A 55,163-nucleotide genomic window follows, 5' to 3' on the forward strand; every position below is an offset into this window, starting at 1 on the left:
TTTGCCGCCGCGCTCATCATCGTCGTGGTCTCCATTCCGCTGGGGGTTTATTCGGCGATAAGACCGCGCAGCATCCTCACCAAGGTCATCATGGCGGTGAGCAGCATCGGCATATCGATCCCGGTCTTCCTGACCGCCATCATGCTGATGTACCTCTTCTCCATCCAGCTGGGCTGGCTGCCGGCCTATGGCCGTGGCGAGACCTACAACCTGCTGGGCTGGGAGTCGGGCTTCTTCACCTGGGACGGTATCTTGCACCTGGTGTTGCCAGCTGTCTCCCTCTCCTCCATCATGCTGCCGCTGTTCATCCGGCTGGTGCGCTCGGAGATGCTGGAGCAGCTCTCCTCCGAGTACGTCAAGTTTGCCCGTGCCAAGGGGCTGGACAACAACAAGGTCTACTACCAGCACGCCCTGAAGAACACCATGCTGCCGGTCATCACGGTGGGCGGTGTGCAGATCGGGACCATGGTGGCCTACACCATCCTGACCGAGAGCGTGTTCCAGTGGCCGGGGACCGGCTTCCTGTTCCTTGAGGCGATCCACCGGGTCGATACGCCGCTGATCACCGCCTACGTCATCTTCGTCGGCCTCATTTTCGTGGTGACCAATACCCTGGTCGACCTGCTCTACGGGTTGATCAACCCGACCGTCAACCTGACCGCCAAGGGGTAAGCACATGAGTAACGCAGTGACTGCGAGCCCGAGTCGTTGGGCACGCTTCAAAAATTCCGACATCGTCTACTACTTCCTGCGGGACAAGGTAGCCATGTTCAGCTTTGCGGTGTTTGTGGTCTTCGTGCTGGCGGCTCTGCTGGCACCCTGGATCGCACCGCACAACGTCTATGACCAGACCAGCTTCGATCTGATGGATGCGGAGCTGCCCCCCTCCTGGCTGGAAGGGGGCGAGGCCCGCTTCTGGCTCGGGACCGACAACCAGGGACGCGACATCTGGAGCACCATCCTCTATGGCGCCCGCATCTCCCTGACCATTGGTCTGTTCGCGGTGGGGCTGCAGCTGGTGCTCGGTATCGTCATCGGTCTGATGGCCGGTTACTTTGGTGGTCGCATCGACAACCTGCTGATGCGCTTTGCCGATGTGCAGCTGTCGTTCTCCACCATGATGGTGGCGATCATCATCTCCGCCATCTTCCAGGCGACCTTTGGCTCCGAGTTCTACTCGAAGTTCGCCATCCTGATGCTGGTGGTGATCATCGGTATCGCCGAGTGGCCCCAGTATGCCCGGACGGTACGCGCCTCCGTGCTGGCGGAGAAGAAGAAGGAGTATGTGGAAGCAGCTCAGGTGATGGGGTTCCGCGCCCCGCGCATCATGTTCCGCCACATTCTGCCGAACTGCCTGTCACCCATCCTGGTCATCTCCACCGTGCAGGTGGCGAACGCCATCATGAGCGAGGCGGCCCTCTCCTTCCTGGGTCTGGGGATGCCGGTTGATCAACCGTCCCTGGGGTCGCTCATCAGCGTGGGCTTCAACTACATCTTCTCCGGCTCCTGGTGGATCACCGCCTTCCCGGGCCTCTGCCTGGTGGTGCTGGTGCTGGTGATCAACCTGCTGGGTGACTGGCTGCGGGATGTGTTCAACCCGAAGATCTACAAGGGCTGATAAACCTATCCACGAACTGGCTGCGAGGCCGTGATCAAGGTTCATGTGCTGCTCACTTATGTGGAATCAGGAGTGCTCATGTATGTCTCGGTTCCTGAGCGGCTTGTAACCTTGTTGACGGCCTTCTCGCGACAGTGTGTGAGCAGGTTTGGTTTGGCACAGTGAATAACAAAAAAAGGGCGCCATCAGGCGCCCTTTTTATTGCTTGCAATAACCCTTGTCAGGCCTGCAGCCAGCTCTCGATGCGGGTCTGAATGCCCACGCTGTCCAGCCCCAGCAGGGCGTAGATCTCATCCTGGGTGCCCTGCTCGATGAAGCGGTCCGGCAGGCCGAGGTTGAGCACCGGTTTGCACTGCTTGCAGCCCATCAGCAACTCGTTCACCGCAGAGCCTGCACCGCCCATGATGGCGTTGTCCTCGAGGGTGACGAACTGATCGTGGGAGGCGGCCAGAGAGAGCACCAGCGCCTCGTCCATGGGTTTGACGAAGCGCATGTCCACCAGGGTGGCATCGAGCGCCTCTGCGGCTGCTCTGGCCTGTTGCAGCAGGGTGCCGAACGCAAGGATGGCGGTCCCCTTGCCCTCACGAACGACACGTCCCTTGCCGAGGGGCAGGGCCTGCATCTCGCTCTCGGCCTGGATACCGGTGCCGCTGCCACGAGGGTAGCGCACCGCCGCTGGCCCGTTGCACAGATAGCCGGTGTAGAGCATCTGGCGGCACTCGTTCTCGTCGGACGGGGTCATCACCACCATGTTGGGCACGGTGCGCAGGAAGCTGATGTCGAACGCCCCCTGATGGGTCGGGCCGTCGGCCCCCACCAGACCGGCCCGGTCGATGGCGAACAGCACCGGCAGGTTCTGCAGCGCCACATCGTGGATCAGCTGGTCATAGGCCCGCTGCAGGAAGCTCGAATAGATGGCGACCACGGGTTTCTGGTCGGCGATGGCGAGACCGGCGGCGAAGGTGACCGCATGTTGCTCGGCGATGGCCACATCGAAGTAGCGATCCGGATATTGCTGGCTGAATTTCACCAGACCGGAGCCTTCGCGCATGGCGGGGGTGATACCGACCACGCGCTCGTCCTTGGCGGCGATATCGCACAGCCACTGACCGAAGATGGCGGAGAAGGTGGGTTTGCCACCGGCGCTCTTGGGCAGGGCACAGTCATCCGGGTTGAATTTGGGGACGGCGTGATAGCCGATGGGATCTTTTTCCGCCGGCTCGTACCCCTTGCCCTTCTTGGTCTTGACGTGCAGCAGCTGGGGACCCTTGAGGTTGCGCATGTTGCGCAGGGTTTCGACCAGGGCATGGATGTCGTGACCGTCGATGGGGCCGATGTAGTTGAAGCCGAACTCCTCGAACAGGGTGCCGGGTACCACCATGCCCTTGAGGTGCTCCTCGGCCCGCTTGGCGAGCTCCTTGACCGGCGGCAGCCCCGCCAGCACCTTCTTGCCCCCCTCGCGAATGGTGGTGTAGAGCTTGCCGGACATCAGCCTGGCGAGGTGATTGTTCAGGGCCCCCACGTTCTCGGAGATGGACATCTCGTTGTCATTGAGCACCACCAGCATGTCCTTGTGGACGTCGCCGGCGTGATTGAGGGCTTCGAAGGCCATGCCGGCGGTGATGGCGCCATCACCGATGACCGCGACCACCTTGCGGCCAAGCCCTTCGCTCTCGGCCGCCACCGCCATGCCGAGCGCTGCCCCGATGGAGGTGCTGGAGTGGCCCACGCTGAGCACGTCGTACTCGCTCTCTTCCCGCCAGGGGAAGGGGTGCAGGCCATCTTTCTGGCGAATGGTGTGAATGCGCTCCCGTCGTCCGGTCAGGATCTTGTGGGGATAGGCCTGGTGGCCCACGTCCCACACCAGCCGATCGAAGGGGGTGTTGTAGACATAGTGCAGGGCGACCGTCAGCTCGACGGTGCCAAGGCCGGAGGCGAAGTGGCCGCTGGAGCGGCTCACCGAGCGCAGCAGATACTCGCGCAGCTCGTTGCACACCACGGGCAGCCGCTCGAAGGGGAGGGATCGCAAATCGACCGGCGTGTCTGCGAGGGCCAGGTTGGGGAAATCGCTAATATCAACGCTCATATTGTTACTGTTATCCAGCGTTTAGTGGGTTCGCTCGATGATGTAATCGGCAAACGCTTCCAGAATGTCGGTATTGTAGGGCAAGGATTGCAGGGCTGTTAAGGCCTTGTCATGCAGTTCGCGAGCCAGCTCACGGGCATTGTCGAGTCCGAGCAGGGCCGGATAGGTACTCTTTTCCAGCGCCAGATCCGAGCCTTGCGGCTTGCCCAGGGTGGCAGTATCGCCCGTGATGTCGAGGATGTCGTCCTGCACCTGGAAGGCGAGTCCGATGGCGGCGGCAAAGGTTTGCAGGGCGGTGAGGGTGGCGGGTTCCACGTCAGCCTTGCACAGGGCGCCGAGGGTCACGGCGCACTCGATGAGGGCCCCGGTCTTGTGGCGGTGCACCTGCTCCAGCTCGCCGAGGCTGATCCGGCGTCCTTCGGCGTCCAGATCCAGTGCCTGACCGCCGCACATGCCGAGATAGCCGGACGCGCGGGCCAGGGCACTCAGCATCCGCACCCGGTTGGCCATCAATGTATCGGGCATGGGGTGGTCGGCCAGAATGGAAAACGCCAGGGTCTGCAGGGCATCGCCCGCCAGGATGGCTGTGCCTTCATCGAAGGCCTTGTGTACGGTGGGCTGACCACGACGCAGGTCGTCGTCGTCCATGGCGGGCAAGTCGTCGTGCAGGAGGGAGTATGCGTGAATGCACTCCACTGCGGCGGCGGGGCCATCCAGCAGTTCGCTCTTGACGCCCAGCATCTCGCCAACGGCATAGACCAGGAAGGGGCGCACCCGTTTTCCACCGAGCAGCAGGCCGTATTTCATCGCGTCCCGCAGACGTGGCGCCATGGCGGGCAGGGCGTCAAGCTGTGCCGAGAGGCAATCGTCGATGCGGCGCCGATGCAGGCGGGAGAAATCGTCCAGGGTCACTCACTCCTCTCCTTGTTCTGCTCGAAAGGGGACCGCTTGCTCGCTGCCATCGGCCTGGGTCAGGAGGATCTGGATCTTCTGTTCGGCCTGTTCCAGCTTCTGCTGGCCGGCACGCACCAGATGGATGCCCTGTTCGAATTGTTTGAGTGCCTCCTCGAGGGGGAGCGAGCCCTGTTCGAGTTGATGCACTATGGTTTCCAGCTCTTCCAGGGTGGCATCAAAACTCAGACGGTCGATTTTTTTACTGGCCATGTCCATCCTCGGGGATTGAAAAAAACGGCTCATCTTAACATCGACCGGCCACAGGGGGGAGGCAGAAAAACGCGGCGTCCTCAAACTATCCTGACCCTGGCCGATAAGAACGGGCATGCAACCACGCATTGCCGATCGGCGATTGCGGTGTACCGGGCTTGCTGCCGGGGACGCAATAGCAGAAAATTCAACGCAATATAATTAGACGGCACGTTCGGCGACAGGAGTAGGGATGTGGATTTAGGGAGTCTGATAGGCTTAGTGCTGGGGTTCGGGGTCGTGGTGTACGGCATGTTGCTGGGCGGCCCCATGAGCATGTATGTGGACATGCCATCGGTCTACATCACCATACTGGGGTCCGTGTTCATCTGCATGATGAAATTCAACCTCGGTCAGTTTCTGATGGCCTTCAAGGTCGCGGGCAAGGCCTTCATGTACAAGGGGGACAAGCTCGACGATCTCATCACCAAGGCGGTGGAACTGGCGGATGCTGCCCGCAAGGGGGGCTTTCTGGCTCTGGAGGCGGCGGAGATCCCAAATACCTTCATGAAGAAGGGCATCGACATGCTGGTGGACGGTCATGATGCCGACGTAGTGCGTGCGGTGATGGAGAAGGACATCGAACTGACGTCCGAGCGTCACGCCACGGCCATCAAGGTGTTCCGCTCCCTGGGGGATCTCGGCCCGGCCATGGGCATGATCGGTACCCTGGTGGGGTTGGTGGCCATGCTGGCCAACATGAGCGACCCCAAATCCATCGGTCCGGCCATGGCGGTGGCCTTGCTGACGACCCTGTATGGCGCCATCGAGGCCAACATGATTGCCATCCCCATCGCGGACAAGCTGGAACTGCGCAGCGGCGAGGAACAGTTGAGCCGCACCCTGATCCTCGACGCCATCATGGGGATCCAGGATGGACAGAACCCGAGGGTGATCCAGGCCATGTTGCAGAACTACCTGAATCAGTCCAAACGCAACAACGGGACCGAATAGGAGCGCACAGATGGCAAAGTGCAAGTGCCCGCCTCCCGGATTGCCCGGTTACATGGGAACCTTCGCGGATCTCATGTCCCTGCTGATGTGCTTCTTCGTGCTCTTGCTCTCCTTTGCCGAGATGGATGTGCAGAAGTTCAAGCAGATCGCCGGTTCCATGGAGAAGGCGTTCGGGGTGCAGAACATCCTGGAGGTCAAGGATATTCCCAAGGGAACCTCCGTCATCGCCCAGGAGTTTCGTCCTGGTCGCCCCGAGCCGACGCCTATTGACACCATCATGCAGCAGACCATCGACATGACCCAGACCGAGCTGGATTTCCAGCCTGGGGATGCGGACAAGGCGGGTGGACATGACAAGACCGAAGGCCAGCAGAGCGGTGGCGATACCGCCCAGGAGGCCCAGAAGGCGCAGGAACAGTCCAACACCCTGGCCAAGGCTCTGGCGGAGCAGATGCAGGCCCAGATCCAGGATGGGGCCATCGAGATAGAGGCGCTGGGTCAGCAGATCATCATTCGCATTCGCGAGAAAGCGGCGTTCCCGGCGGGATCCGCCTTCCTGCAACCCCAGTTCTGGCCGGTGATCCGCAAGGTGGCTGCGCTGCTCAAGGATGTGCCGGGGGAGATCACCGTCTCCGGCCACACCGACAATGTGGCCACCGAGGATGAGTTGTTCCAGTCCAACTGGGAGCTTTCGTCCCAGCGGGCGGTGGCGGTTGCCCACCAGATGATCAAGGTGCCCGGTTTTGACGGCAATCGTCTGGTGGTGCAAGGGATGGCGGATTCCCAGCCGCTGGTGCCCAACAACAGCCCGGAGAATCGGCGCATGAATCGACGTGTCGAGATCGCCATCATGCAGGGCAAACCGACGGTGTCGGCTCCGCTTGGCGTCTCGGAATCCAAGTAACGCTGGCCCAAAGCGGGATCCCGCTCGCAGGGGCTGACATGGATTTTGTGGCGGCTTCATATTAAGATGCCCCATCCGAACCGACAGCTGCGGCTCTCTTTTGATTGCCGCAGCTTCTCTTTATAAAGCAACCCAGGTTTCGACTATGAATCATACTCCGATGACTGTTCGCGGCGCTGAAAAGCTGCGTCAAGAGCTCGATTATCTCAAGACCGAGCTGCGTCCCCAGATTATCGAAGCGATTGCTGATGCCCGTGAACATGGCGATCTGAAAGAAAATGCCGAATACCATGCCGCCCGCGAGCAGCAGGGTTTCTGTGAAGGCCGCATTCAGGAAATCGAAGGCAAGCTCTCCAATGCCCAGATTATCGATGTCACCAAGATTGCCAACAATGGCCGCGTCATCTTCGGCGCAACCGTGACCCTGCTCAAAAGTGAAACGGAAGAGGAAGTGGTCTACCGCATCGTGGGAGACGACGAGGCGGACATCAAGCAGAACATGATCTCCGTGAATTCCCCCATTGCCCGCGCCCTGATCGGCAAGGAAGTGGATGACGTTGCCATCGTCAAGACGCCGGGTGGCGATGTGGAGTACGAGATCCTGGAAGTTGCCTATCTCTGATTGAACGTCGGGGAAAGAGACAGGGGAGCCGGGCTCCCCTGTTGTCTTTAGTCACCCTGATAGGCCTGGACGAAGGCGTCCTGGTGGCGCTGGAAGAGCCAGTCCCGCAATTGTTCCTGATCCTCCTTGCCCAGCCGGAACTGGACGGCCCAGTCATGGTAATGTTGATTGGCATCCACGTGCCTGACGAGGGTGCCTGTCATGGCCAGGGGAGGGAGATCCTCGATGCGAAGGTATCCGCCAAGTGGATCTCCCTTGGCAGAGGAGTCCGGCAAGCCGGCCACGATGAGACCGCCAAGGGAGAGGCTGTATACCTCGTACTCCGCGTCTTCGGTGCAGAGCACGGCCTTTTCGTCGAGTCGCCAGGCGCGCAGATGGGGCGAACCCAGCTCGGTAATGGTCGGCGCGGCGATGCGCAGCTCGGCGTGGCCCTCCTCTGCCTGGGTGCAGTGGAGCGGGAAACGCAATTGGTAGCCGGCGATGCGGGCTTCGAGTGTCAGAGGCTTGGCTCGCTGCAACAGGCTTTGGAGAGGAAGGGGCAGGGTGCCGCGCAGGTATTGGCTGGTGGCAATGTCTTCATCGTTTCCCAGGTCCCGCAGCATGGCCAGTTCTTCATCGGTGAGGAGCTGATGCTTGTCCATAGTGGGTGTCCACGGCTATTCATCGCAGGTTAAGGGCCTGGCAACTATTTTGGCAAGCGACTTGGGAAGAAGGGAAATGAAGGAAAGAGCGAATGCTCTTTCCTGTTACTTGCGTGGCAACTGGATCTTGGGCTCTTTGGCCTGACGGTAGATGGTCAGTACATGGCCCATGCTCTGTACCTTGATGGCGCCGGTCTCGCGAACGATGGCATCCATCACCAGCTGTTTCATCTCACGATCTTCAGACGCAACCTTAACCTTGATCAGCTCGTGGTGGTTCAGGGCCAGATCGATCTCGGCCAGCACCCCTTCGGTCAGACCGTGTTGTCCCAGCAGGACGACCGGCTTCAGACTGTGGGCCAGGCCCTTGAGGTACTGTTTCTGTTTATTGTTGAGAATCATGGCAATTTCTTCATAAGTCAGGGTTGAAAGGGGCGTATTCTACCCCCACTTAGCCCTTAATACTAATAACCCTTGTGGTTTTTTAAAGTCGACAATCATGACCCAGAAAAAACGTTCCCCCAGTTCAACCCGCTGGTTAAAAGAACATTTCGACGACCAATACGTCAAGAAAGCCCAGAAGTTGGGACTGCGCTCTCGCGCCGTTTTCAAGATCGACGAGATCCAGGGCAAAGACCGGCTGCTCAAGCCGGGGATGACGGTAGTGGACCTGGGGGCTGCTCCCGGTGGCTGGTCCCAATTTGCCATCGACCAGGTCGGTGACAAGGGGCGCGTCATTGCGTGTGATATTTTGCCGATGGATTCCATTGCCGGTGTCGATTTCCTGCAAGGGGACTTTCGGGAGGAAACTGTACTCGGCGCCTTGCTGGAGCGAGTCGGCCCCGACAAGGTGGATGTCGTCATGTCCGACATGGCGCCCAACATGAGCGGTACCCAGCAGGTGGATCAAGCCCGTGCCATGTACCTGGTGGAACTGGCGCTGGACATGTGCAATCAGGTCCTAAGCAGTAATGGCAGTTTTGTAGTCAAGGTGTTCCAGGGGGAAGGGTTTGATGCCTATCTCAATGAAATACGTAGACTTTTCTCTGTCGTCAAGATTCGAAAACCAGACTCGTCCCGTGCCCGTTCACGAGAAGTCTACATTGTGGCTACCGGTTTTAAACTGTAGTACCCTAACCCTCATCGTTAACTGTCAGTCTGCGAGGTCATTGATTTGAGTGACATGGCGAAAAACCTAATCCTGTGGCTGGTCATCGCCGTCGTGCTGATGTCGGTGTTCAATAGCTTCAGCCCCAGCGATACCACCAGTCGCCAGCTGGACTATTCCAGCTTCGTGAAAGAAGTGACCCAGGAGCAGATCCGTGAAGTGCGGATGGATGGCAAGGTCATCAATGGCGTCAAGCGCACCGGTGAACGTTTCACCACCATCATTCCTGCGCCGGATCCCCAACTGCTCAACGACATGCTCAACCATAACGTCAAAGTGATGGGTGAGAAGCCGGAAGAACCATCTCTGATCACGTCCATCTTCATCTCCTGGTTCCCGATGCTGTTGCTGATCGGTGTCTGGGTCTTCTTCATGCGTCAGATGCAGGGCGGCGGCGGCAAGGGTGCCATGTCGTTTGGCAAGAGCAAGGCTCGCCTGATGAGCGAAGATCAGATCAAGACTACCTTCGCCGACGTAGCTGGTTGTGACGAGGCAAAGGAAGAGGTCAAGGAGCTGGTCGACTATCTGCGTGACCCGACCAAATTCCAGAAGCTGGGTGGCAAGATCCCGACCGGCGTCCTGTTGGTAGGTCCTCCCGGTACCGGTAAGACCCTGCTGGCCAAAGCCATTGCAGGCGAGGCCAAGGTGCCGTTCTTCACCATTTCAGGTTCGGACTTCGTGGAAATGTTCGTGGGTGTCGGTGCCTCCCGGGTACGTGACATGTTCGAACAGGCCAAGAAATCCTCCCCCTGCATCATCTTCATTGATGAGATCGATGCGGTCGGTCGCCAGCGTGGCGCCGGTCTGGGTGGTGGTCACGACGAACGTGAGCAGACCCTGAACCAGATGCTGGTTGAAATGGATGGTTTTGAAGGCAATGAGGGCATCATCGTCATCGCCGCCACCAACCGTCCCGACGTACTGGATCCTGCTCTGCTGCGTCCAGGTCGTTTCGACCGCCAGGTCGTGGTCGGCTTGCCGGATGTTCGCGGTCGTGAGCAGATCCTGAAAGTGCACATGCGCAAGGTACCGCTGGCGGATGACGTCAATCCGGCGCTGATTGCCCGTGGTACCCCTGGTTTCTCCGGTGCCGATCTGGCCAACCTGGTGAACGAGGCTGCCCTCTTCTCTGCTCGCGAGAGCCGCCGAGTGGTCTCCATGCTGGAGTTCGAAAAGGCGAAGGACAAGATCATGATGGGGGCGGAACGTCGCTCCATGGTGATGAAAGAGTCCGAGAAGGAGATGACGGCCTATCATGAAGCGGGTCACGCCATCATTGGTCGCGTGGTGCCGGATCATGACCCTGTCTACAAGGTCTCCATCATTCCGCGCGGCCGTGCGCTGGGTGTGACCATGTACCTGCCGGAACAGGACCGCTGGAGCCACTCCAAGCAGCATCTGGAGTCCATGATCTCCAGCCTGTATGGCGGTCGTCTGGCGGAAGAGCTGATCTACGGTGCCGAGAAGGTATCGACCGGTGCATCCAACGACATCGAACGTGCCACCGACATCGCCCGCAAGATGGTGACCCAGTGGGGCATGTCCGAGCGTCTCGGCCCCATGCTTTACGCAGAAGAGGACGGTGAAGTCTTCCTCGGCCGTAGCATGGCCAAGGCCAAGCACATGTCTGACGATACCGCCCGCATCATCGATGCCGAGGTCAAGCAGGTCATCGATCGCAACTACGATCGTGCCAAGCAGATCCTGCTGGACAACATGGATGTGCTGCACACCATGAAAGATGCATTGATGAAGTACGAGACCATCGATGCCAAGCAGATCGATGATCTGATGGCGCGTCGCGAGGTCCGTGCTCCCAGCAACTGGCATGATGAGCACGGTGACACCCCGCAAGGTGGTGCCAGCGTGAACAACGGGCCGGAGGCCAAGGCGCCGGCTGAAGAGGGCAGTGCACCTCTGAGTGACATCGACAAGGCGAACGATGTCCCGGCCAAATAAGTTGTCATGATACAAACCCCGGGCTTGCCCGGGGTTTTTCTTTGCACGAAGAGTTTGCCGCTCTTGTTGGAGGTAGTTGAAGCAATGCAGTTAATCAGCAAGGGACGTCCCCTTTCTCTCGACCGTCCCCATGTCATGGGCATTCTCAATGTGACGCCGGACTCCTTTTCAGATGGTGGCCGCTTCAAGCAGATCGATCTGGCGTTGGGTCATGCCCGCGACATGGTGGCCGATGGGGCCACCCTTATCGATATAGGTGGCGAGTCGACCCGCCCGGGCGCCCCCGACGTGAGCGAGCAGGAGGAGCTGGACAGGGTCATCCCCGTGGTGGAGCGCATGGTCGCCGAGCTGGATGTGATGATCTCCCTCGATACCTCCAAGGCGATTGTCATGCGGGAGGGTTGTGCTGCAGGTGGTCACCTCATCAATGATGTCCGCGCTCTGCAAGAGCCGGGAGCGCTGGGCGCGGCGGCCGAGGCTGGCGTACCGGTATGCCTCATGCACATGCAGGGGCAGCCCCGTACCATGCAGGTGGAGCCGCACTATGACGATTTGCTGGGGGAGGTGAGAGCCTTCTTTGACGAGCGGATTGCCGCTTGTCTGGGGGCCGGTATCCCGCGTGAGCATCTGGTACTGGATCCAGGCTATGGCTTTGGCAAGACGCTGGCGCACAACTATCAGCTGCTGGCACAGCAGGCGTCACTGCTCGATTACCAACTTCCGCTCTTGGTGGGCATGTCACGAAAGTCTATGATAGGCAACCTGCTTGACCGCCCGGTAGCCGAGCGGTTGGCTGGTAGTCTGGCCTGTGCCCTGATCGGGTTGCAACATGGCGCCAGGATCATCCGGGTGCACGACGTGCGGGCCACCATGGATGTCTTGCGTACAGGCTGGATGACCATGACGGGACAAGATTTCATATCCAAATAGAAAAACGAGAAACAGACAATGACCAGAAAGTACTTCGGCACCGACGGCGTGCGCGGCAAGGTGGGTGAATACCCGATCACCCCAGATTTCGTCATGAAACTGGGCTGGGCCGCCGGCAAGGTGCTCTCCAAGAAAGGGACCAAGAAGGTGCTGATCGGCAAGGATACCCGTATCTCCGGTTACATGCTGGAGTCGGCACTAGAGGCGGGGCTCTCCGCCGCCGGTCTCAAAGCCATATTGATGGGACCCATGCCCACCCCGGCGGTTGCCTACCTGACTCGCACCTTCCGTGCCGAAGCCGGCATCGTCATCAGTGCATCCCACAACCCCTATTACGACAACGGCATCAAGTTCTTCTCCGCCGACGGCACCAAGCTGCCCGATGATGTCGAGCTGGCCATCGAAGCCGAGCTCGACAACGAACTCAAGTGCGTGGAGTCCGCGGAGCTTGGCAAGGCGCAGCGCATCGATGATGCGGCTGGTCGCTACATAGAATTCTGCAAGAGCACCTTCCCCTCCAATCTGAGCCTGGAAGGGCTGAAAATGGTGGTGGATTGCGGTCATGGTGCCACCTACCACATCGCCCCTTCCGTCTTCCGCGAGCTGGGTGCCGAAGTCATCGCCATCGGCTGCAGCCCGGATGGGCTCAACATCAATGACGGTGTCGGTTCCACCGCACCGGAGGCGCTGGCCGCCAAGGTCCAGGAATGCAAGGCAGATCTCGGCGTCGCCTTCGACGGTGACGGCGACCGTCTGGTGATGGTGGACAGCACTGGTTACATCATCGACGGGGATGAGATCCTCTACATCATCGCCCGGGATGCCCTGCGCCATGGCCGCCTCAAGGGCGGTGTGGTGGGCACCCTGATGGCCAACATGGGGCTGGAGCTGGCGCTTCAGACCCTGGGCATCCCCTTTGCCCGTGCCAAGGTGGGTGACCGCTACGTGCTTGAGATGATGAACGAGAAGGGCTGGCGCATCGGGGGCGAAAACTCCGGTCACATCATCTGCCTGGATCAGACCACCACGGGGGATGGTATCGTCGCCGCTCTGCAGGTGCTGACGGCCATGCGCAGTGCCGAGATGCCGCTGGCCAAATTGCGTTCGGGCATGAGCAAGTTCCCGCAAGTGCTGGTCAATGTGCGCTTCGCCGAAGGCAAGGATCCGCTGACCTCCAGTGCCGTTCAGCAGGAAGTGGCGGCAGTGGAGCAGGAACTGGCCGGCCGTGGCCGGGTGCTGCTGCGCAAATCCGGCACCGAGCCCCTGATCCGGGTCATGGTCGAAGGTGAACACGAACAGCAGGTGCGCGATATGGCAGAGCGCATCGCCAAACAGGTCGAATCGGCGTTTTAATGAACAACCAAGGCGGCTTTTTAGTCGCCTTGGTTGTATCTTGTTCAAACGATTCGAAAATTTGAAAATAGCACTTGTCAGCTGAGCATCCTCTGGATATTATCAGCCCCGCTTTCGCAAGGGAGTTGCCGATGGGACATCGCAAGCCGTTTGTAGCAGCCAACTGGAAGTTACACGGTAGTAGGTCGCAGTTAGAGCAGTTTACGAGTCAGTGCACAGAGCGCATTGATGAAGACGTAGATGTGGTCTTGTGTACATCCCATGTGCATCTCGGTTTCACAGCCGAACTGCTCGGTGAGCAGGGAAGAGTGAAGCTAGGGGCTCAGAACGTGAGCCAGCACAGACAGGGCGCTTATACGGGTGAAATCTCGTGTGAGATGCTGGTTGAGGCAGGTTGCCGATATGTACTTGTTGGCCACTCCGAGCGCAGGCGTCTCTTTGGTGAGACCAGTTTTATCGTCGCAGAGAAGTTTGCTGCAGTCAGAGCAGCAGGTCTGATACCCATACTTTGTCTGGGTGAGTCAGGCGCGGCGAGGCAGGCAAGAAGAACCTTTGAGGTGATTGCCGAGGAACTGGACATCGTCATAGAGAAAAATGGCGCGATGGCTTTCGATAATGCTATCATCGCCTACGAGCCAATCTGGGCTGTAGGTACAGGTAAATGCGCCACACCCGAGCAGGCACAAGAGGTTCATTCCTTTATTCGCAGTCGCTTGGCGGAGGATACTCCGGTAATAGGTGAGAAAGTAAGAATCATCTATGGTGGGAGCGTGACACCGGCCAATGCACAAGATTTGTTTGCGCAGCCCGATATTGATGGCGGTCTGATAGGCAGGGCAAGTCTTGATTGCGAGGCGTTTTTAGGAATAGTTGAAGCGGCAAAGGGTGCAAGTTAAATGTACGAGATTCTTTTGGTCGTTTATCTGCTGGTATCGCTGGCTCTGATTGGTCTGGTGATGATTCAGCAAGGTAAAGGGGCTGATATGGGCGCCTCCTTCGGCGCAGGGGCATCGAATACTGTATTCGGCTCCGGTGGTTCAGGCAGTTTCCTGACCCGCACAACAGCAATTTTGGCTACTCTGTTTTTCTTGATTAGTCTGGTTCTGGGTTCCATGTCCAGCAACAAGGTCAAACAGGGTAGTGAATGGGAAAATCTGCAACAGACTCAACAAGTTGAGCAGAGCAAAGCGCCAGTCAAGAAAGATACTGACGTTCCCGAATAAGAGTTTTGCCGTGGTGGTGGAATTGGTAGACACGCTATCTTGAGGGGGTAGTGCTCTAGGGTGTGCGGGTTCGAGTCCCGCCCACGGCACCAATTAAGCAGTGAACCCGGGTAACCGGGATGTTATAGCCGCTGAGTCTTGTCTCACGAGAGTGAAGTGGCTATAATCTCGCACGATTTCGGACGCGGGGTGGAGCAGCATGGTAGCTCGTCGGGCTCATAACCCGAAGGTCGTCGGTTCAAATCCGGCCCCCGCAACCAAATTTCACGCATTTCCTACGCTCAGGAAGGCGGTCGCTGCGAGGCGACAATCAGGGTAAAGCGCCAAGCCCCGATTTGACATCGGGGCTTTTTGTTATGTGCAATTTACTCTGAATCTATTTCTATCTGGGCTATATGCCCTTTTTTCGTTTTTCGGAGGGTGACTTTGGCTACGTTGGAACAACGTTTGACCGATCTGCTCGAGGCTCCGGTCGTTGCCTTGGGTTTTGAACTGTGGGGTATCGAGTTTATCCGTGCGGGTAAGCACTCGACCTTGCGCGTTTTCATCGACTCGGAGCAAGGCGTGACGGTGGAAGACTGTGCCGAGGTGAGCCGCCAGGTCGGCGCCATCATGGATGTCGAAGATCCCATCACCGAGGAGTACTACCTTGAGGTGTCTTCCCCGGGTCTGGATCGTCCACTGTTCAAGGTCGCCCAGTTCGAAAAATACGTTGGCCAGGAGGCGGCGGTAACGCTTCGGATGGCAACAAACAACCGCCGCAAGTTCAAAGGCGTAATCAAAGCCGTGCAGGGGGACATGATCACTCTGACGGTAGATGGTAAGGACGAGGTGTTGGCTTTCACCAATATCCAAAAAGCGAACATAGTGCCGAACTTTGGTTAACGAGGCTATCGGATATGAATAAAGAGATTTTGCTGGTCGTTGACGCTGTGTCCAACGAGAAGGCTGTCCCCCGCGAGAAGATTTTCCAGGCTCTGGAGACTGCGCTGGCGACTGCGACCAAGAAAAAATACGAAGGCGAGATTGAAGTGCGTGTCGAGATCGATCGCAAGACCGGTGACTATGACACCTATCGCCGTTGGGTCGTGGTGGCCGATCAGGCTTCCATGGAGAACCCGTACGGGGAAATCACTCTCGAAGCCGCTCAGATCGAGCAGCCGGATATCCAGATCGGCGACTATGTTGAAGACCAGATTGACTCTGTGACCTTCGACCGTATCACCACCCAGACCGCCAAGCAGGTCATCGTGCAGAAAGTGCGCGAGGCCGAGCGTTCCCAGGTCGTTGACCAGTTCAAGGACAAGGAAGGCACCATCATCAGCGGCGTGGTCAAGAAGAGCAACCGCGACAACGTGATCCTGGATCTGGGCAGCAATGCCGAAGCCGTGATCTTCCGTGACGACATGCTGCCCCGTGAGACCTTCCGTCCCGGCGACCGTATCCGTGGCCTGCTCTACGCCGTGCGTCCGGAAGCCCGTGGTTCCCAGCTGTTCGTCAGCCGCTCCAGCCCGGACTTCCTGAAAGAGCTGTTCCGCATCGAAGTGCCGGAAATCGGCGAAGAGATGATCGAAATCATGGGCGCCGCCCGTGATCCGGGTTCCCGCGCCAAGATCGCGGTCAAGACCAACGATCGTCGTATCGACCCGATCGGTGCCTGTATCGGCATGCGTGGTGCCCGCGTTCAGGCCGTCTCCGCCGAGCTGAGCGGTGAGCGTGCCGACATCGTGCTGTACGATGACAACCCGGCCCAATACGTGATCAACGCCATGGCGCCAGCCGATGTGGCTTCCATCATCGTTGATGAAGACAACCACACCATGGACATCGCCGTGGAAGCCGCCAACCTGGCCCAGGCCATCGGCCGCAACGGTCAGAACGTGCGTCTGGCCTCCCAGCTGACCGGTTGGGAACTGAACGTGATGACCGTCGAGGACATGCGTGCCAAGCACCAGGCCGAGAACGACCGCATCCTGACGCTGTTCACCAGCACCCTCGATATCGACGACGATTTCGCCGGCCTGCTGATGGAAGAGGGCTTCTCCACTCTGGAAGAGATCGCCTTCGTCCCGGTCAACGAGCTGCTGGCCATCGACGGTCTGGATGAAGACATGGTCGAAGAGCTGCGCAAGCGTGCCAAGGATGCCCTGACCACCAAGGCCCTGGCCAAAGAAGAATCCTTTGAAGGCGTCGAGCCTTCCGAAGAACTGCTCAATCTCTCCGGCCTCGGCCGTGAAATGGCCTATGCCCTGGCCGCTCGCGGTGTCGGCACCCTGGAAGATTTGGCAGAGCAAGGTATCGATGACCTTGCCGACATCGAAGAGTTGACCGCCGAGAAGGCTGGTGAGCTCATTATGGCTGCTCGCAATATCTGTTGGTTCGGAGAAGAGCAGTCTGAATAAGGTCAAACGGAGGAAAATGAATGGCAGAAGTATCAGTTAAGCAACTTGCCACTGACATCGACACGCCGGTTGATCGTCTTCTCCAGCAGTTTGTCGATGCCGGCATCGTGAAGAGCAAGGCCGACGACATGGTCAGCGAGTCTGAGAAACAGACTCTGCTGGCACATCTGAAGAAACAGCATGGAGGTGACGAGGTCACCGCACCTGCTCGCATGACCTTGCAGCGCAAGACCAAGAGCACTCTGAGTGTTCAGGGGACTGGTGGCAAGAACAAGGAAGTGCAGGTAGAAGTGCGCAAGTCTCGCACCTATGTAAGACGCTCGGCGCTGGAAGATGAACAGCGCCAGGCGGAAGCCGAGGAAACAGCGCGTTTGGAAGCAGAAGAAAAAGCTCGTCGCGAGGCCGAAGAGAAGGCCCGCCTCGACGCTGAAGAGAAGGCTCGCCGTGAGGCTGAGCAGGCTCGTCGTGAAGCTGAGGAAAAGGCGCGGATCGAGGCACAACAGAAGGCTCGACAGGCTCAACAGCCCGCCAAAGCAGCCGGTAGCACAGCTCAGCAAGAGGCAGAAAAGATGGCCAAGCGCGAAGCAGAAGAACTGAAGCGCCAACAGGAACAGACAGCTTTGCAAAAAGCTGAAGAACTCGCCGCGAAGAAAGCCGAAGAGGCTCGCATCATGGCGGAACAGAATGCGGCCCGCTGGGCTGAAGAAGAAGCGGCTCGCGCCAAAGAGAGCAGCGATTACCATCTGACCACCAACAAGCACGCGCAAGCGGCCGAAGATGAGTTGGATCGTAAGGAAGAGACCAGCCGTCGCACGGCTGCCGCTGCCAAGGCGCCGAAGAAAGTCGGCCGTCGCGAAGACGACCGCAATGACCGCAACTCCCGCGATCCGCGTGCCCGCAAAGGCAAGCGTGGCAAGATGGCCATGCCGAACGCCATGAAACACGGCTTCAACAAGCCGGCTGCCGTGGTCAACCGTGACGTCGTCATCGGCGAGACCATCACAGTGGCGGAGCTCGCCAACAAGATGGCCGTCAAGGGCGTTGAAGTCATCAAGGTGATGATGAAGATGGGTGCCATGGCCACCATCAACCAGGTGATCGACCAGGAGACCGCTCAGCTGGTCGCCGAGGAGATGGGTCACAAGGTAGTGCTGCGCCGTGAGAACGAGCTGGAAGAGGCGGTACTGTCCGATCGTGACGAGACCTCCGAAGCCAAGCCGCGTGCGCCGGTCGTGACCATCATGGGTCACGTCGACCACGGCAAGACCTCGCTGCTGGACTACATCCGTAAAGCCAAGGTCGCGGCGGGCGAAGCCGGTGGCATTACCCAGCACATCGGTGCGTACCACGTCCAGACCGACAGCGGGATGATCACCTTCCTGGATACCCCGGGTCACGCGGCGTTTACCTCCATGCGTGCTCGTGGTGCCAAGGCGACCGACATCGTTGTTCTGGTTGTTGCAGCTGACGACGGCGTGATGCCGCAAACCATCGAAGCTATCCAGCACGCCAAGGCGGCCGGTGTGCCGCTGGTTGTTGCGGTGAACAAGATCGACAAGCCTGAAGCGGATCCGGATCGCGTCAAGACCGAGCTGGCCCGTTACAACGTCATGTCCGAAGACTGGGGTGGCGATTGCCAGTTCGTGCACGTCTCCGCCAAGTCTGGCGAAGGCATCGACGACCTGCTGGAAGCCATCCTGATCCAGGCTGAAGTCCTGGAGCTGAAAGCGGTGGTTGACGGCATGGCCAACGGCGTCGTGATCGAATCCTTCCTGGATAAAGGTCGTGGTCCGGTTGCCACCGTGCTGGTACAGGAAGGTACTCTGCGTCAGGGCGACATCGTTCTGTGTGGTCTTGAGTACGGCCGGGTGCGCGCCATGCGTGACGAACTGGGTCGCGAGATCAAGGAAGCAGGTCCCTCTCTGCCAGTGGAAATTCTGGGTCTGTCCGGCGTTCCCTCTGCCGGTGACGAAGCCACGGTCGTGCGTGACGAGAAGAAAGCCCGTGAAGTGGCGCTCTACCGTCAGGGCAAGTTCCGCGAAGTCAAGCTGGCCCGCCAGCAGAAGGCCAAGCTGGAAAACATGTTTGCCAACATGACCGAGGGCGAAGTGTCCGAAGTGAACGTGGTGATCAAGGCCGATGTACAAGGCTCTGTGGAAGCGATCTGCGATGCCCTGGTCAAACTCTCCACCGACGAAGTGAAGGTGAAGATCGTGGGTTCCGGCGTAGGTGGCATCACCGAAACCGACGCGACCCTGGCCGCGGCTTCCAGCGCCATCCTGGTGGGCTTCAACGTCCGTGCCGACGCTTCTGCGCGCAAGGTCATCGAATCCGAGAGCCTGGATCTGCGTTACTACTCCGTCATCTATGACCTGATCGACGAAGTGAAGCAGGCCATGAGCGGCAAGCTGGCTCCTGAGTATCGTCAGGAGATCATCGGTCTGGCTGAAGTGCGTAGCGTCTTCAAGTCGCCGAAGTTCGGCGCCGTTGCTGGCTGTATGGTCACCGAAGGTGTGGTCAAGCGTTCCAACCGCATTCGCGTTCTGCGTGACAACGTGGTTATCTATGAAGGCGAGCTGGAATCCCTGCGCCGCTTCAAGGATGACGTCAACGAAGTTCGCAACGGCTACGAGTGTGGTATCGCGGTCAAGAACTACAACGACGTGCGCGAAGGCGACCAGATCGAGGTGTACGAGACCGTTGAAATCCAACGGACTCTGTAAGCCGAGAGTTAGACAAAATAGGGGGCCGCGGCCCCCTTTTATCGCAGGATAGAATATGGCCAGAGAATTCAGCCGGACCCGTCGGGTCGGACAGCAGATCCAGCGTGAAATCGCGCTGATCCTGCAGCGCGAGGTGAAAGACCCGCGCATCGGCATGGTGACCGTCTCCGACGTGGAGGTCTCCAAGGACCTCAACTATGCCAAGGTTTATGTCACCTTCTTGCAACTGGAGAATGACGCCGAGCGCATCAAGGAAGGGCTCAAGGGCCTGACCGAGGCTGCCGGTTACATCCGCAGCCTGCTGGGTAGCGCCATGCGTCTGCGGGTGGTGCCCGAGCTGCGTTTCTACTACGACCAGACCCTGGTCGAGGGGATGCGCCTCTCCAACCTGGTGACCAACACTGTGCGTGAAGACAAGCGTCGCATGACTGAAGCCGGTCGTGACGAAGAGCAATCCGCACCGGATGACACGACTGAGGATAACGCCTGAGATGTCTCGTAGACGTCGTTTCAAAGGCCGTGACGTACACGGCATCCTGCTGCTGGACAAACCGACCGGCCTGACTTCCAACGATGTGTTGCAGAAGGTCAAGCGGATCTACAACGCCGCCAAGGCTGGCCATACCGGCGCCCTGGACCCCCTGGCCACCGGCATGTTGCCGATCTGCCTCGGGGAGGCCACCAAGTTCTCCCAGTATCTGCTGGAAGCGGACAAGCGCTATGAGGTGACCGCCAAGCTGGGCGAGCGCACCAATACCAGCGACTCCGACGGCGAGGTGGTCTCCACCCGTCCGGTGAACGTGGCCGTGGGTACCCTGATCGAGGCGCTGGACCAGTTCCGCGGCCCCATCATGCAGGTGCCGTCCATGTACTCCGCCCTCAAGCACAACGGCCGTCCGCTCTACGAATATGCCCGTGAAGGGATCGAGATCGAGCGGGAAGCCCGTCCCATCACCATCTTCGAACTCAAGCTGCTCGGCTTCGAGGGGAACGAGGTGAAGCTGGAAGTGCATTGCAGCAAGGGTACCTATATCCGTTCCCTGGTGGACGATCTGGGGGAAGTGCTGGGCTGTGGCGCTCACGTCACCCAGCTGCGTCGCACCCAGGTGGCGAGCTACCCCTACGAGCGGATGCTGACCCTGGAGCAGCTCGAGTGTATCTTCGAGCAGGCCAAGGCCGAAAGCATTCCGCCACGGGAGCAGCTGGATCCCCTGTTGCTGCCGATGGACACCGCCGTGGCCTCTCTGCCCGAGGTGAACATGCTGGTCGCCGTGGCCGCCTATGTGAACCAGGGTCAGGCCGTGCAGGTGGCAGGTAGCCCCCAAAGCGGCCAGGTCCGCATGACGGTTGGCCCGGAGCGCGAATTCATCGGGGTTGGCGAGATCGATGACGAGGGGCGCGTGGCGCCCAAGCGTCTTGTTCGCTACCACGACGAGGAGTGATCCTCAGGCGGTATCGGTCTGTCACGCGTCTTTCCCGTTGCGAAAAGGGGCGGGGACGATTATGATACCGCCCTCATTTCACGGCTGAATTAGAGATTGGCTGTGAACCTTTAAACACTCTACTGGAGTAATACCATGTCTCTAAATGCTGAGATCAAAGCTCAAATCGTTGCCGACAACGCTCGTGGCGCCAACGACACCGGTTCCCCCGAAGTGCAAGTTGCCCTGCTGACTGCCCAGATCAACCATCTGCAAGGTCACTTCAAGGAGCACGCCAAGGATCACCACGGTCGTCGCGGTCTGCTGCGCATGGTTTCCCAGCGTCGTAAGCTGCTGGACTACCTGAAGCGTAAAGACGTTCAGCGTTACGCTGCTCTGATCGCCAAGCTGGGTCTGCGTCGTTAATCGACCATCAGATTTCGCAAAAAAGGGGAACCGCGAGGTTCCCCTTTTTTATTGCCCGTTTCAAACAGGATGCAGGCCGTTGCCTGCCTCACAGAATTGACGTCCGCGCTTACCTTTTGATGCGAATCAAGTATACTTGCACGCGAATTTAAAGCGCCAAATTGTTAAAAGGAAATTCACGTGAATCCTATTGTAAAGTCATTCCAGTACGGTCAACACACCGTCACACTGGAAACCGGTGTGATGGCCCGTCAAGCCACTGCGGCCGTTATGGTCAGCATGGACGATACCTGTGTCTTCGTGACTGTCGTTGGCAAGAAAGAGGCCGATCACGGCCGTGATTTCTTCCCGCTGACCGTCAACTATCAGGAGCGTACCTATGCTGCTGGTCGTATCCCGGGTGGTTTCTTCCGTCGTGAAGGCCGTCCGAGCGAGGGTGAGACCCTCATCTCCCGTCTGATCGACCGTCCCATCCGTCCGCTGTTCCCGGAAGGCTTCCTCAATGAGGTTCAGGTGGTTGCCACCGTCATGTCCGTGAACCCGGCCGTTTCTCCCGACATCGTTGCCATGATCGGTGCCTCCGCGGCCCTGGCCATCTCCGGCATCCCGTTCGGCGGCCCGATCGGTGCAGCCCGCGTGGGTTACATGAACGGCCAGTACGTGCTGAACCCGACCACCACCGAACTGCCCCAGAGCGATCTGGATCTGGTGGTTGCCGGTACTGCCAATGCGGTGCTGATGGTGGAATCCGAAGCGGCCATCCTCTCCGAAGAGGTGATGCTGGGCGCCGTGGTCTACGGTCACGAGCAGATGCAGACCGTGATCAACGCCATCAATGAATTCGCTGCCGACGTCGGTACCAAGCCCTGGGACTGGACCCCGCCTGCCGTCAACGAAGCGCTGAAAGCCAAAGTTGCCGAACTGGCCACAGCTGAACTGGGTGAAGCCTACCGTATCACCGAGAAGGCTGTTCGTTACGAAACCATCGCTGCCATCAAGGGCCGCGTGGTCGAGCAAGTCATCGCATCCGGCGTGGAAGAAGATGCCAAGAAGATCGGCGAAGAGTTCCACAGCCTGGAGAGCCGCATCGTCCGTGGTCGCGTCGTACGTGGTGAGCCGCGTATCGACGGTCGCGATCCGGAAATGATCCGCGCCCTCTCCGTCGGTACCGGCATCCTGCCCCGTGCCCACGGTTCTGCCCTGTTCACCCGTGGTGAAACCCAAGCCATTGTGGTGGCCACTCTGGGTACCGAGCGTGACGCCCAGAACATCGACGAGCTGACCGGCAACCGCGCCGATCGCTTCATGCTGCACTACAACTTCCCGCCCTACTGCGTCGGCGAGACCGGCATGATGGGCAGCCCGAAGCGTCGTGAAATCGGTCACGGTCGTCTGGCCAAGCGCGGCGTTGCTGCCGTGATGCCGAGCGCCGCCGAGTTCCCGTACGTGGTGCGCGTAGTCTCTGAAATCACCGAATCCAACGGTTCCTCCTCCATGGCGTCTGTCTGTGGTTCCTCCCTGGCGCTGATGGATGCCGGTGTGCCGATCAAGGCCTCCGTTGCCGGTATCGCCATGGGTCTGGTGAAGGAAGAAGAAGGTTTCGTCGTGCTGTCCGACATCCTGGGTGACGAAGATCACCTGGGCGACATGGACTTCAAGGTAGCCGGTACCAGCGAAGGTGTGACCGCGCTGCAGATGGACATCAAGATCGAAGGCATCACCAAAGAGATCATGGAGATTGCGCTGAAGCAAGCTCGTGGCGCTCGTCTGCACATCCTGAAGGTGATGGACGAAGCTATCCAGGCTCCCCGTGCCCAGATCTCCGATTTCGCACCGCGCATCCACACCATCAAGATCAATCCTGAGAAGATCAAGGACGTGATCGGCAAGGGTGGTTCCGTGATCCGTGCCCTGACCGAAGAGACCGGCACCAACATCGAGCTGGATGATGACGGTACCGTTCGCATCTCCGCCGTGGCCAACGAAGCCGCCATGGAAGCGATCCGCCGCATCGAGGCCATCACCGCCGAGATCGAAGTGAACCGCATCTACGAAGGCAAGGTCGTGCGCCTGGCTGACTTCGGCGCCTTCGTCAACATCCTGCCGGGTAAAGACGGTCTGGTGCACATCTCCCAGATCACCGATGCCCGCGTGCAGAACGTGGCCGACTTCCTGAAAATCGGTGACGTGGTGAAGGTGAAGGTACTGGAAGTGGACCGTCAGGGCCGTGTGCGTCTCTCCATCAAGGAAGCGAACGCACCGACAGAAGCGGCTGCTGCTCCTGCTGCCGTTGCCGTCGAAGAGCCGGCTGCCGAATAAGGCTGCCGTATGTGAAAGAGCCGACCCTTGGGTCGGCTTTTTTGTGCCTGTCGCCCGGCATGGCGCAGATTGTCTCCTTGTTCCTTTTGGCGCCCCTTGATATAAGGGACGGCCCCGCTTCGTTGGCAAAAGGAATTGCAGCATGTCATGGGCCTACCTCAGGCAGTTTCCTTCCCTGGTCTGGATCGTCATCCTGGGCACTTTCATGGTGCGTACCACCTTCTTCATGGTCTGGCCCTTTCTCTCCATCCTGCTCTACCGTGACTACGGACTTTCGGCGACCCTGATAGGCCTGATCCTGGGGGCCACGGCGGCGCTTTCCACGCTTGTCAGCTTCTATGGCGGCTGGCTCTCGGACAAATGGGGGCGGCGCAACATCCTGCTGTTCGGCTGCCTGGTGTCCGCCGCCAGTGTGGCCCTGCTCGGCCTCTCCCACCAGGTGGGCTGGCTGGCACTCGGGGTGATCGGCAGCGGACTCTCCTACGGACTCATCGACTCACCGGGCAAGGCACTGATGGCCGACAATCTGGCCGAGCCCAAAGCCCGTGAGCTGGCGCTGCACCTGCGTTATTTCCTGCTCAACCTGGGGGCGGCCATCGGTCCTCTGCTCGGCGTCACCTATGGCCTGAGCGCGCGTCAGGAGACCTTCCTGTTGCTCAGTGCCAGCTATCTGCTGCTTGGCATGGTCTTTGTCATCGGGTTCAGGCTGGCGGGTTGCCACACCAGCCAGGCGGCCGGGCCCGGCATGCGTGCCGTGCTGCGGGTGCTCTGGCAGGACAGGGGGTTTCTGCTGCTGATCATGGCCAATCTGCTGCTGATGCTGGTCTATGCCCAGTTCGAGTCGCCCCTCATCCAGTATCTGACCCGCGCGGGGACGCCGGAAGTGGAGCGGCTCATCGGCTGGCTGGTGACGACCAATGCGCTGACCATAGTGATGCTGCAGTTCCCCCTGCTGCACCTGACTGCCCGCTGGTCCACGCGGCGCAAGCTGCAACTCGGGGTGGCGCTCTTTCTCGGTGCCCAGTTGCAGTTTGCGCTGGGGGATACCGCCATCTGGTGGCACTGGATAGTGGCGGTGATCCTCTTGAGCGTCGGGGAGTGCATCCTCTTCCCCTTGCTCAATGTGTTGATCGATCAGATGGCGCCTGGTCATTTGAAGGGGAGCTATTTCGGGGCGGCCTCCATCTCCGGACTCGGGGTGGCCATGGGGGCCTTGCTGGGAGGCTGGGTGCTGGCCCACTGGGGCGGGAGCTGGCTTTATGCCCTGATGGCGCTGCTCTGCCTGGTGATCCTGATGCTCTATGGTCTGAGTACCCGGACCTCGCGCACTGCGCTGGTCCGGGCCGGGCCCTGACGGCTAAAAGGTCAGCACCTTGTCGGCGGCCAGAGTCCATTGAGCCAGCAAGGGGAGGGTGCCTATCTCTATACCCTCGACAAGGGGTAGCGGGGTGATGCCGCGCGCATCGGTGCAGCTCTTGCAAAGCCGGATCCGGGTGCCCTGAGCCAGCAGTATCTCCAGCATCTGGCGCAGGTTGTAGCCCTCGGCCGGAGCCTGCCCGGCCAGAGCAGCAGTGACGGCATCCGACATCAGGAAGAGGTTGAGGTCTACCTTCGCCTCCTCTTTAAGGGCGATGCCGAGGCGCAGGGCATTGAACAGGGACTCGCTGCCATAGGGGGCGCCGTTGGCAATGATGAGAATGTGTTGGGTCATGTGGCTCTCCTGATTGAAAGGGCCATTGTAGCCTCGGCGAAAGCGGCCCGGCATGATGCAGAGCACACTCTGTCGTAGCCCGGCCCCATGTGTCTTGACCTCACACAGGGAGTCAGGTCTCATGGACGGCCATCCAGTATGACAGAACAAAGAGGTTGTTATGTGGAAGATCGCCGGAATAGGCTTATTGTTGTTGGCCGGACAAGCCTATGGTAGTGAAAACATCGGCTGCAAGGCCAGACAGCAGGCCGTGACGGATCAGCTTGCGTTCGCCAGGGCGCACAACAATCAGGAGCAGGTAGCCGGCCTTGAGCGGGCACTGCGCAACCTGGAGGCCCATTGTACCGATGCCGGGCTCCTTGAGGAGCAGCAACGCAAGGTGGTCAAGCAGAGGGAAGAAGTGGAAGAGCGGCTGGCCGAGTTGCAGAGCGCACGGGTATCGGGCAAGCCGGACAAGATTGCCAAGAAGCAGTCCAAGCTGGAGGAGTCCCAGGCCGAGTTGCTGGAAGCCCAGCGCGAACTCGAGGCGCTGCAAAAACTGGTCAAACCCTGAGGGAAGGGCAGCGCAATAGAAAAAGCCGGGCATGCCCGGCTTTTTCTATTTCTGGATAATGCACCCGCGAGTGTCAGACGCTGACTGCCTGTGCATCCGCACGAACTTCTCCATCAACTGATCTTCGGTTTCCACCCTATGGACGGGATCCCGGAGGATGCCGTCCATGGGGCGCAGACGCTGATACAGGCTTACTGCCTGTGCATCCGAACAAACTTTTCCATCAGCTGATCTTCGGTTTCCACCCTATGGACGGGATCCCGGAGGATGCCGTCCATGGGGCGCAGACGCTGATGCAGGTGCTACAGCTACTGCCTGTGCATCCGCACGAATTTCTCCATCAGCTGATCTTCGGTCTCCACATGGGCGGGATCCCAGATGATGCAGTCGATAGGGCAGACGCTGATGCAGGTGGGCTTCTCATAGTGGCCGACGCATTCGGTGCAGCGATCCGGGTCTATCTCGTAGATCTTGCTCCCCAGGGTGATGGCCTGGTTCGGACACTCCGGATCGCACATGTCACAGTTGATGCACTTGTCGGTGATGAGCAGTGCCATCTCAGGCCGCCGAGTGAGGTTGACGGGTATCCTCGCGCTCGCCGAGGTTGCGCAGCAGGATGCCGTAATTCACGTCGATCTCCTTGGGTACCGGCACGTAGACCACGTGGCCGTTGCCCGGTGCGGTGTCGATGAGCTCGCCCTTGCGGTTCTGCATCTGCTCCAGGTTGAAGCTGAGGTTGCCCTGGGGGGTCATCAGCTCCAGGCTGTTGCCCAGCAGGAACTTGTTCTTCACCTCGACCTCGACCATGTCACCGTTGCGACCGGTGATCTCGCCGACGAACTGCTGGGTGTCGGAGACGGAGTAACCGTAGTCGTAGTTCTGGTATTCGCTGTGGTTGTGACGGCGCAGGAAGCCCTCGGTGTAGCCGCGGTGGGCCAGGTTCTCGAGGGTGCCCATCAGGGTCGGATCGAACGGACGGCCAGCCACCGCATCGTCGATGGCCTTGCGATAGACCTGTGCGGTACGGGCGCAGTAGTAGAAGGACTTGGTACGGCCCTCGATTTTCAGCGAATGAACGCCCATTTTGGTCAGGCGCTCGACGTGCTCGACGGCGCGCAGATCCTTGGAGTTCATGATGTAGGTGCCGTGCTCGTCTTCAAACGCGGTCATGAACTCGCCCGGGCGGTTGGACTCTTCCAGCAGCACCAGGGCATCGGTCGGCTTGCCGGCGCCCAGGGTCGGATCCACCTTCTGCACGGCGATGGGCTCCTGGCGGTGGACGATCTGGCCCACGTCATCTTCCTTGCCCTCGTGCACCTTGTACTCCCAGCGGCAGGAGTTGGTGCAGGTGCCCTGATTGGGGTCACGCTTGTTGATGTAGCCGGAGAGCAGGCAGCGGCCGGAGTAGGCCATGCACAGCGCCCCGTGGACGAAGACTTCCAGTTCCATCTCCGGCACCTGCATGCGGATCTCCTCGATCTCGTCGAGAGACAGCTCGCGGGAGAGGATGGCACGGGTCAGTCCCATCTGATGCCAGAACTTCACCGTGGCCCAGTTGACCGCGTTGGCCTGCACCGAGAGGTGGATAGGCATGTCGGGGAAGGCTTCGCGCATCATCATGATGAGGCCGGGGTCGGACATGATGAGTGCATCCGGCTTCATGTCCACCACGGGGCGCATGTCGCGGATGAAGGTCTTGAGCTTGGAGTTGTGGGGCTGGATGTTGGCCACCACATAGAACTGCTTGCCGAGGGCATGGGCCTCGTTGATGCCGAGCTGCAGATTCTCGTGATCGAATTCGTTGTTGCGTACCCGCAGGCTGTAGCGCGGCTGGCCCGCATAGACGGCGTCTGCGCCATAGGCATAGGCGTAGCGCATGTTCTTGAGGGTCCCGGCAGGGGAGAGCAATTCTGGTCTGAACATGTTGGACTCTTTTATCTGATTGCAAATCAGGACGGCGCCACCTGATGGCGTCGTGTGGGTTCATCGGTGGCGCGACCGTCTTCGACGCACGGCCATCCGATGGGGGCACATCGGAGCAGGAGGTGACTCGATACTCCGGATATACGGGGTGCGAGATTGTACTCGTGACCGCCTCGTCATGCAATTTGGGACGGCCTTGGCATGTCTGCGCCATGTTCATTTTACGCTCAGACTGGGGTTGCTAGAGTGCAAGGGGTGAAAGATGCCCCTGAGTTGGCTGTGAAATGGATCTTTTCGGCGAAAAAGACCATCTCCAAGTTGAAATTTTGCCCTGCTCGGGAAAGAATGCGCGCTCGGTTGTTGGTCCCCGGTGACGGGCCCACAAGAGACCGATGATGAGCAGGGCAAAGGCCCACAGGAACAGGAAACCATACAGGAATTTTATGAATCCCCTTCGCATTGCCGCTTCGGCTCTTTTATGTACGCTGGCGCTGGTCAGCCAGCAGGCCGCCGCCGTTGAATACCAGCTGCCTGCAGCCAACAGCCGCCTGATCGGTGAGAACCAGGAATACGTGGTGCCCGCAGACAACCGTCCGCTGGAGCAGATCGCCTCCGACTTCCAGCTGGGTCTGACCAACATCATGGAAGCCAACCCCGGCGTCGACCCCTACCTGCCCAAGGCGGGCAGCACGCTGATCATTCCCCATCAGCTGATCCTGCCCAACGCTCCCCGCGAAGGGATCGTCATCAACGTGGCGGAGATGCGTCTCTACTACTACCCGAAGGGCAAGAACGTGGTGCATGTGCTGCCCATCGGCATCGGCCAGCTCGGGGTCAACACCCCGGAGAACTGGATCACCAAGGTTGAGCGCAAGCGTGCCAACCCGACCTGGACCCCGACCGAGAATATCCGTCGCCGCTACGCCGCCCAGGGCAAGACCCTGCCCGCGGTCTGGCCGGCCGGCCCGGACAACCCCATGGGCCTGCACGCGCTCTACATCGGCAACCTGTACGCCATCCACGGCACCAACGCCACCTTCGGCATCGGTCTGCGGGTGAGCAGCGGCTGCGTGCGCCTGCGCGCCGACGACATCAAGTACCTGTTCGATCACGTGCCGGTCGGCACCCGCGTCCAGTTCGTCAACCAGCCGGTCAAGACCACGGTCGAGCCGGATGGCGGTCGCTACATGGAAGTGCACGAGCCGCTGTCGCGCACCGAGGAAGAGTTCAACTCCACCGCCTCCGTGCCGCTGCCCATGACCCCGGCTACCACCCGCTTCATCGCCCATGCTGACAGCGATTCCAACGTGGTCAAGCAGGTGCTGGAACAGCGTACCGGCATCCCGACCCGCCTCAATCCAGAGGCGTAATGGCCGGCAAGTGCAGTTAAACAACAACGGCGACCATCAGGTCGCCGTTGTTGTTTCTGGGATTGGTGAGGTTCATTCGTAGCTGATTGTGATAATCGCCATGGTTTGGCGCGAGTCAATCCACCGATAGGAAACCTGGTTGGTGGCGAGACGCTGTGGCGACTGTTGTGCCAACTGTCTCAGATTGAGGGTATCTGTCGTTTGCTGTGGACCCGAGAGACAGGTGACCTGCACCCGATCCTGTTGCTGCTTGATGTGGCAGGCATCTTCAACGATTGCTCCGCTGAAGGTAATGTGCCCAGTACTGGTTGCCGACCTCGCCTGTGCCATCGATATACCCAAGCTGGCGCAGGTGAGTGCTACTACGATTGGCTTCATGCAGACCTCCAAATTGTCTTGCTCGCAGGTAGAAACCACTTTTCATGGCCTGTACTGCCAATATCGACCCGGTCAGTGAGAATGTGAGTGTTATTTGAGTGGCTGCAACGCAGCCCGACTCTGGTGGGTTAAATGACAAAACAGGGCAACCCAGGGATTGCCCTTGCTATGGCCGGCTGCGAGTGACCAGGCAGAGGGTATCCCGAGGAAGCTTTCATCTTCCTCAGGTGGTCGGTGGGGCATAGAGGGCCAGCCAGTTGCCTTCGGTATCCTCGATGATGACCCGGGAGCCATGACCACTGCCGATGCTGTGCAGAGGCTCCAGCACCCGCCCGCCGAGCCGGGGGACCAGCAGTTCCGCTTCCTGCAGCCTGTCACCGAGGGAGAGATAGATGAGGGGACCGGCACCGCCGGGCTGGTGATATTTGTCCATGGGGCCGAGACAGGCCGCCGCGTTGCTGCCGTCGTGGCGCAGCATGGCAAAGCGCATGGTCTCTTCCTGGATGGGGGTGACCTGCACATCGAGCAGGGCCGAGTAGAAGTCCATGGCGCGATCCAGATCCCGTGTCGGAATGTCGGCCCAGACCAGGGTGTTGTCCATCGTCGTATTCTCCAGAGTTCCCGGCCAACGCGGTCGGTGGCTCTTTGAGGTTAGAAGTGGCTGTCGGGGGGCGCCATGGATAAAAAAAGCGGCGCCTGATGGCGCCGCTTGAAGGGGGAAGAGCCGAGTAAGGCTCCCCTCTTATTTGCCGGCAATGCTGAGCCCGCCAAAGCGGATCAGCGGGGCATAGAAGTCCTTGCCATCGTCGTGGTGCAGCTGGTTGCCGACCGCTTCCAGCTCCCCGAGCAGACGATAGAAGTTGCCCGCCACCGTGATGCCGCGTACCGGTGCCACGCGCTCGCCATTTCGGCAGAGGAAGCCGGAGGCGCCGAACGAGAAGTCGCCGCTCACCGCATCGGCCCCGGAGTGCAGGCCGTCCAGCTTGACCAGCTCCAGGTACTCACCGCTTTGTACCTCGGCCTCGCCGTGGGGGCCGAGCCCGAACACCAGGTGACGAGGGGCCACGTCCAGGGCACTGCGGGCACTGCGGGCGGCTGCACCGTTGCTTGTCACGCCGAAGTGGCGGGCGGTGGCGCTGTTGTGCAGCAGGGTCTTGAGCTCCCCCTCGCCGATGAGCAGGAGATCCGAAGTGGCGGCCCCTTCGCCGTCAAACGCCTTGATCTTCATGCCCCCCGGCATATAGGCACGACTCTCCAGGGTGAGCCAGCGAGAAGCCACGCTTTGGCCCAGCTTGTCGCGCCAGGGGTTGATCCCCTGCTGGGCCCACTTGCCAGACAGTGCGGACTGGAAGCAGCCAAACAGGCTGGCAAAGCAGTGGGTGCTGAAGATGACGCTGTAGCGACCGCTCGGCACCGCCTCACCCATCAGCAGGCCATCGGCCACGGCGTGGATCTGGCGGATGAGAGGCTGGCTCTCCAACTCGTCGAAGCGCCGTGCGTACTGTCCCTGGTAGTGCATGGACTGGCGGCCCTCTCGCTCGATGAGAGCGGAGCTGTGGCAGCCGACGCTGAACTCCTGATGTTCGCAGACGCTGCCCTGGCTGTTGGCAAGCCAGAAGCGGCTCTCCCCCTCGAAGAAGCCGTTGTAGGGGGCGCCGGTCACGTCCGGCAGGGCCAGCATGTCGGACTCGAGGCGCAGGGTCAGGGCGATCTTCTCTTCCACCGCCGTGGTGTCGGCCTGATGTATCTCGGCGCAGTCGGTGATGAGCCTGCTCTGCTGCACTGTGATGCGCTGATCCGGGTCCACCTTGGCGAAGCGGCTCGCATCGAGCGCATCCTGCACCATGGCGTCCAGGGCCGACGCGTCGAGGGACTCGGAATAGGCGATGCCGACCCGGCCTTCCTTGATGAGGCGAATGCCGATCTGCTGGCTGCTTGTGACCTTGTATTCACTGAGTTCGCCCTTGTCGGCCTTGAGGGAGAAGGCCTTCTCCTGATTGGCGATGACGTCTGCCTCGGCACCCAGATCGGCGACCTGGTCCAGCAGACGGGCAAGCAGTTGGTTCATGTCGAGTTGGCTCATCAGGCGTTCCCTCCGACCAGGATATTGTCAACCTTGAGCGGTGGCTGGCCGACTGAAACGCGAATGAGGCGGGAGATGGAACCGCACAGAGTGTCATGGATGTTCATCAGGCGTTCCCTCCGACCAGGATATTGTCAACCTTGAGCGGCGGCTGGCCGACCGAGGCGGGAATGGAGCCGGAGACCGAGCCGCACATGCCGGCGGAGAGGGCCAGATCGCGCCCCACCATGGAGATCTCCTTCAATACCTGCGGGCCGGTGCCGATCAGGGTGGCCGACTTGAGGGGCCGGGTGATCCTGCCCCCCTCGATGAGGTAGGCCTCCTGCACGTTGAAGTTGAACTCGCCGGTACCGGGCTGCACAGAGCCACCCCCCATCCGCTTGGCATAGATGCCGTGTTCCACGGTTGCCAGCATGTCGTCGAGGCTGTAGTTGCCCGGTTCGATATAGGTGTTGCGCATGCGGGAGGCGGGGGCGAACTTGTAGGATTCCCGGCGCCCGGAACCGGTGCGGGCGTAGCCGGTGCGAAGGGCCCCCATTCTGTCCACCAGGAAGCCGGTCAGCACGCCGTCCTTGATGAGCTGGGTGTGCTGGGTCGCCATCCCTTCGTCATCGACGTTGATGGAGCCCCAGGCGTTGCCCTGCAAGCCCTCGTCCACCGCGCTGACCGCGGGGTTGGCGATTAGCTGGCCCATCTTGTCGTGGAACACGGATGCCTTTTTGGCCACCGAGGTGGTCTCCAGCAGGTGACCGCACGCCTCGTGGAAGATGACGCCGCCAAAGCCGCTCTCCATGATGACCGGCAGCTTGCCGCTCGGGCAGGGGGCGGCTCCCAGCTTCACCAGTGCCTGGCGGGTGGCGGTGAGAGCCAGCTCGCGGGGATCGATGCTCTCGGCATGCTCCCATCCCTTCATGGCACCGGGGGCTTCATAACCTACGCTCTGCTCGCCCCCGTCCAGGGCGATGGTCTGGGCCATGATGCGGTTGTAGTGGCGGCGATCGCTCACCTGCACCCCTTCGCTGTTGAAGATCTCCACCTCCTGCTCCCAGCCGAGCACGTTGCCCGAGAACTGGCTCACCTTGTCGCTCTCGGCGCGGGCCGCAGCGTCCATGGCATGCAGGTAAGCGATCTTCTGCTCCAGCAGCTTGTCGGCCGACAGCGGCAGAGCGATCGGGTTGCGGTCGGTCAGGCGGGTGAAGTCAAAGGCGGTGACGGTGACCACGGGGTCACGCCTGTCCTTGGCCGCCAGCAGGGTAACGATGCGCAAGAGCTCGTTGCGATCGGCCAGGTTGGTGTAGCCGTAGAGCACCTTGTGGCCGTAGCACAGGCGAACGCCGATACCGAAGTCGAGACCACCGCTGATGTTCTCTATCTGGCTGGAGAGCAGGCTGAGCTGGCTGCGGCGCTTGCGCTCCACAAACAGCTCGGCGAAATCGGCACCCAGCGCCAGCGCGTGATCGAGCACGTCGCGGGCGATGGCGGGGGCCAACAGGGAGAATGAAGTCATAGAATATCCTTTTCTGGTCTGTCCGTTTGCTTCCGACACCCGGCGTTGTGTTGTTATGGGGTGTCGACCTCATTGTTGCAGACCAGAAGCAAAAAGTCGCTATAGCGTCAGCCGATGATACCAAACGAGAAAATCGGTGCGATTTATGCGCCCGGCAGCCCGAGCGCAGGCTACCGGCAGGGGAGGTTGGCGCCGCTCATGGCGATCGCTTGATATGAGGTCGACCCACTGCTCGATACGGGGTCGGTCTGGTCGTCCATTGGCTGGCGTCGTCGAACATCCAGGCGGCCAGGATCAGAGCAGTTCATGGATCTCGCTCAGGATCTGGTCGACCCACTGCTCGATGCGGGGTCGGTCTGGTCGTCCATTGGCCGGCGTCGTCGAACATCCAGGCGATCAGGGTCAGAGCAGTTCGTGGATCTCGCTCAGGATCTGGTCGACCCACTGCTCGATGCGGGGTCGGTCTGGTCGTCCATTGGCTGGCGTCGTCGAACATCCAGGCGATCAGGATCAGAGCAGTTCGTGGATCTCGTTCAGGATCTGGTCGACCCACTGCTCGATACGGGACTCGGTCTGGTCGTACTGGTTGGCGTCATCGAGGGCCAGCCCGACGAAGTGACGGCCATCGTCGATGAGCGCCTTGGAGGCGTCAAACTCGTACCCCTCGTTGGGCCAGTAGCCCACTAGCTTGACCCCCTTGGGGACCAGCTGATCGTGCAGCAGGCCGAGGGCATCCTGATACCACTCCCCATAGCCCAGCTGATCGCCCATGCCAAACAGGGCGATGATGCGTCCCTCCAGATGCAGGTCGGCGATGTCTTCCCAGCGAGATTCCCAGTCCTCCTGCAGCTCGCCGAAGTCCCAGGTGGAGATGCCCAGGATCAGGATGTCGTACTCCTGCATGCGGGCGAGGGGCACATCCTTGATGTTGTGGAGATCGACCAGCTCGGGGCCGATGAGGGCGCGGATCTTCTCGGCGGCCATCTCGGTGTAGCAGGTGGTGGAGCCATAAAACAAACCTATCTTCATCGCTCTTCTCTTGATCGCAGTCGGCAAGGGGCGTGACCGGCACAGCGGCGCCCGGGGGGAGGGCGCCAGTCTAGCAGATTGCGCCGGGCTCTTCACCGCCTGAGGGGATGTGCAGCCTTGCCTTGCGGCCCGGGTGGGTCGGCACGTTACAATGGCGACCTGTTTCCCTGAGCGCGGCGCACCATGAGCAAAGCAGAATCCCATCCCCTGATCGAGCCGTTTCTCGACGCCCTCTGGCTGGAGCGGGGGCTTTCCGACAACACGGTCAGCTCCTATCGCACCGACCTGGAAAAATTTGCCCTCTGGCTCGATGAGCAAGGCGGTTCCCTGCTGCTGGCGGGGCTGGACGACATCCAGCACTACCTCGCCTGGCGGGTGGACCATCAGTTCGCGGCCAGCAGCACGGCCCGTTTCCTCTCGGCCCTGCGCCGCTTCTACCAGTACCTCAATCGCGAGAAGCTGCGCAGCGACGATCCCACCGTGCTGCTGGAGGGGCCAAAGCTCCCCAAAAAGCTGCCATCGGATCTGAGCGAAGCCGAGGTGGAGGCGCTGCTGCAAGCGCCCCTGGTGGACGACCCGCTGGAGCTGCGGGACAAGGCAATGCTTGAGCTGCTCTACGCCACCGGGCTGCGGGTGTCCGAGCTGGTGGGGCTGACCGCCGAACACGTCAGCCTGCGCCAGGGGCTGGTGCGAGTGGTGGGCAAGGGCAACAAGGAACGCCTGGTCCCCATGGGGGAAGAGGCGGTGCACTGGCTGGAGCGCTACTACCGGGAGGGGCGCACCCTGCTGCTGGGTGGCACCAGCTCGGACGTGGTGTTCCCCTCCAAGCGGGCCAGGATGATGACCCGCCAGACCTTCTGGCACCGCATCAAGCTCTATGCCCTGAGAGCCGGCATCAGGGGGGAGCTCTCCCCCCACACCCTGCGTCACGCCTTCGCCACCCACCTGCTCAATCACGGCGCCGATCTGCGAGTGGTGCAGATGCTGCTGGGCCACGCGGATCTCTCCACCACCCAGATCTATACCCACGTGGCCAACGAGCGGCTCAAGGCACTGCACGGCCAGCACCACCCCAGAGCCTGATCGCCTCACCTGCCCTGCAACAAAAAACCGCCCGAAGGCGGTTTTTTTCAGCACACGACAGGGAGGAAACGGTTATTTCCCCTGCTGGGATTTCAGCAAGTCGCGGATCTCGGTCAGCAGCTCCTGATCCTTGGTGGGGCCGGCCGGGGCAGCGGCTTCCTCTTCCTGCTTCTTCTTCAGGGTGTTGATGGCCTTGAGCCCCATGAAGATGGCGAAGGAGATGATCAGGAAGTCGATACAGGTCTGGATGAATTTGCCATAGGCGATGACCACGGCAGGGGCATCCCCTTCGGCGGCCTTCAGGGTCACGGCGAGATCGCTGAAATCCACGCCCCCCAGGATCAGCCCGATGGGCGGCATGATCACGTCTCCCACGAAGGAGGAGACAATCTTGCCAAAGGCGGCACCTATGATGATACCGACCGCCATGTCGATCACATTGCCCCTGGATGCAAAGGCCTTGAACTCTTGAATCAGACTCATTTTTCCCCCTAGAAATGGACGACGTGCCACCTGAGCGCACGTCGATTTGAATAATAAAATATCAGCAAAACAGAGGGATGACTAAAGATGTCTCCCGTCGTCCTGATTAGCTTGCGGGGCTCAAGCCCGATTGGCAACCTGTCATCCCGTGATTTTTTCTTGCGGACGTTATTAATCGATCACTAATTAAGGTCTTTGGGAGAGGGAATTGTCTGGGTTACCTTATGAGGCCCTTCAATCATGCCAAGTGAATGAGCTAATGCGATATTTACTGCTGGGAATGATGCTGCTGTGCGCTTTTGCGGCCAGCGCGGGGATGGACCCCCATGTGTTGAAACAGACCATAGAGCAGCGCCTCGGTGTGCAGGTCTACCTGGTGGACGAGACCCCCATGCCGGGCCTCTATCTGCTGGGCACGGCCCAGGGACTGCTCTACAGCGATGCCAGGGGAGACTATGTGCTGCAGGGCTCCATGCTGGATCTGGCCCACGACATGAGAAACCTCACCCGGCTCAGCCAGCAGCAGCAACGCAGGCTGGCGCTCTCCCAGATAGGGGAGGCCCGGCTCTGGCTCAAGGCCACCCCTGAACGCCACCGCCTCACCCTGTTTACCGATCTCGCCTGCGGTCCTTGCCGCATCGCGCTGGAGGAGTTGCCCCGCTTGCAGGCGAGGGGCGTGAGCGTGCAACTGCTGCCTGCGCCTGTCGCCGCCTCGGATCAGGCTAGCTGGTGCGATCCCGGGCTGTTGCGCGAACTCAACTTCAGCGATCGTTTGCCTGAGAGCGGTTGTAATGCGATCCTTGCCCATCATATCGGCCTGAGCCAATGGCTCGGGATCAAGGCGTCACCGAGCTGGGTCCTGCCCAATGGCGACCTGGTGCGCGGTTACCAGAGCCCCGAACAACTGCTCAAGATACTGGATCACATCAATGCCCCTGCAAATCCGTCGTCGTCCGCGAGTTGATGATTCCCATCTGCCCGCCACCCTGCACCCGCTGCTTCGCCAGATCTTCGCCAGCCGCGGGGTAGAAGACCCTGCCCTGCTGGAGCGCAGCGCCAACCAGCTGCTGCCGCCCCAGCGTCTGTTCGGCATGGCGCAGGCGGTGCCGCTGCTGGCCGAGGCGCTGACGGCGCAAAAACGCATTCTCATCGTCGGTGACTTTGACTGCGACGGCGCCACCAGCTCGGCCCTGTGCGTGCTGGCTTTGCGCGCCATGGGTGGTCGTCACATCGATTTTCTGGTGCCCAACCGCTTCGAGTTCGGCTATGGCCTCACCCCGGAGATCGTCGAGCTGGCGGTGGCCCGTGGCGCCGAGTTCCTGATCACGGTGGACAACGGCATCTCCAGCATCGCCGGGGTGGCGGCGGCCAAGGCGGCCGGCATGCAGGTACTGGTTACCGATCACCATTTGCCCGGCCAGGAGCTGCCTGACGCCGACGCGATAGTGAACCCCAACCAGCATGGCTGCGACTTCCCCTCCAAGTCCCTGGCCGGGGTCGGGGTCGCCTTCTATCTGATGGCGGCTCTCAACACCCATCTGCGCCAGAGCGGCTGGTATGAGCGCCAGGGGCTGCGCGCCCCCAACGTGGCGGATTACCTGGATCTGGTGGCCCTCGGCACCGTGGCCGACGTGGTAGCGCTCGATGGCAACAACCGCATCCTGGTCCATCAGGGGTTGCAGCGGATCCGGGCTGGCCGTTGTCGCCCCGGCATCCAGGCGCTGGTGGATGTGTCGGGCCGCGACGGTCGTCGCCTGTGCGCTGCCGATCTCGGCTTTGCGCTGGGGCCGCGCCTCAACGCGGTGGGCCGGCTCGATGACATGTCCCTCGGGGTCGCCTGTCTGCTGAGCGAGGACATCAACCTGGCGCGCCAGCTCGCTTCCGAAATGGACAGCCTCAACCAGGAGCGCAAGGAGATCGAGCAGGGGATGCAGCAGGAGGCGCTCGCCACTTTGGAGCAGATCCGTTTTCGCGACGGTGAGGTGCCGTCGGGCATCGTGCTGCACCGGGACGAGTGGCATCAGGGGGTGGTGGGGCTGGTGGCCTCCAAGGTGAAGGAGAAGTACTACCGCCCGGTCATCGCGTTTGCCGAGAGCAGCGAGACCGAGCTCAAGGGCTCCGGGCGCTCCATCCCGGGGGTGCATCTGCGCGATGCGCTGGAACTGCTCGACACCCGCCACCCCGGCTTGATGGGCAAGTTTGGCGGCCACGCCATGGCGGCCGGGCTGACCCTGCCCAAGGCCAATATCGAGGCCTTCGGTCGGGCCTTCGAGGCGGTCATCGGCGAGCTGGTGACCCCTGAGCTCTTGACCGGGGTGCTGCTCACCGATGGCGAGCTGCTGCCCGATGAACTGAGTCTGGAGCTGGCGGAGCTTATTCGCGCCTCCGGCCCCTGGGGTCAGGCCTTCCCCGAGCCGCTGTTTGACGGGGAATTCGTACTGGTGCAGCAGCGGCTGGTGGGGGAGAAGCACCTCAAGATGATGCTGACCACGGATTCCGGCCACGCGGTGGATGCCATCGCCTTTGGCGTCGACTTGCAGCGCTGGCCCGATGCCTCGGTGAAGCGGGTGCGGCTGGTCTACCGGCTTGACGTCAACGAGTGGCGCGGCAACCGCAGTGTGCAGCTGCTGGTGGAGCATCTGGAAGCCGTCGGCCTCTGATTCCCGCGAGTCTCTCTTGCTGCCGATGACGGCCACCTCTGGGTGGCCGTTTTTTATGGTATGAACTCGGATGTTGTCGTTGACCTGTCTATTGCTTCACAGTTTAAGCTTCCCTTCATCGGGTCACGGACCCCTCAGCGAGTGGTTGTCATGAAAATATCCGAACTGGCCCGGCGCTGCGGCCTGGCACGCTCCACCCTGCTCTATTACGAGAAACTGGGGGTGATTGCGGGCACGAGGGGCGCCAACGGCTATCGCCACTACGACGATGACGATCTGCAGCGGCTGCGGATGGTGCAGGCGCTGCAGGCCGGCGGGCTCAGCCTCAAGCAGTGCCTCGCCTGTCTGGCGGGCGAGCTGGAGCAGGCAACGCTGGCAGCCCGGGTCAGGGAGCTGGATGAAGAGCTGGCGCGGATGCAACGCGCCCGGGATCTGCTGGCGGATCTCGCCGGTTTGCGTGCGCACTCCGGCGACGAGTTCAAGGCCTGGCAGCGGCAACTGCAGCATCAAGCCCCGCAGGCCTACTTTGCCTGGGTGATGAAGCAGGGATTCAGTGAAAAAGAGCGTTACCACCTGCAGTGGCTCAGCAAAGACATGAATGAACATGAACGTTATATCCGGGATTTCAAGCTGCTGCTGGATGGCATGAGCTATTGGGGGCCGGGCGATAGCCTCTTCACCCAGCAGCAATTTGCCGCGCTGCCCAGCCAGCCTCGCCGGATCCTCGACATGGGCTGCGGGCGCGGCGCCGCCACCTTGGCGCTGGCACAGGTGACGGACGCCACCATCGTAGCCATCGATCTGGACGAGGAGGCGCTGGCCGCCGTGGCGAGATCGGCCAGCGCGGCTGGCTTTGAGCAGGTCACTACCCTGTGCGCCAACATGGCGGCGCTGCCGGCAGATCTTGCCCCCGCCGATCTCATCTGGGCCGAGGGGAGCGCCTACACCATCGGGGTGGCCAACGCCTTGCAGGCATGGCGGCCGTACCTTGCCGGCCCTGCTGCCTGCCTGGTGCTGAGCGACCTGGTGTGGCTGACGGACACGCCCCCAGAGGAGGCGCTGGCGTTCTGGCAGCGGGATTATCCCGCCATGCAGACCCTGGCGGGCCTGTTCAAAACGGTGCAGGAGGCGGGTTATCGCTGCCTGTGGCACACCCCGTTGCCGCAAAGGGCCTGGGACAACTATCTGGATCCCATCGAGCGCAATCTGGCGCGCCACAGTGCCGAGCTGGGGGATAGCCCAGCCTGGCAGGATCTGAGCCGGGAAGTGGCCATCCACCGCCAATACCTGGATAGCTATGGCTATGTGATCTGCTGCCTGCAGGCAGTCTGATCAGGTCATCCATTGAAAGAGAGCAAACGGAGAAAACCTTATGAACATCATCATTCGGCCCGAAACAGGCGCCGATCACGACGCCATTGAAGCGCTGACCGTGGCCGCGTTCCTCAATGCCCCCCATACCGATCACAACGAACAGCTGATCGTGCGCGCCTTGCGCCAGGCCGGGGCACTCAGCCTGTCGCTGGTGGGGGAGCAGGCGGGGCGGGTGGTCGGCCACCTCTGCTTCTCGCCGGTCACCATCAGCGATGGCAGCCCGCACTGGTATGGCCTTGGCCCCATTTCCGTCTCCCCTGCGCTTCAGGGCAGGGGGCTGGGGTCACGGCTGATGGACGCGGGTCTGGCCGAGCTCAAGGGGATGGGAGCGGTCGGCTGCGTGGTGCTGGGGGATCCCGGCTTCTACGGCCGTTTTGGTTTCGTGCCCGAGCCGGGGTTGACGCTGCCCGGCGTGCCGCCCGAGTACTTCATGGCCCGCTCGTTCGGCGCTGCCATGCCCAGTGGTGAAGTGCGCTATCACCCGGCCTTCGAGCAGGGCTAAGCCCTCACCTTGAGGAAGATGCAAGTCGCTTTCTCAAGGTGGTGCAACCTTGCCGGTTTTAGGGAATAGGGCGGTGTTTAATATCGCTCCTGTTAATATCTCATGGTGGAAAATGCAATAAGTGACGGTATTGTGATATATTCCACCTGTAATTTTTCTTGACGGACAGCCCCCTTGTCATCCTCTCGCCGCCCCTCGTCATGGCCGATGGTGCTTGCCATCGCCTGCCTTCTCTGGCTTGCCGCTGCGGCGGCGGCAGGGGTCGTTGCAACTAAGGGAATGGAGACGCAAGGGCAGGAGCGGCCGATGCTGTTCCATGAGCCAGCGAACCCGGGGCTTGCCGACAACGTCAGCCTGCCGCCCGCCTCCCAGTGGCGGCTCGGTTTCGAGCAGGGACGGCGACTGGAAGGGGCCGCTCATGCCGAGCTCTACCAGATGCTGCTGGCCTGGTTCCAGCACGAGATCCTCGGCCTGCTCTGTGGCCTGCTGTTCTTCCTGCCCCTCATCTACCTCAGGCAGCGGCCCGACTACTTCGGCGCTCTGCACACACGGCGGCTTCGCTGCCACCACCTGCAATATCGCTTCTGCCAGGGCGACTAGGTTCACCAGCCGGGCGCCCGCCCGTTTGATCCCCGTCATTGAGTACCGCTGACCGGGCTGCTCGGCAGTCTGGCGGCTGCCGTGGTCATTACCGGGTGCTGCGCCAGCTCTCTCTGTAAACGTCATCTTCGCGACTGGCCGTTGGCCGGGCGCGGACATGCTCTTATTGCAACCAAGTGGTGAACTCATTCATGGACTATTACGTCAATCTCTTCATCCAGTCGATCTTTGTGGAAAACCTGGCGCTGGCCTTCTTTCTTGGCATGTGCACCTTCCTGGCCGTTTCCAAGAACATCAACACCGCCTTCGGTTTGGGCATGACGGTGCTGGTGGTCATGGTGATCGCCATCCCCCTCAACAACCTGATCTACCGCCATATCCTGCGTCCCGAGAGTACCTTCCTCGGGGAGTTTGATCTGGGCTTTCTCGATTTCATCGTCTATATCGGGGTGCTGGCGGCGCTGGTGCAGGTGATGGAGATGGTGCTCGACAAACATTTCCCGGCGCTCCATCACGCGCTCGGCATCTATCTGCCGCTGCTGACGGTGCATTGCGCCATCTTCGGCGGGGTGATGTTCATGGCCCAGCGGGATTACGACTTCATCGAATCCGTGGTGTACGGGGCGGGCTCAGGGCTGGGCTGGCTGCTGGCCATCGTCGCCATTGCGGGATTGCGTCAGAAGATGAAGTATTCGGATGTGCCCGAGGGGCTGCGGGGTATCGGCATCACCTTCATCGTGGCCGGGCTGATGTCCCTCGGCTTCATGTCCTTTTCCGGCATCTCGCTCTGAGCCATGGCCGGGTGGTGGCCCAATGAAGGTGCTCAATCCAGACGCTTTGCCATGTTGTAGCCCGTGATGGTGAAGCCCAGCGCCTGATAGAGCGCCAGTGCCCTCGGGTTGTCATGGGCCACCCTCAGCTTGATCTGGTGGATGCCTAGGGGGGCGAGCTGCGCCTCCAGGGCGGCCATGGCTGCCTTGCCGAGGCCGCGACCACGATGGGGCGGTGTCACATAGAAGTCGTAGATGAAGGTGGTGCCGGCGGCGCCGTCGATGGCGTGCCAGAGATAGCCCAGAGGCTCGCCCGGCGCGTTCGAGGCTTCAGGTACCATGGCGAGCAGGTGATGACCCGGGGTGGCGACACCCAGTGGCAGGAGCTGCTGCAACGAGGCGTCGGCCTGACGGTGGGCGTCAGGCAGCGCCATCCCGTGGTTGCTGGCAAGATCCTGGGCGTAATCCTCGATGAAGTAGTCGCGATAGGCGTGAAAGTCTGCGTCACGCAGGGGGATCAGGCGAACGGTGAGAGTCGGCATCCGGCACAGCACTCCAGAGAAGGGGAGTGGCCACGTTACGCCAGAACGGCGCCAATCACAAAGGGACAACCGCTGCCTGCGAGGTGACGGCGATAAAAAAAGAGCGCCCAGGGGCGCTCTTTTTTCTGCCAGCAGGAAAAGAGGCTTATTTGACCTCTTCCCCCTTGGCTTGCAGGTCTGCGTGGTAGGAGGAACGCACGAAGGGACCGCAGGCGGCGTGGCTGAAGCCGAGATCCATGGCCACATCCTTGAGTTCGTCGAACTCTGCGGGCGGCACATAACGCTTCACCGGCAGGTGGTGGCGGCTCGGTTGCAGATACTGGCCCAGGGTCAGCATGTTGACGCCGTGCTCGCGCAGATCCTTGAGCACCTCGACGATCTCTTCGTTGGTCTCGCCAAGGCCCATCATCAGACCGGACTTGGTCGGCACGTGGGGATGCATCTCCTTGATGCGGCGCAGCAGCTCCAGGGACCACTTGTAGTCGGCCCCCGGACGGGCAACCCGGTACATGCGCGGGGCGGTTTCCAGGTTGTGGTTGAAGACGTCAGGCGGGGTCTCGCGGAACACCTCCAGCGCCTGCTCCATCCGGCCACGGAAGTCCGGGGTCAGGATCTCGATGCGGGTCTGGGGGCTGTGCTCGCGGATCTCGCGGATGCAGTCGGCGAAGTGCTGGGCACCGCCGTCCCGCAGATCGTCGCGGTCCACCGAGGTGATCACCACGTACTTGAGGTTCATCTCCTTGATGGTCAGTGCCAGCTTCTTCGGCTCCTCCGGATCCAGCGGCAGCGGGCGGCCGTGGGCCACGTCGCAGAAGGGGCAGCGGCGGGTGCAGATGGCGCCCATGATCATGAAGGTGGCGGTGCCGTGGTTGAAGCACTCCGCCAGGTTGGGGCAGGAGGCTTCCTCACACACAGAGTGCAGCTTGTTCTTGCGCAGGGTGCTCTTGATGTGCTCGATCTTCTGGCTCGACGGCGGCAGCTTGATCCGCATCCACTCCGGCTTGCGCAGCACTTCCTCGCTGGGATCCGGCATGAATTTCACCGGGATCAGGGCCATCTTGTCGCCATCGCGCAGCTTGACGCCCGGCTCCATACGAACGGGTTTGCTCATGATTCACTCTCGGTGTTTGTTATTGTCTGGTTGACGGTCACCAGGGGCCTCGCAGCTTCCTCGTGACCACGGGGCATGGGGTTGCTCATGCCGCCTCTTCGGTATTCGTGATCTCTTGGTAGCCAATCAGGCGGGCCAGCTCCGTCACCAGCAGAGACTGTGCCTCGGCGACGCTCTGCGGGCCGCCCAGGGCGCTGGTCTGGGTCATGGCCATACCCGCATAGCCGCACGGATTGATGCGCAGGAAGGGGGTCATGTCCATGTTGACGTTGAGAGCCAACCCGTGGAACGAGCACCCCTTGCGAATGCGCAAGCCCAGGGACGCCAGCTTGGCCTCCATGCCCAGATCGCTCTTCACGTAGACGCCCGGGGCATCGGCCTTGGCGTAGGCCTCGATATTGCTTTTGGCGAGCGTGTTGATGATGGCGGTTTCGAGGCAGGTCACCAGCTCCCGTACAGAGAGCTTGCTGCGGCGCACATCCACCAGCACGTAGAGCACCAGCTGGCCCGGGCCGTGATAGGTCACCTGGCCACCGCGATCACTCTGCACCACCGGGATGTTGCCGGGGGCGAGCAGGTGTTCGGCCTTGCCGGCCTGACCCTGGGTGTAGACGGGGTCATGCTCCACCACCCAGAACTCGTCCGGGGTGTCGGGGGTGCGATTGTCGGTGAACGCCTTCATGGCGTCCCACACCGGCTGGTAGGGGCGACGGCCCAGCTGTCTGACGAGCAGTTGGCCGGCTGACGGTTGTGGCTCGGCGGGCGTTTCGAGTGACATCTTTCCTCACTGGCGGCGCGGTGTCGGTACGGTCGCCGCTGCGACCGGGCGGCAAATAATCAGTCGCCCCGGTGGCGGGGCGAAAGAGGCAGCTTACAGGACGTAACGAACCAGCTCGATCTTGCCAAGGGCGGTATACATGGCCTCGATGTGTTCCTTGCTCTGGGCGGTGACCGTCACCCGTACCGAGTGATAGTTGCCCTTGGAGCTCGGTTGAACGGTCGGGCTGTAGGTGCCGGGAGCATGTTGCTGCAGCACTTCCACCACCATGTCGGGCAGGGCGGGATCGGCCACGCCAAGCACCTTGAACGGGAACTTGCAGGGGAACTCCAGCAGTTCATCAAACTTGGTATTCATCTACTTCACCTTTCTGGGTCGCCGGGACGCGGCGTCATCTTTACGTCTTTGAGGGCCGCCGAAACGGTCCCCTCATCAGCCCCCAGGGGGCAGTTCCCAGTCTATATGGGCATGAGCCGCCTCGGGATCAAGACCCGGCGGTGCGGCAAGACGTGGAAATGCTGCTTTTTACCACAAATCGTCAGTCGGCGGAACCTGCAGATTACAGGGTTATTGACTGGACAGACCGCAAAAGACAGCAGCGGCGCCTGTTGGCGCCGCTGCTTGAGGAAGGGTCTGTTACTTGAACCAGCTGGAGACCAGCATCACCAGGTAATCCCACAGGCGGCTCATCAGGCCACCTTCCTGCACCTCTTCCAGGGCAACCAGGGGAACCTGCTTGATCTCCTTGTCCCCTTGCTTGAGGTACACGGTGCCGACGCGCTGGCCCTTGGCCAGGGGCGCCTTCAGCTCGCTCTCCAGCTGGAAGTCCGCCTTGAGGTTGTTGCCCTGGCCACGGGTGACCAGCACGGAGACGTCCTTGTCGACCCCCAGCTTCACTTCAGACTTGTCGCCCATCCAGATCTTCTGGGTGACCAGTTCGGTGCCCGCCTTGTAGGGGGTCAGGCTCTGGAAGAAGCGGAAGCCGTAGGTGAGCAGCTTCTTGCTCTCGGCGGCGCGGGAGGCCTCGCTGTTGGCCCCCATGACCACGGCGATCAGGCGCATGCCTTCGTTGTTGGTGGCGGAAGAGACCAGGTTGTAGCCGACCTGGCTGACGTGACCTGTCTTGATGCCGTCAACCTGCAGGGATTGGTCCCACAGCAGGCGGTTGCGGTTGTGCTGGGTGATGCCGTTGAACACGAAGGACTTCTGGGAGTAGATCTTGTACTCCTCCGGCTGATCGTGGATCAGAGCCTGACCCAGGCGGGCCATGTCGCGGGCGGTACTGTAGTGGCCCTCTTCATCCAGGCCGTGGGGGTTCTTGAACTGGGAGTCCTTCATGCCGAGCTTGGCGGCCCAGGCGTTCATCAGGCTGGCGAAGGAGTCGGTGCTGCCTGCCAGGTGCTCGGCCATGGCGACGCAGGCGTCGTTGCCGGACTGGATGATGATGCCCTTGTTGAGATCATCGACGGAGACCTGCTTGCCCACCTCGATGAACATCTTGGAGGAGTCGGAGTAGTTCTTGGACCAGGCGTTCTGGCTGATGGTCACCATGTCGGTGCCCTTGATGTTCCCCTTGTGCAGCTCGTCGCCGACGATGTAGGAGGTCATCATCTTGGTCAGGCTGGCGGGGGGCAGACGCTCGTCGGCGTTCTGCTCGGCCAGCACCTGGCCGGAGAAGTAGTCGATCAGGATGTGGGCCTTGGCGGAGATCTCGGGCGCGGCAGGCACCACCATGGGGGCGCTGTTCAAAGTGGGGACCGGCTGGGCACTCGGCAGGGCCGAATCCGGGGTCGGAACAGGCTGGTTGGCCTGAGCGGTGGCGCTTAACAGGGAGGCCAGAATAACGGAGCGGGCAAATTTGGACATCTTGAAATTCCTGGTGCCTGGATGGGATGTACCCAAGTTGAAAAAAAGCGGGCCCCACTATACCAGATGTGCGTGTCGGTCATAGTCCGAGATGCGACCTGGACGGGATTTTATGGGATGGCCCCCGACCTCGCGTCGTATCCCGGCGCGAGGTCGGGGCGGGTATCAGGGCACGATGAAGGCCTGCTCCAACCCACCCTGGCGTATCTGCTCGAGCAGGGGGGCCTGCTTGTCGCTGGCCACGGGCCCGAGCAGGACGCGGAAGACGGCGCCATGTGCCACCACCTGGTACGGCACGCCATAGCGCTGGGTCATCACCTTGCCCATGGCCTCGGCCCGCGCCTGCGAGCCGCTGGCAAGCACCTGGATCATCTTGCCCTGGGTCGCACCGGCCCTGGGAGGGGAGACGGTGGTGGTCGCCGTGGCGGCAGGAGCAGGAGCAGGCGCGGCCTTGGCCGGTGCCGTGGGGGCCGGCGTCTCGTTCACGAAGGAATTGGCTGCTGGCGCCGCAGGCTCCATGGGCGTCATCGGGGTCATGGGCACCATCTCCACCATCTGATCGGGCTGATCGGTGATGAGTTCGAGGCGCACCCGGGCCTCACCCCCTTCCACCATCTCCAACTGCGCGGCGGCGGCGTGAGAGAGATCGATGAGGCGATCGCTGCCGAAGGGGCCGCGATCATTGACGCGTACTATGGTCTCCAGACCGTTGTCCAGATTGGTGACCCGCACGTAGCTTGGCAGGGGCAGATTGCGGTGGGCTGCGCTGAACAGGGTGCTGTCCTGCACGTCACCGTTGGCAGTCTTGTTGCCGTCCAGATCCCGGGAGAGCCAGCTGGCAGTGCCTTCCTCGCTGTAGTGCTTGATGTCGCGCCACACCTCAAACTTCTGCTTGCCGATCCAGTAGTCCCGGTTGCCGCTCTCGCTCATGGGTTCGGGGCGGGGAATGGCGCCGGTCGCCTGGGGGATCTCGATGACCTGGGGCTTCTCCTGGGGGACGGGCTCCGGGGGCAGCGGCTGGGGTTCGGGTTGGCTGCTACAGGCGGCCAGCAACAAGGTCAGGCTGAGGGGAAGAAGTTTGTGGCTGTAATGCATAAGCGTCCTGGATTGCTTGACTGAGTTGATGCACCGCCATCGCATAGAGAGGGCTGCGATTGTAGCGGGTGATCACGTAAAAATTGTGGCGCGCGACCCAGTATTCCGGTCCTTCGGCCTGCTCCATCGCCAGCAGTTTTACCGGCGTCTCGGGTGACGGCGGTGTGGCGACTTCTATGCCCGCAGCGGCCAGCTCTGTCCAGCGGTGTCTTAGCTCGGGCTCGGGTGCAAGCAGGGTACCTACTGGCGCCAATCCGATCAAGGCGGGCTCCACCACCGGCTCGCCCCAGCGCCAGTGGTGCAGGGCGAAGTAGTTGGCCACGCTGCCGATGGCATCTGCCGGGTTGGCGAAGAGATCCCGCTTGCCGTCTCCGTCGAAGTCGACCGCGTAGTGGCGGTAGCTGGAGGGCATGAACTGGCCCATGCCCATGGCGCCGGCATAGGAGCCCTTGAGATTGGTGAGCGGCCACTTCTCTTCCCGGGCAAGCAGCACCAGCTGGGCAAACTCCTTGGCGAAGAAATCTGCCCGTTCTGGGTAGTGGAATCCCAGGGTGTAAAGGCTGTCGAGCACCGGATGGCGGCCCATCTGTCGACCGTAAAAGGTCTCGATGCCGATGATGGCGACGATGAGGGAGGCGGGGACCTGGTAGGTCTGCTCGGCCCGTGCCAGGGTGGCGGCATGGCGCTGCCAGAATCCCACTCCGTCCCGGATGCGCTCCGGGGTGACGAACAGCGGCCTGTAGCGGTGCCAGGGCTTGGCTTCCCAGGGGCGGCGGATGGTGTCCAGCACCTCCTGGCGCAGGCTGGCCTGGGCGGCGGCGGCCTGCAACTCTGCCAGCGGCACCTGCTGCTGCTCGGCCAGCAGGCTGAGCCGGGCCGGCGAGACGGCAGCACCCGCCGTCAGGGTGCACAGAGATAGAGCCAGCCAGCCGAGCCGCATCAGGCGAGCAGCCGCCTGTGGGTCTGGATGGACATCAGAACGCCGAAGCCCGCCATCAGGGTTACCATGGAGGTGCCGCCGTAGCTCACCAGCGGCAGGGGAACCCCTACCACCGGCAGGATGCCGCTTACCATGCCCATGTTGACGAACACATAGACGAAGAAGGTCAGGGTCAGGGCGCCCCCCAGCAGGCGTTCGAAGCTGTTCTGGGCCTGCATGGAGATAAACAGGCAGCGGCTGATGATGTAGAGGTAGATGACCAGCAAGAGGGCCACTCCCACCAGACCGAACTCCTCGCTGAATACGGCGAAGATGAAGTCGGTGTGGCGCTCTGGCAGGAATTCGAGCTGGGACTGGGTGCCTTGCAGCCACCCCTTGCCGAACACGCCGCCGGAGCCGATCGCAATCTTGGACTGGATGATGTGATAGCCGCGACCGAGCGGGTCCTTCTCCGGGTCCAGCAGCATCAGCACCCGCTGGCGCTGGTAGTCGTGCATCAGGAAGAACCAGAGTACCGGCATGAAGGCGCAGATGAGCAAGACCGCGAGCCCGATGAGCCACCAGCTGATCCCCGCCAGGAAGATGACGAAGAAGCCGGAAGCGGCCACCAGGATGGAGGTGCCGAGATCGGGTTGGGCCGCGATCAGCAGGGTGGGCAGCAGCACCATCACCAGGGCGATCATCACATGGCTGAACTTTGGCGGCAGGGAGTGCCGGCTGAGCCAGGCGGCCACCATGATGGGCATGGAGAGTTTCATCACCTCGGAGGGCTGGAACTTCATGAAGCCGAGATCGAGCCAGCGCTGGGCCCCCTTTCCGATATGGCCGAACACGTCCACCGCGATGAGCAGCAGCACCACCACCGCAAACAGGGGCACCGACCAGCGGGCATAGAGGGAGGGCGGCAGCTGTGCCATGCCGATCATCAGACCGAAGGCCAGGGCGCCGCGCACCAGCTGGCGCACGATGGAGTCGAGATCCTGGCCCGAGGCGGAGTAGAGCACCACCATGGAGAGGGCCATCAGGGTCAGCAGGCCGAGCAGCAGCGGCAGGTCGATGTGCAGCTTGTACCAGATGCTCTGCTGGCGGGCAGAATTACTCATTGGGAAACGACCTCACTCGGTTGGGACGGCTTTTCCGGTGCCGGTGGCAACTGGGGTTCCGGCGGCAGCAGATAGGCATCCAGCATGTGGCGGGCGACCGGTGCCGCCATAGCGCTGCCGCCCCCGGCGTTCTCCAGCACCAGGGCGACCACCGCCTTGGGTGCCTCGAAGGGGGCGAAGGCGACGAACAGGGCGTTGTCGCGGTGCTCCACCTTGGTGGTGGCCGCGTTGTAGACCTGGTTCTCCTTGAGGCCCACCACCTGGGCGGTGCCGGACTTGCCCGCCGCCTTGTAGGGGGTATTGGCGAAGGCGCGGCGCCCCGTCCCTTCGTGGCCGTTGATGACGCGCCACATGCCGTCCTTGGCCACCTGCCAGTAGGTATCGCTCTTGGCGGCGATGGCCACGTTCGGGTTGATGGGGGCGTTGACCACGCCATCGGAGGAGGCGGTGCTCTTGAGCAGGTGCGGCGTCACGTCGTGACCGTTTTGGGTCAGGATGCTGATGGCCTTGGCGAGCTGGATCGGGGTGGCGCTCCAGTAGCCCTGGCCGATGCCGATGGAGATGGTGTCCCCCTGGTACCAGGGTTGACGCCAGCGGGCCATCTTCCAGTCCCGGGAGGGCATGACGCCCCGGGTCTCTTCATAGAGGTCCACGCCGCTGTACTGGCCGAAGCCGAACTTGGTCATGTAGCTGTTGATCTTGTCGATGCCGACCCGGTAGGCGAGATCGTAGAAATAGGTATCCGCCGACACCTCGATGGCACGATAGACGTCGAGCCAGCCGTGGCCCCAGCGGCGCCAGTCCCGGAACTTCTTGGTGGTGCCCGGGATGGAGAAGCTGGGCCCGCCGAAGTAGCGGTAATTGGGGGTGATCGCCCCCTCGTTGAGCCCCATCACCGCCATCATGGGCTTGACGGTGGAGGCGGGGGCATAGATGCCCTGGGTGGTGCGGTTCACCAGCGGCCGGGCGGGATCGTTGAGCAGCGCCGAGTAGTTGGCGCTGGAGATGCCGGTCACGAACAGGTTGGGGTCGTAGCTCGGGCTCGACTCCATGGCCAGGATGGCGCCGGTGTTGGGCTCCATCATCACGATGGCGCCCCGGCGGCCGGCCAGCAGCTCCTGGGCCTTCAACTGCAGGCGGATGTCGATGTTGAGGTAGATGTCCTTGCCGGGCTCGGGGGGCTGGAATTTCAGGGTACGTACCACCCGGCCGCGGTTGTTCACCTCGACCTCCTGATAACCCGCTACGCCGTGTAGCTGATCCTCGTAGTACTTCTCCACCCCCTGTTTGCCGATGTCCTTGGTGGCGGCATAGTTGGCGAGCTTCTCCTCCTTCTCGAGGCGCTCCACGTCACGGGTGTTGATCTTGGCCACGTAGCCCAGGGCATGGGTGAGGGTATCGCCGAACGGGTAGTAGCGCTTGAGGTAGGCCTCGATGCTGGCCCCCGGGTAGTTATGCTGGTTGACCGAGAAGAGGGCGACCTGGTATTCGGTCAGCTTCTCGAACAGGGGCACGGGCTTGAAGCGGCGCTGACGCTTGACCTCGGCCAGGAACTTCTCCTTGGTCCCCTCCGGCAGGGCCAGCAGGGTGATGAGGTCGTCCGCGGTCTTCTCCAGGTTCTCGGTCTCTTCGGGCACGATCTCCAGGCTGTAGACCGGGCGGTTTTCCGCCAGCAGAACACCGTTGGCGTCGTAGATGAGGCCACGGGGCGGCGCCACCGGCACCACACGGATGCGGTTGTCGTTGGAGCGGGTCTGGTAGGTTTCGTAAGACTCTACTTGCAGGTAGTAGAGGTTAGCCAGCAGCACCAGCATGAGGGTGACCATGCCGATGTAGGCGACCAGGGTGCGCCGGAAGAACAGACGTCCCTCGGCACTGTGATCGCGCATTTCAATGCGATTCTTCAGCATGCCGTTACCTTGTGGCTGACGTGCGGGTGAGAGAGGAGAAATGCATGCTCAGGGTCGGCATGGGTCACTCTCTGTGATAAGGGTGATTGGTGGTGATGCTCCAGGCGCGGTAGAGGCTCTCGGCCACCAGCACCCGCACCAGGGGATGGGGCAGGGTCAGGGGCGAGAGCGACCAGCTCTGTTCCGCGGCAGCCTTGCACTCGGGGGAGAGCCCCTCCGGGCCACCCACCAGCAGGGCCACGTCCCGGCCATCCAGCTTCCAGGCTTCCAGTTGCACGGCGAGCTGCTCCGTGGTCCAGGGCTTGCCCGGAATGTCCAGGGTCACGATGCGGGAGCGGCCGGCGGCGGCCAGCATGGCTTCCCCTTCCTTTTGCAGGATGCGGGGAATGTCGGCATTCTTGCCGCGCTTGCCTGCGCCGATCTCGACCAGCTCGAACGGCATGTCTTTGGGGAAGCGGCGACGGTACTCTTCGAAGCCATGCTCTACCCAGGCAGGCATCTTGGTGCCCACGGCAATCAACTGGATCTTCATCTTTGGTTACGCTGTCGCCCTTTATTGCGAATTGACCTGGGCGGCGCCGCTCCAGAGCTTTTCCAGCTGGTAGAAGTCGCGGTACTCATCCTGCATCACGTGGACGATGACCGACCCCATGTCCACCAGCACCCACTCACCGGTGAGTTCCCCTTCCACGCTCAGCAGGTCGAGCCCCGCATGACGGGCCTCGCTGGCGAGGTTGTGGGCGATGGCACTGACGTGCCGATTGGAGTTGCCGGAGCAGATGATCATGGTGTCCGTGATGCTGGATTTGCCGCGCACATCGAGGGTGATGATGTCGCGGCCTTTCATGTCATCGATCTTGTCGACGATAAAGGCGAGCAATTCTTGGCCTTGCAATGTCTTCTCCTATCTTCCGGCGCCAGAGGGCGGCGGATTATATCATGGTCACTCCCGTTTCCCAGCCTGGCAAAGGGAGCGTCGCCCGGGGAGCCGTCCCGTGGGGGAGGGGCTCCTTGACGATCACTATAGTGTGCAACCCGGCCTGGCAATAGTCAGGGCCGGGCCCGGTGCGCCCGGACGTGTCGGCTGACCCGCCTGCGTGACGCCGTTTACTGCGTTGCCGATGAGCGGTAGAGCCCGTGGCGCCGGATATAGTCGGCGACCGGGTTGGGCAGCAGGTATTTGGGATCCTGGCCTGCCGCGAGCAGGGCACGCAGCCGTGTGGCCGACAGCTCGACGGGCAGGTTGTCACAAAGCCAGACATGACCGTGGCGCTGGCGATGGAGATCCTGAATGTCCCGGGTCTGGTGGCGGGCCAGCAGCTCGGCAACCTGGACGGGATAATCCGGTTGCCAGCCTGGGCGGCAGCTCACCACCAGATGGGCGTAATCGAGCAGCTCCTGCCAGCGGTGCCAGCTCGGCAGGCCGAGCAGGGAATCCATCCCCATCAAAAAGCAGAGCGGGGTGTCCGGCAGCTCGCTCCTCAACTCGACAAGGGTGTCGATGGTCCAGGAGGGAGTGTCGCGCCTGAGCTCCCGCTCATCCACCACGAATCCCGGGTTGTCCGCCGCAGCCAGCGCGACCATGGCGAGCCGCTGCTCGCTGGAGCAGAGCGGATTGGCCCGGTGGGGCGGGATATGGTTCGGGAGCAGGCGCACCTCGGCCAGACCCAGGGCGTCCCGTGCCTCGATGGCGGGCCTCAGGTGGCCGATGTGAATGGGATCGAAGGTGCCGCCGAGGATCCCGATGGGCGGTGTCAGCATGATTCCGTCTCCAGCAGGGGGAGCGGGGTACCGTCACGAAAGCCGAGGGCGATGGTTTGCAGCATCAGCCAGGCCTGCTCGGTGTCGAAATGGCGCTGGGCATGGTCCAGCTGGGCCATCAGTTGCCAGAGCTGCCGGATCTTGGGGAAGGGAAGCCGGGTCAGCGCCTGCTGGATGAGCTGCTGGCGGCTCTGCCAGATGCGCAGGCGGCTGAAATGCTCCACCAGGGGCTGTCCGGCGCGGGCGGCCAGCGCCAGCTCGGTGAGCTGCTCCAGCTCGCGGCACAGGGTCCAGGCCAGCATGCCGGGTTCGGTGCCCTCGGCGCGCAGGGCCAGCAGGATGCGCTGGGCCCGGTTCACCTTTCCTTCCAGCAGGGTATCGACGAGCTGGAAGGGAGTGAAGTGGGCGTGGCGGATGATGGTCTCCTGCAGATAGGCGACGCTGATGGGCTGGGGCGGCGAGAGCAGGGTCAGCTTCTCGATCTCCTGGCTCGCGGCCAGCAGGTTGCCCTCGTAGGCGTGGCACATGAAATTGACCGCATCCGGCAGTGCCTTGAGGCCGAAGCGCTGAAAGCGGGCGCTCATCCAGCGCGGGAAGAAACGGGGCTCGGGGTGGTTGACCGGTACATAGGTGCCGCTCTGGCTCAGCTTGTCGAACCAGGACGCCTTCATCTGGGTCTGGTTGAGGCGGGGGCCCGAGAGCACCAGCAGCAGGTCGGGGTGGAGCTGCTTGCCAATGTCGCTGATGCGGGCGGCGAGATCCTTGTCGATCTTTGCGGGCAGCTCCAGCTCGATGATCTGGCGGGCCGAGAACAGGCTCATGGCCTGGCAGGCATCGTAGACCTGGTTCCAGTCCAGCCCCTGTTCCACCACGAAGCTGTGGCGTTCATCGAAGCCCTGTTTGCGTGCCACCTGGCGCACGGCGTCGACGGCTTCCAGCTTGAGCAGGGGCTCGTCCCCAAAAATGAGATAGCAGGGCTTGAGCCCTACCTTGAGATGACCCGCGAGTTGTTCAGGGTAAATCCGCATCAGAACCTGGCCTGGTTGAGGGGGAAGGATGCACGGTCGATGGCTTGCTCATTCTTGAACAGGAAATCGTCCCCGAAAATGAGATAGCAGGGCTTGAGCCCTGCCTTGAGGTGATCCGCAAACTGCTCGGGATAGACTCTCATCAACACCCTCTCATCAAGATACGCGCATCAGAACTTGACCTGACTGAGCTGGCGAATAACCAGGTTGGCGGCCTGCTCCTGCATCTCCTTGCCCAGCTGCTCCTGCTCGCGGGAGGAGGCGAGTGCCGCATCCGGCTTGTTCAGGAAGCTGCGGTTGAAGGTGATGGGGAAGACCTGGGTCGGTTTGCCCGGCATGACCACGGTGAACTGGGTGCTGTAACTCAGCAGGTATTCGCGGTCCTGGCCGATGGAGTCGACGGAGGCGACCTGGCTGCGGCTACGAACCCCGGCCAGGGTCAGCACCGGGATGCCCTCCTTGTCGGCGAGTTCGACGCCAGCGGCCTTGAGACGGGTGGTGACCAGTCGGTAGAAGTCGCTTTTGTTGTCACCGACCACTTTCATGGTCATCAGCTCGGGGGGAATGGCGGTGCCCCGCATCTGAAAACCGCAGGCCTGCAGCAGCAGTCCTGCCAGCACGATGGCCATCCAGCGCGTGAAGATGGTGCCCATAAAAAATCCTCTTTGCATGAAGGGAAGAGCGGCGGGCGCAGGGCCCGCCGTCATCATCCGTGTGTCGTCAGCCCCTGGCCCGGACCGTCGGCCGCCGCCAGGGGAGGCGTCATCAGTTGGCCACGATGTTGAGCAGCTTGCCCGGCACGTACACGACTTTGCGCACGGTCAGACCGTCGGTGAACTTCTGTACGGACGCATCGGCCATGGCAAGCTTCTCGACGTCGGCCTGGCTTATCTCGGCCGGCACGGTCAGCTTGCCGCGCATCTTGCCGTTGATCTGCACCACCACCAGCTTCTCGGTCTCGACCATGGCCGCTTCGTCAGCCACCGGCCAGGCCGCGACATCGATGTCCCCTTCCTTGCCCAGCATCTTCCACAGCTCGAAGCCGATGTGC

At 61.3% G+C, this 55,163-nt stretch carries 58 protein-coding genes, 2 tRNA genes and 1 pseudogene (2 of these 61 cut by a window edge); 30 read left to right on the top strand and 31 right to left on the bottom strand.

Annotated features, from left to right (window positions below):
• Positions 1–672, top strand: the 3' portion of a protein-coding gene (locus AB5Y70_RS03390; protein WP_039040297.1) for an ABC transporter permease. The gene continues 303 nt to the left of window position 1, outside the view; the window shows 672 of its 975 coding nt (coding positions 304–975); its start codon lies beyond the left edge, outside the window; its stop codon occupies positions 670–672.
• A gap of 4 nt (positions 673–676) precedes the next feature.
• Entirely contained in the window at positions 677–1,618 is a 942-nt protein-coding gene (locus AB5Y70_RS03395) for an ABC transporter permease (RefSeq protein ID WP_043153239.1), read from the top strand.
• A gap of 220 nt (positions 1,619–1,838) precedes the next feature.
• On the opposite strand, the gene dxs is transcribed toward AB5Y70_RS03395, so the two are convergent.
• Genes dxs through xseB form a run of 3 tightly spaced genes read right to left on the bottom strand, consistent with a single transcriptional unit; the run spans position 1,839 to position 4,868 of the window.
• Positions 1,839–3,704: a 1-deoxy-D-xylulose-5-phosphate synthase gene (dxs, locus tag AB5Y70_RS03400; protein WP_043153238.1), complete on the bottom strand. Its 1,866-nt coding sequence runs from the start codon at positions 3,702–3,704 to the stop codon at positions 1,839–1,841.
• Positions 3,705–3,725: 21 nt separating this feature from the next.
• Complete coding sequence (gene ispA / locus AB5Y70_RS03405; RefSeq protein WP_043153237.1) at positions 3,726–4,616, bottom strand: (2E,6E)-farnesyl diphosphate synthase; 891 nt, start codon at positions 4,614–4,616, stop codon at positions 3,726–3,728.
• A complete protein-coding gene (xseB, locus tag AB5Y70_RS03410; RefSeq protein ID WP_010675381.1) occupies positions 4,617–4,868 on the bottom strand; it encodes an exodeoxyribonuclease VII small subunit in 252 nt (83 codons plus the stop codon).
• Between the two features lie 234 nt (positions 4,869–5,102).
• On the opposite strand from xseB, the gene pomA reads away from it, so the two are divergent.
• From pomA to greA, 3 genes are all read left to right on the top strand, one after another.
• The gene (gene pomA / locus AB5Y70_RS03415) at positions 5,103–5,861 is read left to right on the top strand and encodes a flagellar motor protein PomA (RefSeq protein ID WP_029314770.1); all 759 of its coding nucleotides are present in this window, start codon (positions 5,103–5,105) and stop codon (positions 5,859–5,861) included.
• A gap of 10 nt (positions 5,862–5,871) precedes the next feature.
• On the top strand, positions 5,872–6,765 hold the full coding sequence (locus AB5Y70_RS03420) for a flagellar motor protein MotB (protein WP_042878323.1): 894 nt from the start codon (positions 5,872–5,874) through the stop codon (positions 6,763–6,765).
• A gap of 145 nt (positions 6,766–6,910) precedes the next feature.
• The gene (gene greA, locus AB5Y70_RS03425) at positions 6,911–7,387 is read left to right on the top strand and encodes a transcription elongation factor GreA (protein WP_010675378.1); all 477 of its coding nucleotides are present in this window, start codon (positions 6,911–6,913) and stop codon (positions 7,385–7,387) included.
• Positions 7,388–7,434: 47 nt separating this feature from the next.
• Here greA and AB5Y70_RS03430 read toward each other — a convergent pair whose 3' ends face one another.
• Entirely contained in the window at positions 7,435–8,028 is a 594-nt protein-coding gene (locus AB5Y70_RS03430) for a PilZ domain-containing protein (RefSeq protein ID WP_043153235.1), read from the bottom strand.
• 105 nt (positions 8,029–8,133) lie between these two features.
• Positions 8,134–8,430, bottom strand: a complete 297-nt coding sequence (gene yhbY, locus AB5Y70_RS03435; protein WP_010675376.1) for a ribosome assembly RNA-binding protein YhbY — start codon at positions 8,428–8,430, stop codon at positions 8,134–8,136.
• Positions 8,431–8,527: 97 nt separating this feature from the next.
• On the opposite strand from yhbY, the gene rlmE reads away from it, so the two are divergent.
• From rlmE to AB5Y70_RS03515, 16 genes are all read left to right on the top strand, one after another.
• The gene (rlmE, locus tag AB5Y70_RS03440) at positions 8,528–9,157 is read left to right on the top strand and encodes a 23S rRNA (uridine(2552)-2'-O)-methyltransferase RlmE (RefSeq protein ID WP_010675375.1); all 630 of its coding nucleotides are present in this window, start codon (positions 8,528–8,530) and stop codon (positions 9,155–9,157) included.
• 45 nt (positions 9,158–9,202) lie between these two features.
• A complete protein-coding gene (gene ftsH / locus AB5Y70_RS03445; RefSeq protein WP_041212504.1) occupies positions 9,203–11,155 on the top strand; it encodes an ATP-dependent zinc metalloprotease FtsH in 1,953 nt (650 codons plus the stop codon).
• An 84-nt stretch (positions 11,156–11,239) separates the two neighbouring features.
• Positions 11,240–12,085 carry a dihydropteroate synthase gene (gene folP / locus AB5Y70_RS03450; protein WP_029314768.1) on the top strand — a complete coding sequence of 282 codons (846 nt, stop codon included), beginning with the start codon at positions 11,240–11,242 and terminating at the stop codon, positions 12,083–12,085.
• Positions 12,086–12,103: 18 nt separating this feature from the next.
• Positions 12,104–13,438 carry a phosphoglucosamine mutase gene (gene glmM, locus AB5Y70_RS03455; protein WP_039040289.1) on the top strand — a complete coding sequence of 445 codons (1,335 nt, stop codon included), beginning with the start codon at positions 12,104–12,106 and terminating at the stop codon, positions 13,436–13,438.
• Positions 13,439–13,569: 131 nt separating this feature from the next.
• Positions 13,570–14,334: a triose-phosphate isomerase gene (gene tpiA / locus AB5Y70_RS03460; protein ID WP_043153232.1), complete on the top strand. Its 765-nt coding sequence runs from the start codon at positions 13,570–13,572 to the stop codon at positions 14,332–14,334.
• On the top strand, positions 14,335–14,661 hold the full coding sequence (secG, locus tag AB5Y70_RS03465; protein ID WP_010633113.1) for a preprotein translocase subunit SecG: 327 nt from the start codon (positions 14,335–14,337) through the stop codon (positions 14,659–14,661).
• 7 nt (positions 14,662–14,668) lie between these two features.
• Positions 14,669–14,753, top strand: a tRNA-Leu gene (locus AB5Y70_RS03470).
• 91 nt (positions 14,754–14,844) lie between these two features.
• Positions 14,845–14,921 (top strand) — tRNA-Met (locus tag AB5Y70_RS03475).
• A 166-nt stretch (positions 14,922–15,087) separates the two neighbouring features.
• On the top strand, positions 15,088–15,546 hold the full coding sequence (gene rimP, locus AB5Y70_RS03480; protein ID WP_010675370.1) for a ribosome maturation factor RimP: 459 nt from the start codon (positions 15,088–15,090) through the stop codon (positions 15,544–15,546).
• Positions 15,547–15,560: 14 nt separating this feature from the next.
• On the top strand, positions 15,561–17,063 hold the full coding sequence (nusA, locus tag AB5Y70_RS03485) for a transcription termination factor NusA (protein ID WP_039040286.1): 1,503 nt from the start codon (positions 15,561–15,563) through the stop codon (positions 17,061–17,063).
• Between the two features lie 20 nt (positions 17,064–17,083).
• A complete protein-coding gene (infB, locus tag AB5Y70_RS03490; protein WP_043153231.1) occupies positions 17,084–19,786 on the top strand; it encodes a translation initiation factor IF-2 in 2,703 nt (900 codons plus the stop codon).
• Positions 19,787–19,841: 55 nt separating this feature from the next.
• Positions 19,842–20,276 carry a 30S ribosome-binding factor RbfA gene (rbfA, locus tag AB5Y70_RS03495; protein WP_010675366.1) on the top strand — a complete coding sequence of 145 codons (435 nt, stop codon included), beginning with the start codon at positions 19,842–19,844 and terminating at the stop codon, positions 20,274–20,276.
• A 1-nt stretch (position 20,277) separates the two neighbouring features.
• The gene (truB, locus tag AB5Y70_RS03500) at positions 20,278–21,228 is read left to right on the top strand and encodes a tRNA pseudouridine(55) synthase TruB (protein WP_041215670.1); all 951 of its coding nucleotides are present in this window, start codon (positions 20,278–20,280) and stop codon (positions 21,226–21,228) included.
• A gap of 135 nt (positions 21,229–21,363) precedes the next feature.
• Positions 21,364–21,633, top strand: coding sequence for a 30S ribosomal protein S15 (gene rpsO, locus AB5Y70_RS03505; RefSeq protein ID WP_010675364.1), 270 nt, complete (start codon positions 21,364–21,366; stop codon positions 21,631–21,633).
• A 180-nt stretch (positions 21,634–21,813) separates the two neighbouring features.
• Positions 21,814–23,952 (top strand): polyribonucleotide nucleotidyltransferase, encoded by a 2,139-nt coding sequence (gene pnp / locus AB5Y70_RS03510; protein WP_029314766.1) that lies wholly within the window; start codon positions 21,814–21,816, stop codon positions 23,950–23,952.
• Positions 23,953–24,094: 142 nt separating this feature from the next.
• A complete protein-coding gene (locus tag AB5Y70_RS03515; RefSeq protein WP_043153227.1) occupies positions 24,095–25,306 on the top strand; it encodes an MFS transporter in 1,212 nt (403 codons plus the stop codon).
• A gap of 3 nt (positions 25,307–25,309) precedes the next feature.
• Here the strand turns inward: AB5Y70_RS03515 and AB5Y70_RS03520 are convergent, their stop codons facing one another.
• Positions 25,310–25,663, bottom strand: coding sequence for a DsrE/DsrF/TusD sulfur relay family protein (locus AB5Y70_RS03520; RefSeq protein WP_043153224.1), 354 nt, complete (start codon positions 25,661–25,663; stop codon positions 25,310–25,312).
• 160 nt (positions 25,664–25,823) lie between these two features.
• On the opposite strand from AB5Y70_RS03520, the gene AB5Y70_RS03525 reads away from it, so the two are divergent.
• The gene (locus AB5Y70_RS03525; protein WP_039041125.1) at positions 25,824–26,216 is read left to right on the top strand and encodes a DUF1090 domain-containing protein; all 393 of its coding nucleotides are present in this window, start codon (positions 25,824–25,826) and stop codon (positions 26,214–26,216) included.
• Positions 26,217–26,524: 308 nt separating this feature from the next.
• Here the strand turns inward: AB5Y70_RS03525 and AB5Y70_RS03530 are convergent, their stop codons facing one another.
• A complete protein-coding gene (locus AB5Y70_RS03530; protein WP_010675358.1) occupies positions 26,525–26,773 on the bottom strand; it encodes a YfhL family 4Fe-4S dicluster ferredoxin in 249 nt (82 codons plus the stop codon).
• 1 nt (position 26,774) lies between these two features.
• The gene (yegQ, locus tag AB5Y70_RS03535; RefSeq protein WP_010675357.1) at positions 26,775–28,139 is read right to left on the bottom strand and encodes a tRNA 5-hydroxyuridine modification protein YegQ; all 1,365 of its coding nucleotides are present in this window, start codon (positions 28,137–28,139) and stop codon (positions 26,775–26,777) included.
• Between the two features lie 443 nt (positions 28,140–28,582).
• Here yegQ and AB5Y70_RS03540 point away from each other — a divergent pair, with 443 nt between their 5' ends.
• Positions 28,583–29,509, top strand: a complete 927-nt coding sequence (locus AB5Y70_RS03540) for a L,D-transpeptidase family protein (RefSeq protein ID WP_041212511.1) — start codon at positions 28,583–28,585, stop codon at positions 29,507–29,509.
• Positions 29,510–29,581: 72 nt separating this feature from the next.
• On the opposite strand, the gene AB5Y70_RS03545 is transcribed toward AB5Y70_RS03540, so the two are convergent.
• The 6 genes from AB5Y70_RS03545 to fldB form a co-directional block, all read right to left on the bottom strand.
• Complete coding sequence (locus AB5Y70_RS03545) at positions 29,582–29,887, bottom strand: type 1 fimbrial protein (protein WP_174219044.1); 306 nt, start codon at positions 29,885–29,887, stop codon at positions 29,582–29,584.
• Positions 29,888–30,110: 223 nt separating this feature from the next.
• Positions 30,111–30,488, bottom strand: a complete 378-nt coding sequence (locus AB5Y70_RS03550; RefSeq protein WP_043153219.1) for a VOC family protein — start codon at positions 30,486–30,488, stop codon at positions 30,111–30,113.
• Between the two features lie 141 nt (positions 30,489–30,629).
• Positions 30,630–31,970 carry a TldD/PmbA family protein gene (locus tag AB5Y70_RS03555; RefSeq protein WP_049636565.1) on the bottom strand — a complete coding sequence of 447 codons (1,341 nt, stop codon included), beginning with the start codon at positions 31,968–31,970 and terminating at the stop codon, positions 30,630–30,632.
• Positions 31,970–32,077, bottom strand: coding sequence for a hypothetical protein (locus AB5Y70_RS03560; RefSeq protein ID WP_010673741.1), 108 nt, complete (start codon positions 32,075–32,077; stop codon positions 31,970–31,972). The genes AB5Y70_RS03555 and AB5Y70_RS03560 overlap by 1 nt, the downstream gene beginning before the upstream one ends.
• Complete coding sequence (locus AB5Y70_RS03565) at positions 32,077–33,477, bottom strand: TldD/PmbA family protein (RefSeq protein ID WP_049636564.1); 1,401 nt, start codon at positions 33,475–33,477, stop codon at positions 32,077–32,079. Before AB5Y70_RS03565 ends, AB5Y70_RS03560 begins: the two co-directional genes overlap by 1 nt.
• A gap of 510 nt (positions 33,478–33,987) precedes the next feature.
• On the bottom strand, positions 33,988–34,506 hold the full coding sequence (fldB, locus tag AB5Y70_RS03570) for a flavodoxin FldB (RefSeq protein ID WP_049636563.1): 519 nt from the start codon (positions 34,504–34,506) through the stop codon (positions 33,988–33,990).
• A 183-nt stretch (positions 34,507–34,689) separates the two neighbouring features.
• Between fldB and xerD the strand changes: the two genes are divergently transcribed.
• Positions 34,690–35,589, top strand: coding sequence for a site-specific tyrosine recombinase XerD (gene xerD / locus AB5Y70_RS03575; RefSeq protein ID WP_042014490.1), 900 nt, complete (start codon positions 34,690–34,692; stop codon positions 35,587–35,589).
• 72 nt (positions 35,590–35,661) lie between these two features.
• Here the strand turns inward: xerD and mscL are convergent, their stop codons facing one another.
• Entirely contained in the window at positions 35,662–36,072 is a 411-nt protein-coding gene (gene mscL / locus AB5Y70_RS03580) for a large-conductance mechanosensitive channel protein MscL (protein WP_010673746.1), read from the bottom strand.
• 259 nt (positions 36,073–36,331) lie between these two features.
• Between mscL and AB5Y70_RS03585 the strand changes: the two genes are divergently transcribed.
• From AB5Y70_RS03585 to nqrE, 6 genes are all read left to right on the top strand, one after another.
• On the top strand, positions 36,332–37,036 hold the full coding sequence (locus AB5Y70_RS03585) for a disulfide isomerase DsbC N-terminal domain-containing protein (RefSeq protein WP_039041117.1): 705 nt from the start codon (positions 36,332–36,334) through the stop codon (positions 37,034–37,036).
• Complete coding sequence (recJ, locus tag AB5Y70_RS03590) at positions 37,002–38,732, top strand: single-stranded-DNA-specific exonuclease RecJ (RefSeq protein ID WP_049636562.1); 1,731 nt, start codon at positions 37,002–37,004, stop codon at positions 38,730–38,732. The genes AB5Y70_RS03585 and recJ overlap by 35 nt, the downstream gene beginning before the upstream one ends.
• Positions 38,733–38,882: 150 nt before the next feature.
• Entirely contained in the window at positions 38,883–40,064 is a 1,182-nt protein-coding gene (locus AB5Y70_RS03595; protein WP_049636561.1) for a MerR family transcriptional regulator, read from the top strand.
• Between the two features lie 40 nt (positions 40,065–40,104).
• Positions 40,105–40,608, top strand: coding sequence for a GNAT family N-acetyltransferase (locus AB5Y70_RS03600; protein WP_049636560.1), 504 nt, complete (start codon positions 40,105–40,107; stop codon positions 40,606–40,608).
• A 306-nt stretch (positions 40,609–40,914) separates the two neighbouring features.
• The gene (locus AB5Y70_RS03605; RefSeq protein WP_010673751.1) at positions 40,915–41,208 is read left to right on the top strand and encodes a hypothetical protein; all 294 of its coding nucleotides are present in this window, start codon (positions 40,915–40,917) and stop codon (positions 41,206–41,208) included.
• Positions 41,209–41,399: 191 nt separating this feature from the next.
• Complete coding sequence (gene nqrE / locus AB5Y70_RS03610) at positions 41,400–41,999, top strand: NADH:ubiquinone reductase (Na(+)-transporting) subunit E (protein ID WP_010673752.1); 600 nt, start codon at positions 41,400–41,402, stop codon at positions 41,997–41,999.
• Between the two features lie 32 nt (positions 42,000–42,031).
• On the opposite strand, the gene AB5Y70_RS03615 is transcribed toward nqrE, so the two are convergent.
• The 16 genes and pseudogenes from AB5Y70_RS03615 to leuS all read right to left on the bottom strand — a co-directional run.
• Positions 42,032–42,520, bottom strand: coding sequence for a GNAT family N-acetyltransferase (locus AB5Y70_RS03615; protein ID WP_043153214.1), 489 nt, complete (start codon positions 42,518–42,520; stop codon positions 42,032–42,034).
• Between the two features lie 145 nt (positions 42,521–42,665).
• On the bottom strand, positions 42,666–43,631 hold the full coding sequence (gene lipA / locus AB5Y70_RS03620; protein WP_368175934.1) for a lipoyl synthase: 966 nt from the start codon (positions 43,629–43,631) through the stop codon (positions 42,666–42,668).
• Between the two features lie 85 nt (positions 43,632–43,716).
• Entirely contained in the window at positions 43,717–44,409 is a 693-nt protein-coding gene (lipB, locus tag AB5Y70_RS03625) for a lipoyl(octanoyl) transferase LipB (RefSeq protein WP_010673755.1), read from the bottom strand.
• A gap of 93 nt (positions 44,410–44,502) precedes the next feature.
• Positions 44,503–44,766 carry a DUF493 family protein YbeD gene (gene ybeD / locus AB5Y70_RS03630; RefSeq protein ID WP_010673756.1) on the bottom strand — a complete coding sequence of 88 codons (264 nt, stop codon included), beginning with the start codon at positions 44,764–44,766 and terminating at the stop codon, positions 44,503–44,505.
• A gap of 279 nt (positions 44,767–45,045) precedes the next feature.
• Complete coding sequence (locus tag AB5Y70_RS03635; protein ID WP_039041110.1) at positions 45,046–46,275, bottom strand: D-alanyl-D-alanine carboxypeptidase family protein; 1,230 nt, start codon at positions 46,273–46,275, stop codon at positions 45,046–45,048.
• A gap of 165 nt (positions 46,276–46,440) precedes the next feature.
• A complete protein-coding gene (locus AB5Y70_RS03640; protein WP_244812911.1) occupies positions 46,441–47,370 on the bottom strand; it encodes a septal ring lytic transglycosylase RlpA family protein in 930 nt (309 codons plus the stop codon).
• Positions 47,312–48,310, bottom strand: a complete 999-nt coding sequence (gene mltB, locus AB5Y70_RS03645; protein WP_279955930.1) for a lytic murein transglycosylase B — start codon at positions 48,308–48,310, stop codon at positions 47,312–47,314. Before mltB ends, AB5Y70_RS03640 begins: the two co-directional genes overlap by 59 nt.
• The gene (gene rodA, locus AB5Y70_RS03650; RefSeq protein ID WP_010673760.1) at positions 48,310–49,413 is read right to left on the bottom strand and encodes a rod shape-determining protein RodA; all 1,104 of its coding nucleotides are present in this window, start codon (positions 49,411–49,413) and stop codon (positions 48,310–48,312) included. The genes mltB and rodA overlap by 1 nt, the downstream gene beginning before the upstream one ends.
• Positions 49,410–51,323 carry a penicillin-binding protein 2 gene (gene mrdA, locus AB5Y70_RS03655; protein ID WP_010673761.1) on the bottom strand — a complete coding sequence of 638 codons (1,914 nt, stop codon included), beginning with the start codon at positions 51,321–51,323 and terminating at the stop codon, positions 49,410–49,412. Before mrdA ends, rodA begins: the two co-directional genes overlap by 4 nt.
• A gap of 64 nt (positions 51,324–51,387) precedes the next feature.
• Complete coding sequence (gene rlmH / locus AB5Y70_RS03660; protein ID WP_005298242.1) at positions 51,388–51,855, bottom strand: 23S rRNA (pseudouridine(1915)-N(3))-methyltransferase RlmH; 468 nt, start codon at positions 51,853–51,855, stop codon at positions 51,388–51,390.
• Between the two features lie 21 nt (positions 51,856–51,876).
• Positions 51,877–52,218 carry a ribosome silencing factor gene (rsfS, locus tag AB5Y70_RS03665; protein ID WP_010673762.1) on the bottom strand — a complete coding sequence of 114 codons (342 nt, stop codon included), beginning with the start codon at positions 52,216–52,218 and terminating at the stop codon, positions 51,877–51,879.
• Between the two features lie 212 nt (positions 52,219–52,430).
• Positions 52,431–53,084, bottom strand: a complete 654-nt coding sequence (nadD, locus tag AB5Y70_RS03670) for a nicotinate-nucleotide adenylyltransferase (protein ID WP_043153207.1) — start codon at positions 53,082–53,084, stop codon at positions 52,431–52,433.
• Complete coding sequence (gene holA / locus AB5Y70_RS03675) at positions 53,078–54,112, bottom strand: DNA polymerase III subunit delta (RefSeq protein ID WP_043153206.1); 1,035 nt, start codon at positions 54,110–54,112, stop codon at positions 53,078–53,080. The genes nadD and holA overlap by 7 nt, the downstream gene beginning before the upstream one ends.
• Positions 54,113–54,147: 35 nt before the next feature.
• Positions 54,148–54,255, bottom strand: a pseudogene (locus tag AB5Y70_RS03680) (DNA polymerase III subunit delta); the annotation flags it as partial.
• Between the two features lie 27 nt (positions 54,256–54,282).
• Positions 54,283–54,765: an LPS assembly lipoprotein LptE gene (gene lptE / locus AB5Y70_RS03685; RefSeq protein WP_043153202.1), complete on the bottom strand. Its 483-nt coding sequence runs from the start codon at positions 54,763–54,765 to the stop codon at positions 54,283–54,285.
• Between the two features lie 112 nt (positions 54,766–54,877).
• A protein-coding gene (gene leuS / locus AB5Y70_RS03690) for a leucine--tRNA ligase (RefSeq protein ID WP_043153199.1) crosses the window boundary here: on the bottom strand, positions 54,878–55,163 show its 3' portion. 2,291 nt of this gene lie beyond the right edge of the window; 286 of the gene's 2,577 nt are visible here — the last part of the coding sequence; the start codon falls outside the window, past its right edge; its stop codon occupies positions 54,878–54,880.

Origin of the sequence: Aeromonas sp. s1(2024) (genome assembly GCF_040908005.1) — a bacterium.
GTDB lineage: Bacteria > Pseudomonadota > Gammaproteobacteria > Enterobacterales > Aeromonadaceae > Aeromonas > Aeromonas caviae.

Coding starts and splice junctions, on each gene's coding strand:
- AB5Y70_RS03395 (WP_043153239.1), top strand. CDS start 677: ATGAGTAACGCAGTGACTGCGAGCCCGAGTCGTTGGGCACGCTTCAAA.
- dxs (WP_043153238.1), bottom strand. CDS start 3,704: ATGAGCGTTGATATTAGCGATTTCCCCAACCTGGCCCTCGCAGACACG.
- xseB (WP_010675381.1), bottom strand. CDS start 4,868: ATGGCCAGTAAAAAAATCGACCGTCTGAGTTTTGATGCCACCCTGGAA.
- AB5Y70_RS03420 (WP_042878323.1), top strand. CDS start 5,872: ATGGCAAAGTGCAAGTGCCCGCCTCCCGGATTGCCCGGTTACATGGGA.
- greA (WP_010675378.1), top strand. CDS start 6,911: ATGAATCATACTCCGATGACTGTTCGCGGCGCTGAAAAGCTGCGTCAA.
- AB5Y70_RS03430 (WP_043153235.1), bottom strand. CDS start 8,028: ATGGACAAGCATCAGCTCCTCACCGATGAAGAACTGGCCATGCTGCGG.
- yhbY (WP_010675376.1), bottom strand. CDS start 8,430: ATGATTCTCAACAATAAACAGAAACAGTACCTCAAGGGCCTGGCCCAC.
- rlmE (WP_010675375.1), top strand. CDS start 8,528: ATGACCCAGAAAAAACGTTCCCCCAGTTCAACCCGCTGGTTAAAAGAA.
- folP (WP_029314768.1), top strand. CDS start 11,240: ATGCAGTTAATCAGCAAGGGACGTCCCCTTTCTCTCGACCGTCCCCAT.
- glmM (WP_039040289.1), top strand. CDS start 12,104: ATGACCAGAAAGTACTTCGGCACCGACGGCGTGCGCGGCAAGGTGGGT.
- tpiA (WP_043153232.1), top strand. CDS start 13,570: ATGGGACATCGCAAGCCGTTTGTAGCAGCCAACTGGAAGTTACACGGT.
- secG (WP_010633113.1), top strand. CDS start 14,335: ATGTACGAGATTCTTTTGGTCGTTTATCTGCTGGTATCGCTGGCTCTG.
- nusA (WP_039040286.1), top strand. CDS start 15,561: ATGAATAAAGAGATTTTGCTGGTCGTTGACGCTGTGTCCAACGAGAAG.
- infB (WP_043153231.1), top strand. CDS start 17,084: ATGGCAGAAGTATCAGTTAAGCAACTTGCCACTGACATCGACACGCCG.
- rbfA (WP_010675366.1), top strand. CDS start 19,842: ATGGCCAGAGAATTCAGCCGGACCCGTCGGGTCGGACAGCAGATCCAG.
- truB (WP_041215670.1), top strand. CDS start 20,278: ATGTCTCGTAGACGTCGTTTCAAAGGCCGTGACGTACACGGCATCCTG.
- rpsO (WP_010675364.1), top strand. CDS start 21,364: ATGTCTCTAAATGCTGAGATCAAAGCTCAAATCGTTGCCGACAACGCT.
- AB5Y70_RS03515 (WP_043153227.1), top strand. CDS start 24,095: ATGTCATGGGCCTACCTCAGGCAGTTTCCTTCCCTGGTCTGGATCGTC.
- AB5Y70_RS03520 (WP_043153224.1), bottom strand. CDS start 25,663: ATGACCCAACACATTCTCATCATTGCCAACGGCGCCCCCTATGGCAGC.
- AB5Y70_RS03525 (WP_039041125.1), top strand. CDS start 25,824: ATGTGGAAGATCGCCGGAATAGGCTTATTGTTGTTGGCCGGACAAGCC.
- AB5Y70_RS03530 (WP_010675358.1), bottom strand. CDS start 26,773: ATGGCACTGCTCATCACCGACAAGTGCATCAACTGTGACATGTGCGAT.
- yegQ (WP_010675357.1), bottom strand. CDS start 28,139: ATGTTCAGACCAGAATTGCTCTCCCCTGCCGGGACCCTCAAGAACATG.
- AB5Y70_RS03540 (WP_041212511.1), top strand. CDS start 28,583: ATGAATCCCCTTCGCATTGCCGCTTCGGCTCTTTTATGTACGCTGGCG.
- AB5Y70_RS03545 (WP_174219044.1), bottom strand. CDS start 29,887: ATGAAGCCAATCGTAGTAGCACTCACCTGCGCCAGCTTGGGTATATCG.
- AB5Y70_RS03550 (WP_043153219.1), bottom strand. CDS start 30,488: ATGGACAACACCCTGGTCTGGGCCGACATTCCGACACGGGATCTGGAT.
- AB5Y70_RS03555 (WP_049636565.1), bottom strand. CDS start 31,970: ATGAGCCAACTCGACATGAACCAACTGCTTGCCCGTCTGCTGGACCAG.
- AB5Y70_RS03560 (WP_010673741.1), bottom strand. CDS start 32,077: ATGAACATCCATGACACTCTGTGCGGTTCCATCTCCCGCCTCATTCGC.
- AB5Y70_RS03565 (WP_049636564.1), bottom strand. CDS start 33,477: ATGACTTCATTCTCCCTGTTGGCCCCCGCCATCGCCCGCGACGTGCTC.
- fldB (WP_049636563.1), bottom strand. CDS start 34,506: ATGAAGATAGGTTTGTTTTATGGCTCCACCACCTGCTACACCGAGATG.
- xerD (WP_042014490.1), top strand. CDS start 34,690: ATGAGCAAAGCAGAATCCCATCCCCTGATCGAGCCGTTTCTCGACGCC.
- mscL (WP_010673746.1), bottom strand. CDS start 36,072: ATGAGTCTGATTCAAGAGTTCAAGGCCTTTGCATCCAGGGGCAATGTG.
- AB5Y70_RS03585 (WP_039041117.1), top strand. CDS start 36,332: ATGCGATATTTACTGCTGGGAATGATGCTGCTGTGCGCTTTTGCGGCC.
- recJ (WP_049636562.1), top strand. CDS start 37,002: ATGCCCCTGCAAATCCGTCGTCGTCCGCGAGTTGATGATTCCCATCTG.
- AB5Y70_RS03595 (WP_049636561.1), top strand. CDS start 38,883: ATGAAAATATCCGAACTGGCCCGGCGCTGCGGCCTGGCACGCTCCACC.
- AB5Y70_RS03600 (WP_049636560.1), top strand. CDS start 40,105: ATGAACATCATCATTCGGCCCGAAACAGGCGCCGATCACGACGCCATT.
- AB5Y70_RS03605 (WP_010673751.1), top strand. CDS start 40,915: ATGCTGTTCCATGAGCCAGCGAACCCGGGGCTTGCCGACAACGTCAGC.
- nqrE (WP_010673752.1), top strand. CDS start 41,400: ATGGACTATTACGTCAATCTCTTCATCCAGTCGATCTTTGTGGAAAAC.
- AB5Y70_RS03615 (WP_043153214.1), bottom strand. CDS start 42,520: ATGCCGACTCTCACCGTTCGCCTGATCCCCCTGCGTGACGCAGACTTT.
- lipA (WP_368175934.1), bottom strand. CDS start 43,631: ATGAGCAAACCCGTTCGTATGGAGCCGGGCGTCAAGCTGCGCGATGGC.
- lipB (WP_010673755.1), bottom strand. CDS start 44,409: ATGTCACTCGAAACGCCCGCCGAGCCACAACCGTCAGCCGGCCAACTG.
- ybeD (WP_010673756.1), bottom strand. CDS start 44,766: ATGAATACCAAGTTTGATGAACTGCTGGAGTTCCCCTGCAAGTTCCCG.
- AB5Y70_RS03635 (WP_039041110.1), bottom strand. CDS start 46,275: ATGTCCAAATTTGCCCGCTCCGTTATTCTGGCCTCCCTGTTAAGCGCC.
- AB5Y70_RS03640 (WP_244812911.1), bottom strand. CDS start 47,370: ATGCATTACAGCCACAAACTTCTTCCCCTCAGCCTGACCTTGTTGCTG.
- mltB (WP_279955930.1), bottom strand. CDS start 48,310: ATGCGGCTCGGCTGGCTGGCTCTATCTCTGTGCACCCTGACGGCGGGT.
- rodA (WP_010673760.1), bottom strand. CDS start 49,413: ATGAGTAATTCTGCCCGCCAGCAGAGCATCTGGTACAAGCTGCACATC.
- mrdA (WP_010673761.1), bottom strand. CDS start 51,323: ATGCTGAAGAATCGCATTGAAATGCGCGATCACAGTGCCGAGGGACGT.
- rlmH (WP_005298242.1), bottom strand. CDS start 51,855: ATGAAGATCCAGTTGATTGCCGTGGGCACCAAGATGCCTGCCTGGGTA.
- nadD (WP_043153207.1), bottom strand. CDS start 53,084: ATGCTGACACCGCCCATCGGGATCCTCGGCGGCACCTTCGATCCCATT.
- holA (WP_043153206.1), bottom strand. CDS start 54,112: ATGCGGATTTACCCTGAACAACTCGCGGGTCATCTCAAGGTAGGGCTC.
- lptE (WP_043153202.1), bottom strand. CDS start 54,765: ATGGGCACCATCTTCACGCGCTGGATGGCCATCGTGCTGGCAGGACTG.